General features: G+C 66.3%; 47 protein-coding genes, 1 pseudogene and 1 riboswitch (2 of these 49 cut by a window edge). Of the genes and pseudogenes, 23 read left to right on the plus strand and 25 right to left on the minus strand.

The window, feature by feature from the left end:
* The 3 genes from B9C43_RS38765 to B9C43_RS38775 form a co-directional block, all read left to right on the plus strand.
* Positions 1–1,865, plus strand: partial view of a ribonucleoside-diphosphate reductase subunit alpha gene (locus B9C43_RS38765; RefSeq protein WP_200825895.1) — the 3' portion only. It extends 1,588 nt beyond the left edge of the window; the window shows 1,865 of its 3,453 coding nt (coding positions 1,589–3,453); its start codon lies beyond the left edge, outside the window; its stop codon occupies positions 1,863–1,865.
* A complete protein-coding gene (locus tag B9C43_RS38770; RefSeq protein WP_268811607.1) occupies positions 1,862–2,917 on the plus strand; it encodes a ribonucleotide-diphosphate reductase subunit beta in 1,056 nt (351 codons plus the stop codon). Before B9C43_RS38765 ends, B9C43_RS38770 begins: the two co-directional genes overlap by 4 nt.
* A 526-nt stretch (positions 2,918–3,443) precedes the next feature.
* Complete coding sequence (locus B9C43_RS38775; RefSeq protein WP_084432164.1) at positions 3,444–5,222, plus strand: Calx-beta domain-containing protein; 1,779 nt, start codon at positions 3,444–3,446, stop codon at positions 5,220–5,222.
* 36 nt (positions 5,223–5,258) lie between these two features.
* Here the strand turns inward: B9C43_RS38775 and B9C43_RS38780 are convergent, their stop codons facing one another.
* Positions 5,259–5,756 carry a MarR family winged helix-turn-helix transcriptional regulator gene (locus B9C43_RS38780; protein WP_084432167.1) on the minus strand — a complete coding sequence of 166 codons (498 nt, stop codon included), beginning with the start codon at positions 5,754–5,756 and terminating at the stop codon, positions 5,259–5,261.
* Positions 5,757–5,836: 80 nt separating this feature from the next.
* On the opposite strand from B9C43_RS38780, the gene B9C43_RS38785 reads away from it, so the two are divergent.
* The gene (locus B9C43_RS38785; RefSeq protein WP_084432170.1) at positions 5,837–6,766 is read left to right on the plus strand and encodes an EamA family transporter; all 930 of its coding nucleotides are present in this window, start codon (positions 5,837–5,839) and stop codon (positions 6,764–6,766) included.
* Entirely contained in the window at positions 6,696–7,307 is a 612-nt protein-coding gene (locus tag B9C43_RS38790; RefSeq protein WP_235039094.1) for an NAD(P)-dependent oxidoreductase, read from the plus strand. Before B9C43_RS38785 ends, B9C43_RS38790 begins: the two co-directional genes overlap by 71 nt.
* Positions 7,308–7,310: 3 nt before the next feature.
* Here B9C43_RS38790 and B9C43_RS38795 read toward each other — a convergent pair whose 3' ends face one another.
* The gene (locus B9C43_RS38795; RefSeq protein WP_160097005.1) at positions 7,311–8,585 is read right to left on the minus strand and encodes an ankyrin repeat domain-containing protein; all 1,275 of its coding nucleotides are present in this window, start codon (positions 8,583–8,585) and stop codon (positions 7,311–7,313) included.
* A gap of 877 nt (positions 8,586–9,462) precedes the next feature.
* Positions 9,463–9,544: riboswitch (S-adenosyl-L-homocysteine riboswitch) on the plus strand.
* 15 nt (positions 9,545–9,559) lie between these two features.
* Here B9C43_RS38795 and metH point away from each other — a divergent pair.
* Positions 9,560–13,162: a methionine synthase gene (gene metH / locus B9C43_RS38805; protein ID WP_084432182.1), complete on the plus strand. Its 3,603-nt coding sequence runs from the start codon at positions 9,560–9,562 to the stop codon at positions 13,160–13,162.
* On the opposite strand, the gene B9C43_RS38810 is transcribed toward metH, so the two are convergent.
* Together B9C43_RS38810 and B9C43_RS38815 are read right to left on the minus strand one after the other, a co-directional pair.
* On the minus strand, positions 13,147–13,374 hold the full coding sequence (locus tag B9C43_RS38810; protein ID WP_084432185.1) for a hypothetical protein: 228 nt from the start codon (positions 13,372–13,374) through the stop codon (positions 13,147–13,149). The genes metH and B9C43_RS38810 overlap by 16 nt on opposite strands.
* Positions 13,375–13,411: 37 nt before the next feature.
* Positions 13,412–14,425, minus strand: coding sequence for a DUF2891 domain-containing protein (locus B9C43_RS38815; RefSeq protein ID WP_084432188.1), 1,014 nt, complete (start codon positions 14,423–14,425; stop codon positions 13,412–13,414).
* A 56-nt stretch (positions 14,426–14,481) separates the two neighbouring features.
* On the opposite strand from B9C43_RS38815, the gene B9C43_RS38820 reads away from it, so the two are divergent.
* Entirely contained in the window at positions 14,482–15,870 is a 1,389-nt protein-coding gene (locus tag B9C43_RS38820; protein WP_084432191.1) for a class II 3-deoxy-7-phosphoheptulonate synthase, read from the plus strand.
* A gap of 131 nt (positions 15,871–16,001) precedes the next feature.
* Here the strand turns inward: B9C43_RS38820 and pknB are convergent, their stop codons facing one another.
* Positions 16,002–17,945: a Stk1 family PASTA domain-containing Ser/Thr kinase gene (gene pknB, locus B9C43_RS38825; protein ID WP_327224295.1), complete on the minus strand. Its 1,944-nt coding sequence runs from the start codon at positions 17,943–17,945 to the stop codon at positions 16,002–16,004.
* An 86-nt stretch (positions 17,946–18,031) separates the two neighbouring features.
* Between pknB and B9C43_RS57020 the strand changes: the two genes are divergently transcribed.
* Complete coding sequence (locus tag B9C43_RS57020; RefSeq protein ID WP_160097007.1) at positions 18,032–18,400, plus strand: Rv2175c family DNA-binding protein; 369 nt, start codon at positions 18,032–18,034, stop codon at positions 18,398–18,400.
* On the opposite strand, the pseudogene B9C43_RS38830 reads toward B9C43_RS57020, so the two are convergent.
* From B9C43_RS38830 to B9C43_RS38845, 4 genes and pseudogenes are all read right to left on the minus strand, one after another.
* Positions 18,388–19,287: pseudogene (locus tag B9C43_RS38830) on the minus strand (phytoene/squalene synthase family protein); the annotation flags it as partial. The gene B9C43_RS57020 and the pseudogene B9C43_RS38830 sit on opposite strands and share 13 nt — an antisense overlap.
* Positions 19,288–19,327: 40 nt before the next feature.
* Positions 19,328–20,698 (minus strand): hypothetical protein, encoded by a 1,371-nt coding sequence (locus B9C43_RS38835; protein ID WP_084432197.1) that lies wholly within the window; start codon positions 20,696–20,698, stop codon positions 19,328–19,330.
* 63 nt (positions 20,699–20,761) lie between these two features.
* The gene (gene crtI / locus B9C43_RS38840) at positions 20,762–22,228 is read right to left on the minus strand and encodes a phytoene desaturase family protein (RefSeq protein ID WP_084432200.1); all 1,467 of its coding nucleotides are present in this window, start codon (positions 22,226–22,228) and stop codon (positions 20,762–20,764) included.
* Positions 22,225–23,286: a polyprenyl synthetase family protein gene (locus B9C43_RS38845; protein ID WP_084432203.1), complete on the minus strand. Its 1,062-nt coding sequence runs from the start codon at positions 23,284–23,286 to the stop codon at positions 22,225–22,227. The genes crtI and B9C43_RS38845 overlap by 4 nt, the downstream gene beginning before the upstream one ends.
* A gap of 77 nt (positions 23,287–23,363) precedes the next feature.
* Here B9C43_RS38845 and B9C43_RS38850 point away from each other — a divergent pair, with 77 nt between their 5' ends.
* Positions 23,364–24,251 carry a methylenetetrahydrofolate reductase gene (locus tag B9C43_RS38850; RefSeq protein WP_033390258.1) on the plus strand — a complete coding sequence of 296 codons (888 nt, stop codon included), beginning with the start codon at positions 23,364–23,366 and terminating at the stop codon, positions 24,249–24,251.
* Between the two features lie 183 nt (positions 24,252–24,434).
* On the opposite strand, the gene B9C43_RS38855 is transcribed toward B9C43_RS38850, so the two are convergent.
* Complete coding sequence (locus B9C43_RS38855; protein WP_033390259.1) at positions 24,435–25,082, minus strand: LppM family (lipo)protein; 648 nt, start codon at positions 25,080–25,082, stop codon at positions 24,435–24,437.
* Between the two features lie 125 nt (positions 25,083–25,207).
* On the opposite strand from B9C43_RS38855, the gene B9C43_RS38860 reads away from it, so the two are divergent.
* Positions 25,208–26,869, plus strand: coding sequence for a DUF885 domain-containing protein (locus B9C43_RS38860; protein WP_084432209.1), 1,662 nt, complete (start codon positions 25,208–25,210; stop codon positions 26,867–26,869).
* On the opposite strand, the gene B9C43_RS38865 is transcribed toward B9C43_RS38860, so the two are convergent.
* Positions 26,828–27,439: a TetR/AcrR family transcriptional regulator gene (locus tag B9C43_RS38865; RefSeq protein ID WP_051897092.1), complete on the minus strand. Its 612-nt coding sequence runs from the start codon at positions 27,437–27,439 to the stop codon at positions 26,828–26,830. The genes B9C43_RS38860 and B9C43_RS38865 overlap by 42 nt on opposite strands.
* Positions 27,439–28,434: an aldo/keto reductase gene (locus B9C43_RS38870; protein ID WP_084432212.1), complete on the minus strand. Its 996-nt coding sequence runs from the start codon at positions 28,432–28,434 to the stop codon at positions 27,439–27,441. Before B9C43_RS38870 ends, B9C43_RS38865 begins: the two co-directional genes overlap by 1 nt.
* Before the next feature lie 232 nt (positions 28,435–28,666).
* Here B9C43_RS38870 and B9C43_RS38875 point away from each other — a divergent pair, with 232 nt between their 5' ends.
* Complete coding sequence (locus tag B9C43_RS38875; RefSeq protein WP_160097009.1) at positions 28,667–29,419, plus strand: hypothetical protein; 753 nt, start codon at positions 28,667–28,669, stop codon at positions 29,417–29,419.
* A gap of 47 nt (positions 29,420–29,466) precedes the next feature.
* On the opposite strand, the gene B9C43_RS38880 is transcribed toward B9C43_RS38875, so the two are convergent.
* A complete protein-coding gene (locus B9C43_RS38880; protein ID WP_033388788.1) occupies positions 29,467–30,039 on the minus strand; it encodes a GNAT family N-acetyltransferase in 573 nt (190 codons plus the stop codon).
* A 1-nt stretch (position 30,040) separates the two neighbouring features.
* A complete protein-coding gene (locus tag B9C43_RS38885; RefSeq protein WP_084432215.1) occupies positions 30,041–30,556 on the minus strand; it encodes a YbaK/EbsC family protein in 516 nt (171 codons plus the stop codon).
* Between the two features lie 197 nt (positions 30,557–30,753).
* On the opposite strand from B9C43_RS38885, the gene B9C43_RS57025 reads away from it, so the two are divergent.
* The 4 genes from B9C43_RS57025 to B9C43_RS38900 all read left to right on the plus strand — a co-directional run bounded on the left by B9C43_RS57025 (position 30,754) and on the right by B9C43_RS38900 (position 34,138).
* Entirely contained in the window at positions 30,754–31,176 is a 423-nt protein-coding gene (locus B9C43_RS57025) for an SAV_6107 family HEPN domain-containing protein (RefSeq protein WP_033388786.1), read from the plus strand.
* The gene (locus B9C43_RS38890) at positions 31,173–31,952 is read left to right on the plus strand and encodes a maleylpyruvate isomerase family mycothiol-dependent enzyme (protein WP_160097011.1); all 780 of its coding nucleotides are present in this window, start codon (positions 31,173–31,175) and stop codon (positions 31,950–31,952) included. Before B9C43_RS57025 ends, B9C43_RS38890 begins: the two co-directional genes overlap by 4 nt.
* A gap of 146 nt (positions 31,953–32,098) precedes the next feature.
* On the plus strand, positions 32,099–32,824 hold the full coding sequence (locus tag B9C43_RS38895) for a VOC family protein (RefSeq protein WP_084432218.1): 726 nt from the start codon (positions 32,099–32,101) through the stop codon (positions 32,822–32,824).
* A 102-nt stretch (positions 32,825–32,926) separates the two neighbouring features.
* A complete protein-coding gene (locus B9C43_RS38900; protein ID WP_084432221.1) occupies positions 32,927–34,138 on the plus strand; it encodes a CynX/NimT family MFS transporter in 1,212 nt (403 codons plus the stop codon).
* Between the two features lie 423 nt (positions 34,139–34,561).
* Here the strand turns inward: B9C43_RS38900 and def are convergent, their stop codons facing one another.
* The gene (gene def / locus B9C43_RS38905) at positions 34,562–35,074 is read right to left on the minus strand and encodes a peptide deformylase (protein WP_033388783.1); all 513 of its coding nucleotides are present in this window, start codon (positions 35,072–35,074) and stop codon (positions 34,562–34,564) included.
* Positions 35,056–35,559 (minus strand): winged helix-turn-helix domain-containing protein, encoded by a 504-nt coding sequence (locus B9C43_RS38910; RefSeq protein WP_084432224.1) that lies wholly within the window; start codon positions 35,557–35,559, stop codon positions 35,056–35,058. The genes def and B9C43_RS38910 overlap by 19 nt, the downstream gene beginning before the upstream one ends.
* 75 nt (positions 35,560–35,634) lie before the next feature.
* Between B9C43_RS38910 and B9C43_RS38915 the strand changes: the two genes are divergently transcribed.
* Positions 35,635–36,285: a GntR family transcriptional regulator gene (locus tag B9C43_RS38915; protein ID WP_084432228.1), complete on the plus strand. Its 651-nt coding sequence runs from the start codon at positions 35,635–35,637 to the stop codon at positions 36,283–36,285.
* A 289-nt stretch (positions 36,286–36,574) separates the two neighbouring features.
* Positions 36,575–37,567, plus strand: coding sequence for a 1-aminocyclopropane-1-carboxylate deaminase (locus B9C43_RS38920; protein WP_084432231.1), 993 nt, complete (start codon positions 36,575–36,577; stop codon positions 37,565–37,567).
* 77 nt (positions 37,568–37,644) lie between these two features.
* Here B9C43_RS38920 and B9C43_RS38925 read toward each other — a convergent pair whose 3' ends face one another.
* Together B9C43_RS38925 and folE are read right to left on the minus strand one after the other, a co-directional pair.
* Positions 37,645–38,835: an NAD(P)/FAD-dependent oxidoreductase gene (locus tag B9C43_RS38925; RefSeq protein WP_143446900.1), complete on the minus strand. Its 1,191-nt coding sequence runs from the start codon at positions 38,833–38,835 to the stop codon at positions 37,645–37,647.
* Positions 38,836–38,847: 12 nt separating this feature from the next.
* Complete coding sequence (gene folE, locus B9C43_RS38930) at positions 38,848–39,447, minus strand: GTP cyclohydrolase I FolE (protein WP_084432237.1); 600 nt, start codon at positions 39,445–39,447, stop codon at positions 38,848–38,850.
* 114 nt (positions 39,448–39,561) lie between these two features.
* Here folE and B9C43_RS38935 point away from each other — a divergent pair, with 114 nt between their 5' ends.
* Positions 39,562–40,227, plus strand: a complete 666-nt coding sequence (locus tag B9C43_RS38935) for a helix-turn-helix transcriptional regulator (protein ID WP_033388779.1) — start codon at positions 39,562–39,564, stop codon at positions 40,225–40,227.
* Positions 40,228–40,397: 170 nt separating this feature from the next.
* Here B9C43_RS38935 and B9C43_RS38940 read toward each other — a convergent pair whose 3' ends face one another.
* The 4 genes from B9C43_RS38940 to B9C43_RS38955 all read right to left on the minus strand — a co-directional run bounded on the left by B9C43_RS38940 (position 40,398) and on the right by B9C43_RS38955 (position 50,616).
* A complete protein-coding gene (locus B9C43_RS38940; protein WP_084432240.1) occupies positions 40,398–43,031 on the minus strand; it encodes a glycoside hydrolase family 2 protein in 2,634 nt (877 codons plus the stop codon).
* A gap of 152 nt (positions 43,032–43,183) precedes the next feature.
* Positions 43,184–43,837: a hypothetical protein gene (locus B9C43_RS38945; protein WP_143446901.1), complete on the minus strand. Its 654-nt coding sequence runs from the start codon at positions 43,835–43,837 to the stop codon at positions 43,184–43,186.
* Positions 43,838–43,944: 107 nt separating this feature from the next.
* Positions 43,945–44,289 (minus strand): DUF1801 domain-containing protein, encoded by a 345-nt coding sequence (locus tag B9C43_RS38950; protein WP_200825896.1) that lies wholly within the window; start codon positions 44,287–44,289, stop codon positions 43,945–43,947.
* Positions 44,290–46,026: 1,737 nt separating this feature from the next.
* Entirely contained in the window at positions 46,027–50,616 is a 4,590-nt protein-coding gene (locus B9C43_RS38955; RefSeq protein WP_084432768.1) for an ATP-dependent helicase, read from the minus strand.
* 180 nt (positions 50,617–50,796) lie between these two features.
* Between B9C43_RS38955 and B9C43_RS38960 the strand changes: the two genes are divergently transcribed.
* On the plus strand, positions 50,797–51,267 hold the full coding sequence (locus B9C43_RS38960; RefSeq protein WP_143446904.1) for a hypothetical protein: 471 nt from the start codon (positions 50,797–50,799) through the stop codon (positions 51,265–51,267).
* A gap of 269 nt (positions 51,268–51,536) precedes the next feature.
* Here B9C43_RS38960 and B9C43_RS38965 read toward each other — a convergent pair whose 3' ends face one another.
* Complete coding sequence (locus B9C43_RS38965; RefSeq protein WP_084432249.1) at positions 51,537–52,208, minus strand: response regulator; 672 nt, start codon at positions 52,206–52,208, stop codon at positions 51,537–51,539.
* Entirely contained in the window at positions 52,205–53,329 is a 1,125-nt protein-coding gene (locus tag B9C43_RS38970) for a sensor histidine kinase (protein ID WP_033388771.1), read from the minus strand. The genes B9C43_RS38965 and B9C43_RS38970 overlap by 4 nt, the downstream gene beginning before the upstream one ends.
* Positions 53,330–53,463: 134 nt before the next feature.
* Here B9C43_RS38970 and B9C43_RS38975 point away from each other — a divergent pair, with 134 nt between their 5' ends.
* From B9C43_RS38975 to B9C43_RS38990, 4 genes are read left to right on the plus strand one after another with little or no spacing between them, the layout of a single operon-like run.
* Entirely contained in the window at positions 53,464–54,792 is a 1,329-nt protein-coding gene (locus B9C43_RS38975; protein ID WP_084432252.1) for a hypothetical protein, read from the plus strand.
* The gene (locus tag B9C43_RS38980; RefSeq protein WP_084432255.1) at positions 54,789–55,169 is read left to right on the plus strand and encodes a FixH family protein; all 381 of its coding nucleotides are present in this window, start codon (positions 54,789–54,791) and stop codon (positions 55,167–55,169) included. The genes B9C43_RS38975 and B9C43_RS38980 overlap by 4 nt, the downstream gene beginning before the upstream one ends.
* A 13-nt stretch (positions 55,170–55,182) precedes the next feature.
* A complete protein-coding gene (locus B9C43_RS38985) occupies positions 55,183–56,286 on the plus strand; it encodes a hypothetical protein (protein WP_033388754.1) in 1,104 nt (367 codons plus the stop codon).
* Entirely contained in the window at positions 56,279–56,791 is a 513-nt protein-coding gene (locus tag B9C43_RS38990) for a hypothetical protein (RefSeq protein ID WP_084432258.1), read from the plus strand. Before B9C43_RS38985 ends, B9C43_RS38990 begins: the two co-directional genes overlap by 8 nt.
* Before the next feature lie 110 nt (positions 56,792–56,901).
* Here B9C43_RS38990 and B9C43_RS38995 read toward each other — a convergent pair whose 3' ends face one another.
* Positions 56,902–57,671, minus strand: the 3' portion of a protein-coding gene (locus B9C43_RS38995; protein WP_235039095.1) for a pyridoxal phosphate-dependent aminotransferase. 370 nt of this gene lie beyond the right edge of the window; 770 of the gene's 1,140 nt are visible here — the last part of the coding sequence; the start codon falls outside the window, past its right edge; its stop codon occupies positions 56,902–56,904.

Below are 57,671 nucleotides of genomic sequence, written 5' to 3' on the forward strand. Positions count from 1 at the left end.
ATTTCACGACGACTTCTCGGCCGCTGGCCGCGGGCATTCGTTACCAACTGCTTCGCTTGGGCGTCCCGTCGGCTGGACAGTACCGCGAACGAAACCAGGATCATGTCGGCACACGTTCCGACGGCTCAGAGATAACCTTCTCCGGAGTTGTGAAGGCCTTTGACATTCGCGTACCCGCGGTTCCTGGTGTTGCCGAGCTCGTCGGCTGCCGCCCGCTGGTCAAACGGAACTGGATCGAACACGGCGGGATGGTCTACTCACGAGTCCGCGACGTGCGGCAAACCGACGTTGTCCCAAGGGTCTTCGACTTGAAGGTCGAAATTGACGAGTCCTACATGACCGCCGCCGGGCTTGCTCACAATGGCGGCAAGCGGAAGGGCGCTGCCTGCGCGTACTTGGAAACGTGGCACATCGATGTCGAGGAATTCCTTGACCTGCGCAAGAACACGGGCGACGACCGGCGTCGTACGCACGACATGAACACGGCGAACTGGGTGCCGGACGAGTTCATGCGGCGAGTCGAGGCCGACGAGCAGTGGACCTTGTTCTCCCCGGACGAAGTTCCCGACTTGCACGACTCCTATGGCCCGGCCTTCGCACGCAAATACCGCGCGTACGAAGAATCAGCCGATCGGGGCGAAATCCGGGTGTTCCGGCGTGTGCGTGCCGTCGACCTGTGGCGTCGGATGCTGACGATGCTGTTCGAGACGGGGCATCCGTGGATCACGTTCAAGGACCCGTGCAACCTGCGTTCACCACAGCAGCACGCCGGTGTCGTGCACTCGTCGAACCTGTGCACCGAGATCACACTGAACACCAGCGCGGACGAGGTCGCTGTGTGCAACCTCGGTTCAGTCAATCTGGCGAATCACGTTTCGCCCGAAGGTATCGACCACGTGCGGCTGAAGCGGACCGTGCAGACGGCCGTCCGCATGCTGGACAACGTGATCGACATCAACTTCTACACGATCCCGCAAGCGCGTCAGTCCAACCTGCGGCACAGGCCGATCGGCCTCGGCATGATGGGGTTCGCTGATTCGCTGTTCACTCTTCGGGTTCCGCTGGCGTCAGCCGAAGCGGTGGACTTCGCCGACCGCAGCATGGAGGAGATCAGCTACTACGCGATCACCGCATCGGCTGATCTGGCCGAGGAGCGTGGCAGCTACGAATCCTTTGCCGGATCGTTGTGGAGCAGGGGGATCCTGCCGATCGACTCGGTCGCCCACCTCGGCGAGCACGCCGACATGTCCACGACCTCCGCGCTGGACTGGGCACCGGTCAGGGAACGCGTGCGCAAAGGCGTGCGCAACTCGAACATCATGGCGATCGCGCCGACCGCGACGATCTCGAACATCTGCGGCGTCGGCCAGTCGATCGAACCGCTGTACCGCAACCTGTTCGTGAAGTCCAACATGTCGGGTGACTTCACCGTGGTGAACGCGGCGCTGGTGCGGGATTTGAAGGAACGCGGCCTGTGGGACGCGCGGATGGTCGCCGACTTGAAGCTCCACGACGGCGCACTGGCCCCGATCGAGCGAATTCCGAGTGACCTGAAGGCGTTGTACGCGACGGCGTTCGAGATCTCCAGCGACTGGCTGATCGAAGCGGCGTCACGCAGGCAGAAGTGGATCGACCAGGCGCAGTCGCTGAACCTGTACATTTCCGCGCCGAGCGGCCGAAAGCTGGACGCGCTCTACCGCCTTGCCTGGCGCAAAGGCCTGAAGACCACCTATTACCTGCGCTCGCAGAGCGCCACCCACGTCGAGAAGAGCACCCTGCAGGGAACCGACGGAAAACTCAACGCCGTCGCGGTGGAACCTGCCGCCTGCTCGATCACCGACCCCGATTGCGAGGCCTGCCAGTGACTGTCACGAATGAGCCCTTGATCGAGCGAGGCGCGTCCCGCGTCGACGTCGAAGACAAGGCGATGATCAACGCGCGCGCCGACGTGAACCAGTTGCTGCCGCTGAAATACCAGTGGGCGTGGGACAAATACCTGGCTGGGTGCGCCAACCACTGGATGCCCACCGAAGTGTCGATGCAGGCGGACATCGCCTTGTGGCGTTCGGCCGATGGGCTGACGGCCGGCGAACGTCACACGATCAAGCGAAACCTGGGTTTCTTCGCGACCTCGGAATCGTTGGTGGCCAACAACATCGTCCTCGCGGTGTACCGGCACCTGACCAACCCGGAATGCCGCCAGTACCTGCTGCGTCAGGCCTTCGAAGAAGCCGTGCACACTCACACCTTCGAGTACATCTGCGAATCGCTCGGCCTGGACGAGGGCGAGCTGTTCAACATGTACCGAGAAGTGCCGTCGATCACCGACAAAGCCGCGTGGGCACTGGACTACACCCGCAATCTCGAAGACCCCGGCTTCACGACCGGAACCCCGGAGAACGACAAGGCGTTCCTGCGCGACCTGGTGGCCTTCTACGTGGTCTTCGAAGGAATGTGGTTCTACACGGGCTTCGCCCAGATCCTCTCGCTCGGCCGACGCAACAAGATGGTCGGAATCGCCGAGCAGTACCAGTACATCCTGCGTGACGAGTCGATCCACCTGAACTTCGGCATCGACGCGATCAACCAGATCAAAATCGAGAACCCGCACCTGTGGACCGACGAGTTCCAGGCCGAAATCCGCACCATGCTCGGCGAGGCGTGTGAGCTGGAAGTGGCCTACGGCCGCGACACCATGCCCAACGGCCTGCTCGGCCTGAACGCGGACCTGTGCGAGCAGTACATGCACTTCATCACCAACCGCCGGTGCGCGCAGCTGGGCCTCAAGCCGGTCTTCGGGCAGGCCGAGAACCCGTTCCCGTGGATGTCGGAAGCGATGGACCTGAAGAAGGAGAAGAACTTCTTCGAGACCCGGGTCACCGAGTACGCCAGCGGTGCCAGCCTCGACTGGAACTGACCCGGGAACAGGGCTCCGCTGTGCACCCAGGGGAGCCCTGTTCAAGCCGGCTGGTGATCTGGTGGGGCGCGCAGCAGGATCAGCTCGGCACCCGACTTGACCACGCTGCCAGTGCGAATACCACGATGCCGCAGCGCAACGGTGTCATGCTTGGCCAACCAGGCGAATCGCCGACGAGGCCTTCGCGGAAGTGGAGTCTCGCACCACCACAAAGCAAGTCTGCCTTGATGATCGCCGTCGAGCCGGCCACACCCCGTTGAGACACCGCCAAATCCCGCCATCAGGGGAGCCCTTGATTTAAGTCAACCAGAAGCGGCCGACAGTTCTTGGCTTGCGTGACACGTTCGGGTAGTCCAGTTGGCTCACCCGGCGTTGGTACCGGTTTGGCTTCATAGCACCGTTTCCGGTCCGTTCGGCTGCCCAAAAGGGCATACTCCTCGCGCAGCAGCGCACACGTCACCCCGGTGAGTGGTTATCGGGGTGCAAACCCTGATAACCACTCACGAGGAGTGTCGAGGGAGGTGCAATGCCCACGAGAACGCTGGCGCTCGCCGTGGTGTCGGCCGCGCTGTTCGCCGGCCTGACGACTCCGGCATCGCCCGCGCAGGTGGATCCGCCGTCCGTGGACTTCACGATCGGACCTGGCGGCCATGCCACCGTGACCAAGAAAGTGACCACACCGGTGGTCCCGCCGAATCCCGACATCGTTTTGCTCGGCGACACCACCGGCAGCATGATCGACGTTCTGGAGAACGTCAGGGCAAACGCGAACTCGATCACCAGCCAGGTCCTGCGGGCCCAGCCGTCGGCCAGGTTCGCGGTCGCCGAGTACAAGCACAACGTCGACGGCGCGCAGGTCTTCACCGTGAACCAGGCTCTGACCAACAACCAGGAGCAGGTTCGGGCGGCGACCCAGCGGTGGATCGACAACGCCGGCGGCGGCGGGCTCCCGACGAGCGACTTCGTCAACGCGCATTACCGGATCGGAACCGACGCCATCGCGTTCCGGCCGGACAGCAGCCGGATCATCGCGTGGTTCGGTGACGCACGCTCGGAGAACCCGAGTCTCGGGCGTTCTCTGCAGCAAGCGATAACCGCGTTGCAGGGCAAGCAGGTCAGGGTCATCGCCGTTCCCATCTCGGGTACGGACGGTGGCGGCCTGGACGGTCGTGGCCAGGCCAGCACCATCACGGCACAGACCGGTGGCGTGTTGATGCCGGACAGTTCCGCGGCCGAGGTGGCCAACGCCATTCTGGATGGCATCAAGAACCTGGACGTCACGGTGACCCATCGGGTGTCCGACTGCGCCTCGCAGTTGACCACCTCGATCACCCCGGCGAGCAGGCAGGTCCAGAGTGGACAGACTGTCGAGTTCAACGAGGTCATCGGGGTCAAGGAAGGGACGCCGCCGGGTGTCTACCGGTGCAAGGTCGACTTCCTGATCAACGGCACGCCTGAGGGACTGACGCAGAACATCACGGTTCGTGTGCCAGGAGTGGAGGTCGAAGGCAACTATCTCAACGAGGGCAGCTCCGCGTCGGTCAGTGTGAGGTTGGACCAGCCCCCCACCACGCCGGTCACAGTGCACTACGAGACCGTCGATGGGACAGCGACTGCGGGTTCGGACTATGTCGCCGCAGAAGGTGATCTCGTATTCCAGCCCAGGGAGACCATCAAACAGATAGCCTTCCAGTCCGTCGAGGACTACAGCTACGAGTACGACGAGACGTTCGCGGTGCGGTTCACTCAAGGCGGCCGAGTTGTCGGCACTGCCACGCTCGTCATCAGGGATGACGACGGTGATGTCACGGTGCACTCGTGTACCGCCAACGCCGTGAAGCTGCTCAACAAGAAGGTCGCGACGGCCAACCCGGCCAAGTCGACGTGCAAGAACGACAGCAAGTCGGTGGCCTCGGCGAATCTGGAAGCCGGCCTTGTTTCCGTCGAAGTCGACGGTTTGTCGGCCAAGACGGGCAAGGACAACGCCAAGGCGTCGGCAGGTTCGGTCAAGATCACCGCACTCGACCAGGTCGTCGAGATCGGCCTGATCGAGTCGAATGTCAGTGCCACCTGTGGCAAGGGCAAGACGAGCGGTAGCTCGACGGTCGGTTCGGTGAAGATCAACGGCGAAGCCGTGAAGGTAGGCTCCGGCCCGGTCACCATCCCGTTGGCGGTCGGTTCGCTGAAGCTGAACAGAACGGTCAAGACGGCGACGTCGGTGACTCAGCGCGCTGTCTCGCTCGACACCGCGCTTGCCGACCTGGTGATCGCCGAGTCGCAGGTCGAGTGCCCGAAGAGGAAGTGAACCCCGCCAGGTGGGCGGGCTTCGGCCCGCCCGCTTTCACTCCTGGGTGTCACCAAGGGATTCCAATAGCTCCCGCAGAGTCTTGGCCAGTGTGTCCCGCTGTTTGGCGGTGAGTCCGGCCAGGACGCGGTTCTCCGTCGCGATGTGCTCAGGCAGCACCTCGTTGATCAGATCCCAGCCTTTGTCGGTCAGTGAGACGACGACGCTGCGCCCGTCCACCTCGTTGCGCGAGCGCCGGACCAGTTCGCGCTTTTCCAAGCGGTCCAGTCGTTGGGTGACCGCGCCCGACGTGACCATCGAGGACTTCACCAGGTCGTTCGGCGTCAGATGATGCGGCGGCTCAGATCGCCGCAACGTCGCGAGCACGTCGAACGAGGCCCGGTCGAGGTCGTATCGGGCGAACGTCCTCTCCAGTTCGCCGCTGATCAGCCGGTTCACCCGGTTCAGCCGCCCGATCACGCCCATCGGGGAAACGTCCAGGTCAGGACGCCTTTGGTGCCACTGTTCGAGCACCATGTCGACATGGTCCGCCATACCGACATGGTAGCGAAATATCTTAGCGGTGAGCTACTTCACCCTGGCCAGATAGCTTAGCTCTAAGATACATTGTCTTAGTGCTAAGCAATCGGATCGCTCTCATCCTGGTGACCGCGCTGGCGCCCATGATCTGGGGGACCACCTACTACGTCACCACCGAACTGCTGCCGCCCGACCGGCCGCTGTTCGCCTCGCTCGTCCGCGCCTTGCCGGCCGGACTGTTGCTCGTCGCCGTCACTCGCCGGTTGCCGACGGGTGACTGGTGGTGGCGCGCCTTGGTTCTCGGCACCCTCAACATCGGTGCCTTCCTGCCGTTGCTGTTCCTGGCCGCGTATCGGCTTCCCGGAGGTGTCGCCGCGACTGTCGGTGCCATCCAGCCGCTGATCGTCGTTGGCTTGTCCGCGGTCGTGCTCAACGACCGGTTGACGCTGCGCAAAGCGCTGGCGGGCGTCGGTGGCGTGTTCGGTGTCGCCCTGCTTGTGTTGCGTGCCAACGCACAACTGGACATGCTGGGCGTTTTCGCTGCGCTCGCAGGTGCGTTCGTGATGGGGACCGGCGTTGTGCTGAGCAAGCGCTGGGTGTCGCCAGCACCGGTGCTCGCGACCACTGGATGGCAACTCGTCGCTGGTGGTGTGCTGCTGCTTCCCGCCACGTTGATCGTCGAAGGCGTCCCCTCGGAGATCACCGGGGAGAACGTGCTGGGACTGGCGTATCTCTCGATCATCGGCGCCGCGATCACGTACGCCTTGTGGTTCCGCGGGATCCGGTCACTGACGGCCGTGAACGTGACGTTCCTGAGCCTGCTGAGCCCGGTGGTCGCCACCGTGGTCGGCTGGCTCGCGCTTGACCAGAAACTCAGTGCCGCACAACTGATCGGCGCGTTGATCGTGCTGGTGTCGTTGATAGCGGCCCAAACTCAAGGAGTGAGCAATGCGGATGACCGTGTTCGGAGCCGGGGGAACCGCCGGACGCCGAGTCGTAGCCGAAGCCTTGTCTCGAAACCATGACGTCACAGCGGTAGTCCGCGATCCCGCCCGATACCCCGACATGGCCGCGGTCGCGGGAGATGCCTCGAACGCTGACGACGTTACGCGGCTGACCGAAGGACAGGATGTCGCGATCCTGGCGACGCGTCCGGCGCCCGGCCGTGAGCACGAAGCCGCCACCACGACCAAGGCGGTGCTGGCCGGAATCGCCCCAGGAGTCCGGCTTCTGGTGATCGGCGGCGCCAGCACGTTGACTCTGCCAGGCGGCGGCCACGTGATGGACGCACCGGACTTTCCTGTTGAGTTGCAACCGATCGCGCAGGCCTCGGCGCAGCAACTCGACGTGTGCCGCGCGGAAACTTCCGCCGATTGGGTGTACTTGAGCCCGGCCATCGTCCTCGAACCCGGTGAGCGGACAGGAAAATACCGAGTTGGTGGCGACGAAGCGTTGGTCAACGCCGAAGGCTGGTCGTTCATCTCGATGGAAGACCTCGCGGTTGCGGTGCTCGACGAACTGGAACAACCCCGGCACCACCGGACCCGCTTCACGGTCGGGTATTGATTTTCAGCCCATCAGCCGATGCAGCCCGGTACTCGTGGCCGCGAGCATGCCGCAGTGGTCGGCGAACGCGATGTCGTTCACGGCACCGAAAGTGGTTTCGCGGCCACGAGGCCTGCCGGTGTAAGCGTCCAGCCAGGACACTCCGGCAGCGGTGCCGACGGCCAGAGTCCGTCCATCACCGGTGAAGCAGAGAGTGCCGGTGCGTGACTCGATCTGGTGATTCCACGCGGTCTCACCTGTACCGGATCGAGTGGCCACGACGCCGGTCGGATGAACCCACATGGCGATGAGTTCGCCGTCGGGGGAGAAGCGGAGCGTGCCGGACACCTCGGAGCTCCACGGCTGCGGATCCCGCCGGTCGTAGCGGTGCCGCAGATGGCCGTCCCGTCCGATATCCAGGACGGTCAACCACCAGCTGCCCCGCATCGAATTGCCGACCGCGAGCCTGCGGCCGTCCGGCGAGAACTGCGGTGTGACCCGGGCGTCGCCAAGGCCCTCCCAGTCAGCGTGGTCGATGTCCTCGTCGCTGGCGAGCGTCGCGCCGGTCACGGTGTCCACGATCCGGAGCTTCTGGTTGCCGCCGATCGCGAGCTGGTCCCCGTCCGGCGACATGGCAAGACAGCCGGTGGGGACGTCGGGGAGTTCGTGCGTCAGCCGGACCGCGGCCCATTGCCTGAGCTGAACGGACTTCTCCCCGGCGAACGCGACAAGCGGACCCGTGAACGACCCGACCGGCCCCCGTAAGTCGGTGCGTGAGCCGACCCGCATGATCTCCAACGGCTTGATCTTCGGCTCAAGCTCCCACCGGACAAGGACGGTGCCCCGATACATGGTGGTCAACGCCTCAGCCCGATGCGGCCGGATGGCAACGGTCTGCTGAGGCCCGTGCTCGACCTCATCAAGCCCCAACCGCGCCGACCGCCCGTGATAGCGAAGCCTGCGCGCCATCCGCTCCCGCAACTCAGAAGGGCCGGCGGGTAAAAGATCCTGCGGCAGATCCCCGAACTCATCCCGGCTACCCGGATCAGCACCGCGCTCGAGCAGCATGTCGGCGACATCCGTCCACCCGAACTCGACAGCACGGTGGAGCGGAGAAGTATCCCCAGTCGTCCGGACCGGAGCACCAGCGGAAATGAGCAGCCGGGCGATATCCGGATCCTGCGCGATCTCAAGCGGCGTGTTGCCGTCATCGTCGGTGACCGACAACGCCGCCCCAGTCGCGAGCAGCGCACGGACCGCATCCGCATCACCGCTCGCTACGGCGCTATGCAGGTCCACGGCTGTCACGTTAGGTCCCGGGTCGATCAACCGTCCAGCAAAGCCCGCAACCACCCAGTGACATCCGCCATCACCGCCTCATCGGTCATCAGCGAGACAGATCCGGCACGGGCGAGCTGTCGGGTACTCATCGAGATCGGACTGGCTGCCGCAGATCTTCACGTAAGGTCCGGTCCACTGCGAACCTCGTGTCGGCGTTCCACTGATCGTCCGGCATGTGGCTCGATGAAGGACGAGGTTGTTCGGGTTCAGGCTTCGCTCTGCGTTGATGACGTAGAGATCAGGGTGCGCTGCTTGCCACGCGAGGTAGCCCTCGTCGTCATCGACGAATGTCTGCGCCGCTGCTCTGGCCATGGGGCCTTCTCTCAGTGCGGGAATGCTCGCCATGCCCGTCGTTCGATGTGCTCGCGGTGTTGCCGGATGTCCGTGGCGACCTCAAAACGTAACGGCGTCAATCCCAAGATGTGAGAGCAGGGAGCGGTACGCGATCCGTACCGGTTGGACGCCAACTTGGGGGAACGCATACACCGTGCACGGCAGTTCTGCCGAGGTCAATCACGAGGTCAGGACCCGTGCGAGGAGTAACCGTGCCCCTGTTCGGTTGCCGGGTGGTCGCGGCAACGCCTGGCTGCAATCACATGTCCATGTCCAGCACCGTTAAATTGGTAAAGGACAGGTAGGCGAGTGGACCCCCTTGCCGATGTCACGCAACGTAAGTGCCGAGGGGATGCCGGCGTAGACGTCAGAGCCGCGATGAGGATCTTCTCGGCGTTCCGCACGCGGGTGAACAGCGGCGGTTCGGACAACGAGAACACTTGGTCGAGGCTAGCTGGAGGATGTGTGCAAGGCTCGTGCTTTCCCGGTAACCTACGTGCCCTAGGCCGAGAGGCGCTGCAACGGACCGCGCCGGTCCGCCACGCTCGGTCTGCCACGAAGGCTAACAAGGGCGCCTCCCAGATGATGGGAGGCGATTCATGAGCAAGTCTCTGCAAGATCTTCTCCGCGAGCGCGTCGTGGTGCTGGACGGCGCCTGGGGCACGATGCTGCAGGGCGCGGGCCTCACTGCGGCCGACTACCGGGCCGATTTCATCGCCGACGACCACCCCAAGGACGTCACGGGCGACCCTGACCTGCTCAATCTCACCCGCCCGGACGTCATCCTCGACGTGCACCGCCAGTACTTGGCCGCGGGCGCGGACATCACCACCACCAACACCTTCACCGCCACGAGCATCGGCCAGGGTGACTACGCCCTGCAGGCGCTGGTGCACGACATGAACGTGCGGGGCGCGCAGCTCGCGCGCCAGGCCGCGGACGAGGCGGGTGGCAAGTTCGTCGCGGGTTCGATCGGGCCGTTGAACGTCACGCTCTCGTTGTCGCCGAAGGTCGAGGACCCGGCGTATCGCGCGGTCACGTTCGACGAGGTCTACGCCTCCTACGCCGAGCAGATCAAGGCGCTCGCCGAGGGCGGCGTCGACCTGCTGCTGATCGAGACGATCTTCGACACGCTGAACGTCAAGGCCGCTGTCGCCGCGGCCAAGGACGTCGCGCCGCACCTGCCGTTGTGGATCTCGGTCACGATCGTCGACCTGTCCGGCCGGACACTGTCCGGGCAGACCGTCGAGGCGTTCTTCAGCTCGATCGAGCACGCGGATCCCCTGATCGTGGGAGTCAACTGTTCGCTGGGGGCTGCGGAGATGCGCCCGCACGTCGCCGATCTGTCCCGGCTCGCGGGCACGTACACCGCCAGTCACCCGAACGCGGGTCTTCCGAACGCTTTCGGGGGATACGACCAGACACCCGACGAGACCGCCGCGTTGCTCAAGGACTTCGTCGAGCAGGGCATGGTCAACATCGTCGGCGGCTGTTGCGGCACCACGCCCGCGCACATCAAGAAAATCGCGCAGGCCGTCGAAGGCCTGAAGCCGCGTGAGATCCCGGCGATTCACCCGAAGACGCGATTCAGTGGCCTCGAGCCGTTCGAAATCGGCAAGGACACCGGGTTCGTGATGATCGGTGAGCGCACCAACGTCACCGGATCGGCCAAATTCCGCCGGCTGATCGAGGGCAAGGATTTCCAGGCCGCCGTCGACGTCGCGCTCGACCAGGTGCGCGGCGGCGCGAACCTGCTGGACGTCAATATGGACGCCGACCTGCTCGACAGCGAGCGGGCGATGACCACGTTCCTCAACCTGATCGCGACCGAGCCCGAGGTCGCGCGCCTGCCGGTGATGATCGACAGCTCCAAGTGGACTGTGCTGGAAGCCGGTCTGAAGTGCGTGCAGGGCAAGGGCGTCGTCAACTCGATCAGCCTCAAGGAAGGCGAGGAGCAGTTCCTCGAGCACGCCCGCAAGATCCGCAGTTACGGCGCGGGTGTCGTGGTCATGGCCTTCGACGAGAAAGGCCAGGCCGACAGCACCAAGCGCAAGGTCGAGATCTGTGCGCGGGCGTACGACCTGCTCACCCAAAAAGCCGGCTTCCCGGCTGAGGACATCATCTTCGACCCGAACGTGCTCGCCGTCGCGACGGGAATCGCTGAGCACAACGGGTACGCCAAGGCGTTCATCGACGCGTTGCCGTTGATCAAGCAGCGCTGTCCGGGCGTGCGGATCAGCGGCGGTATCTCCAACCTGTCGTTCTCCTTCCGTGGCAACAACGTTGTCCGTGAGGCGATGCACTCGGCGTTCCTGTTCCACGCCGTGAAGGCCGGGCTGGACATGGGCATCGTCAACGCCGGTCAGCTCGCCGTGTACCAGGACATCCCGGCCGACTTGCTGGAACTGGTCGAGGATGTGCTTTTCGACCGCCGCGAGGACGCCACCGACCGGCTGGTCGCGTTCGCGGAAACGGTGAACGGCAAGGGAACCAAGCGTGCGGTCGACCTGTCGTGGCGGGAGGCGCCGGTCGCGCAGCGCCTGGAACACGCGCTGGTGCACGGGATTGTGGACTTCATCGAAGAGGACACCGAGGAGGCGCGCCAGGACGCGGCCCGCCCGCTCGACGTCATCGAAGGTCCGCTGATGGACGGCATGAAGATCGTCGGCGACCTGTTCGGCTCGGGCAAGATGTTCCTGCCGCAGGTGGTCAAGAGCGCGCGGGTGATGAAGCGTTCGGTGGCGTACCTCGAGCCGTTCATGGAGGCCGAGAAGGAGAAGCTGCGCGCCGAAGGCAAGATCGACACCAGGCACGGCAACGGGAAGGTCGTGCTCGCCACGGTCAAGGGCGACGTGCACGACATCGGCAAGAACATCGTCGGGGTGGTGCTGGGCTGCAACAACTACGAGGTGATCGACCTCGGCGTGATGGTGCCCGCGGCGACCATTCTGGACACCGCGATCGCCGAAGGCGCCGACGCGATCGGCCTGTCCGGTCTGATCACGCCGTCACTCGACGAAATGGTCAGTGTGGCAACGGAAATGCAGCGCCGTGGGATGAAGCTGCCGTTGCTGATCGGTGGTGCGACCACGTCCCGCCAGCACACCGCGGTCCGGATCGCGCCCGCGTACGACGGCTCGACCGTGCACGTGCTGGACGCGTCCCGCGTTGTCGGTGTCGTCTCGCACCTGCTCGACGACGGCAAAGCGGCCGTGCTGGACGAAGCCAACCGGGTCGAGCAGGCTCGGTTGCGTGAGCAGCACGAAGCCAAGGAGCGCCGTCCACTGTTGACGATCGAGCAGGCGCGGGCGAACCCGGAGCGGGTCTCGTTCGACGACCTGCCGAGGCCCGACTTCACCGGCGTGCGCTACCTGGAGCCGGACCTGAACACCCTGCGCGAGATGATCGACTGGCAGTTCTTCTTCCTCGCGTGGGAACTGAAAGGCAAGTTCCCGGCGATCCTCGACCAGCCGGTGGCCAAGGAACTGTTCGACGACGGCACCGCGCTGCTGGACCAGATCATCGCCGACGGTTCGTTCCACGCCCAGGGCGCGTACGGGTTCTGGCCCGCGCATTCCGAAGGCGACGACATCGTCCTCGATGGACAGTTGCGGCTGCCGATGTTGCGCCAGCAGACCGAGAAGCCCACCGGCCGGCCGAACCGGTGTCTCGCCGACTACATCGCGCCGCAGGGCGACCACATCGGCGGGTTCGCTGTGGCGATCCACGGCGCCGAGGACCTCGCGGCGAAATACGAGGAAAGCAACGACGACTACCGCTCGATCATGGTCAAGGCATTGGCCGACCGGCTCGCCGAGGCGTTCGCCGAATACATCCACCTGGAAGCCCGGCGCGCCTGGTTCGAGCCGGACGTCGAGCCCAAGCTGGAGGACCTGCACGCGGAGCGCTTCCGCGGCATCCGCCCCGCGCTGGGCTATCCGGCCAGTCCGGACCACAGCCAGAAGAAGCAGCTGTTCGACCTGCTCGACGCCGAAAAGGTGGGCATGGCGCTGACCGAGTCGTACGCGATGACCCCGGCGGCGGCCGTCAGCGGCCTGATCTTCGCCAACCCCGCGTCCCGCTACTTCACCGTCGGCAGGATCGGCCGCGACCAGGTCGAGGACTACGCACGACGCCAGGACGTGGGCATCGAGGTGGCCGAGCGCTGGCTGCGGCCGAACCTCGGCTACGAGACCAACTGAAGGAACTGGTCGTAGAGGCCGGTCTTCAGCTTCAAGATCGCTTCCTCGACCCGGACGGAACTCTGCCGGGCCCCAGCCGACTCGGCAAGCTGCGAAAGCCGCATGCCGAGTCGGCCGGAGTGCGTGAGCGACAGCGGTGAAGCCGCTGCCAGCGGCCGGGATTTCGCGTCATGGACGTGATGCGGGTGGTAGAAGACCGAGCGCTTGAGCAACAGCTCAATGAACCGGGGTGGGATTCTTGACCGGAACCTAGGACTGCGCGCCGAGCTCGAGGTAGGCGGCGAATGTGCCGAGCCAATGTTCGGCCGCGTAGCCATAGCCGAACACGTAATCCCAGCCGACGGCGGAATGCGCCTCGAACGCCTCTCTCGCCAGCGAGACGTACCTGTGCGAGGAGGGCAACGACTCGGCGATCGAGCGCCACGCCCAGGCACGGGACAGGATCAGCCCGGACAGATGCGAGCCGTGGGCGCCGCTCGGGTCGTCCACGGGCGCCGGCTCGCGCAGGATCTGCCAGCGGTCGGCGGTCAGGTCCGGCAGGAAAGCGTCGAACCATTTAGCGAACTCGGTGCCGTCCATGACCCGGCGCATCAGGTCGGCCTCGGCCAGTGCGGGGGAGAGGAAGTCGGCCGCGTCCGGCTCGAAGCCGCCGTATCCGGCGTCGTCGAAATACCAGCGCAGTGCCGCGGACGTGCACGCCTCAGCGAGTTCGGTGTCACCAGTGGCGCGTGCGGCGTCCAACACGAGACCAACTGCGAACGCGGTGTTCGCGTGGGTTCCCACTCGGACAGGGAAGCGTGCGTCCTGGATCCAGGTGAGCCAGTTCGCCCGGAGAACTTCATTGAGCGGAGCGACCGACCAAGCGGTTCCGGCGAGTTCCGCGTCCAACGTCAACAACCATGCCCAGCCGTACGGGCGCTCCCAGTGGCGACCGGCGCCGGTGGAGAAGTACGCCGCCTCAGTCGTGCAGCCCTCGGGAGTGATCAACGAGGTGAGCACGGATTTCGCCGAGGCGGCCCCGGGTAAGTCCGGGTCGTGGCGCAGCAGCCGGGCCGCCAGCCAGGTCTGGTGCACGCACGAATGCCAGTCGTACGACCCTGCGAACACCGGGTGCAGTGTGCGGTGCGGCACCAGGTCCTCGGGACCGGCGATCAGCCTGGTCCAGTGCACTGGATAGTCACGCTGGACGTTGGCGACGGCGGTGTCGAGCAACCGGTTCGCGGTCTGCCTGTCCAACCGGGTCGTGCGGGGAAGTGGGGACATGACCCCCAATCCTGCCTGACGATAAAACCGTCTTGCCGACCTCTTAGGCTAGAGGGGTGAACTGGACCGTGGACGTGCCCGTGGACACGCTTCCCGAACTGCCCCCACTGCCGCCGCACCTGCGCAAGGCGCTCGACGAAGCCCTGGCCAAGCCGGCCGCGCAGCAGCCGGAGTGGCCGGACCAGGACAACGTGCGCAAGGTCCGCACGCTGCTGGAGTCCGTGCCGCCGATCACCGTGCCCGCCGAGATCGACCGGCTGCACCAGCGGCTCGCCGAGGTCGCCAACGGCGAGGCGTTTCTGCTGCAGGGCGGTGACTGCGCCGAGACCTTCGCGGACAACACCGAGCCGCACATCCGCGGCAACATCCGCACGTTGCTGCAGATGGCCGTGGTGCTCACCTATGGCGCGAGCCTGCCGGTGGTGAAGGTCGGCCGGATCGCCGGTCAGTACGCCAAGCCACGGTCCAACCCCACCGACGCCCTCGGCCTGCCGGTCTACCGGGGTGACATCGTCAACTCCCTGGTCGCCACGCCCGAGGCGCGGGTGCCGGACCCGTCCCGCATGATCCGCGCGTACGCCAACGCGGGCGCCGCGATGAACCTGCTGCGTGCCCTGACCGGCGCGGGCATGGCCGGCCTTGCGATGGTGCACGACTGGAACAAGGACTTCGTGCGTACGTCCCCGGCGGGTGAGCGCTACGAGGCGCTGGCCGCCGAGATCGACCGTGGCCTGCGATTCATGCAGGCCTGTGGCGTGCACGACTACTCGCTCGAGCACACCGAGATCTTCGCCAGCCACGAGGCGCTGTTGCTCGACTACGAGCGCGCCCTGCTGCGGATGGACGTCTGCGGCGAGGAGCCGAAGCTGTACGACCTGTCCTCGCACTTCCTGTGGATCGGCGAGCGCACCAGGCAGCTCGACGGCGCGCACATCGCGTTCGCCGAACTGCTGTCCAACCCGATTGGCCTGAAGATCGGCCCGACCACCAGCCCCGAGCTGGCGGTGGAGTACGTCGAGCGCCTAGACCCGCACAACAAGCCGGGTCGTCTGACGCTGATCAGCCGGATGGGCAACCACAAGGTGCGCGACGTGCTGCCGGGCATCGTGGAGAAGGTCGAAGCGTCCGGCCACAAGGTCATCTGGCAGTGCGACCCGATGCACGGCAACACCCATGAGTCCTCGACCGGCTACAAGACCCGGCACTTCGACCGGATTGTCGACGAGGTCCAGGGCTTCTTCGAGGTGCACCGCAGGCTCGGCACGCACCCCGGCGGCATCCACGTCGAGCTGACCGGCGAGGACGTCACCGAGTGCCTCGGCGGCGCGCAGGAGATCTCCGACACGGACCTGTCCGGCCGCTACGAGACCGCGTGCGACCCGCGCTTGAACACGCAGCAGTCGCTGGAGCTGGCGTTCCTGGTCGCGGAGATGCTCCGCTCCTGAACACGTCCATGAGAATGCCCCCGGCGCGCCGCGTCGGGGGCAATTTCATACGCCAAAGTTTTCCGGCAGCCGTCGTCGCAACCGCCCAGGGGGACCCCCGAATTTCACGTTACCCCAGGGGTCCGACAGTTTTAGCTGCCGAAGAAGTTCACCGCCACCCGGACCGTCGAGCCCTTCTGCACCCGGCTGCCCGGGTTCGGGCCCTGGGCGAAGATCCGCCGGTTGCCGCGGTCGTCACCGAACGCCAGCTCCAGCTTCAAGCCGAGTTTGTCCAGCTGTTCCTTGGCGTCGTTGATGCGTTTGCCGTTCAGGTCCGGCACGGTCACCGCGTTCGACACGGTCAGCGTGACCTTTTTCTCCTCGGACACGGTTCCGGCCACGGGGTCGGTCGAGATCACCCGGCCGCCGTCGACCCGTTCGTCGAACCGGGTGTTCACCGTGACGGTGTATCCGGCTTCCTGGACGAGCTGGCGCGCCTCGGCTTCGGTCTTGCCGCGTACGTCCGGCAGTGGCTTGAGCGGGGCCGGGCCCTTGCTGAGGACCATTATCACTTCGTCGCCGAGCTTGAGCTGTGTGCCCGGGCTGGGGGACAGGGCGACCACGCTGCCCTTCGGCGCGTTGTTGTCGAACCTGTCCTCTTCCGTGGACAGTTTCGGCTTGAGGTCCTGGGCCCGTAATGCGTTCTCGACGTCCGGCACGGTCGCACCGGGTTCGACGTCCGGCACGATCGGCGGGCCGACCGAGACGTACACGTTCACGCCGGATCCCGGGATGAGCGTGCCGGTCGGCGGGTCGGTCCTGATCACCTTGTTGCGGGCGACCGAGTCGCTGCGGGACTCCACCACGGTGGGCACCAGTTTGGCGTCCTCGATCCGTTTCAGCGCGGACTGCTTGTCCGCGCCGACCACGTTCGGGATGGCGACCGGCTCAGGCCCGGCGGTCAGGAAGATCGTCGCGACGATCGCCGCGACGGCCAGCACAGCGGCCGCGATGCCCCAACGCGGGATCGGGAAACGTTTGCGGGGTGGTTCCTTCTTCTTCTCGACCGGGGACCGGGGCGGCTTGGACGGTGGGTCCAAGTCGCTGCGCACCATGGCCCGCGTTCCCTGCGGACCGGGGACAGTTGGCGCTGCGGGCGGCACAGGCTCGGTCTGGACCGTGGGCATATCCGTGGCGACGCGAGGCACGGTCTGCATGCCGTGCGCTGCAGCTGGGATCGGCACGAGTGGAGCGCCAATGGCGTGTCGCACACGCTCGACTTCCTGCAGAAACGCTCCGGCGTCAGCTGGCCGTGCCATCGGGTCACGGCGCGTCGCGCGCAGCACCAGCTCGTCCAGTGCCTGGGGGATCCCGGGTGCCGACAGGCTTGGCGGCGGGACGTCGTCGTTCACGTGCCGGTACGCCACCGAAATCGGGGTGTCGCCGACGTACGGCGGCTGGCCGGTGAGCATCTCGTACAACAGCAGGCCTGCCGAGTACACGTCGCCGCGGGCCGTTGTCACGCCCGTCGCCACCTGTTCCGGCGAAAGGTAGGCGACCGTGCCGAGGATGACGCTGTTGCTCGTGTTGTTCCCGCTGGCCATCGCCTTGACCAGGCCGAAGTCGCCGACCTTGACCACGCCGGACTTGCCGATCAGCACGTTCTCCGGCTTGACGTCCCGGTGCACCAGGCCGTTCTGGTGCGCCGCGGCCAACGCCGACAGCACCGGCTCGAGCACCGACAGCGCCAGCGGGACGGTCAGCCGGCCGCGTTCGACCAGCAGGTCACGCAAGGTGCCGCCGTCCACCAGCTCCATCACCAGGAACACGTGGTCCCCGTCGAAGCCCTGGTCATGCACTGCGATGACGTTCGGGTGGTGCAGGCTCGCCGCGGCTCTCGCCTCACGCTCGAACCGGTCGACGAACGACTGGTCCTCGGCGAACCGGTGATCCATCACCTTGATCGCGACCGGCCGCTCGAGGCGCATGTCCATGCCACGGTAGACAGCCGACATACCGCCGCGGGCCAGCGGCGCGTCGACCCGGTAACGCTGCTCAAGCAACGTCGCCATTCCAAGCCCGCCTCTTTCCTGCACGTGTGCGATCGTACGGATCGGTTTGCTCCTTGTGGGTCGGCCTGCCTCATTTCTCATACGTGTGGCGTGTGGCATCGTGTTCATCCGTGAGTGCGATTCCCATTGCTGACGATGTGCTCGACCCAGCGGTGGAGGTGTTGACCCTGCGGGAGGTGGCCGATCGCGTCGGCCGTCCGGTCAGCCGTGTCCAGCAGGCCCTTCGGGACCACCAGCTGATCGCGGTGCGCAGGCGTGGCGAGCTGCTCGTTCCGGCGATCTTCCTGACCGACAACGACGAAGTGGTCAAGGGCCTGCCAGGGACGATCACCCTGCTTGTCGACTCTGGCTACTCGCCGAGCGAGATCCTGCGGTGGCTGTTCACGGCCGACGAGTCGTTGCCGGGCACGCCGATCGAGGCGCTGCGTGGTGACCGGGGCCGTGAGGTCAAGCGCAGGGCCCAAGCCCTGGCGTTCTGACCAGCGGCTTTCGTCGCAGCCGGCAGGGCGACTCGCAGTCGCTGGCCGGTGGGCACGACCGCGCGCCGGTTCAGGATCTCGTAGTCCACGGCGACGATCTCGTCGAGGATGCCGCGGTAGAGCTTCGCCGCGGTGCTGACACACGGCCTTGACCAGGGCCGAAGCAGCTCGATGCCTGGCTCGGCGCGGCGGTAGATCGCCACCGTGCGCGCGACCATATGGGCTAACGCCCTGCGTATGTACGGGTCATGCCGCCCTGTCCTTCTGGCCCAACGCAACCGGTCGCGGTCGACACCGAACGCGGCCAGCTCGTCCATCGGCAGGTACACGCGGCCACGGTCGAGGTCTTCGCCGACGTCCCGCAGGAAGTTGGTGAGCTGGAACGCCTCGCCGAGCGCGGCGGCGTACGGTTCGGCCTCCTCCTGCGGCGACACTGTGCCGAGGACGGGAAGCATCTGCAGGCCGATCACGCTGGCCGAGCCGTAGACGTACTCGGCCAGGTCGGCATAGGTCTCGTACCGCTTGACGTGCAGGTCCATCCGCATGGACGCGAGGAAGTCGGAGAACAGCCGCCGGTCGATCCGGTAGCGCCGGACGGTGTCGGCCAGCGCGCGCAACACGGGTTGCCCGCCGTCCCACATGGTCCGCTCGAGCGCCAGCAACTCCATGGTCTGCTGGGACTTCGGCAGCGAGCCGTCCACGATGTCGTCCGCGACGCGCGCGAAGCCGTACAGCGCGTGCACCGCCGGGCGATCTGCGATCGGCAGCAACCGGGTCGCCAGGAAGTAAGTCCGGCCGTGACTGGCGTTGATGGCCTTGCTTTCGGCGTACGCGGCGCGCAGTTCAGGATCCGTGATCCCGGCAGCGTCCAGTTCACGCGTACTCACGAACACCCTCCCCCGACAAACACCGCGGCGCCAGCCTAGGTCATTTCGGCGAGCACCCGACCCACTGGGCAGGCGGGCATTGCCCCACACGGCCACGGTATGCGTCGACGAGTTGCCGGGCCAAAGCGTGTGCGGAAGCCGGGTCGCCCGTGGCCGCGACCTCGTCGACGACACAGCCAGCGGTGCAGAATTTCAGCTGCTCATCGGGGATTTTGCGCCAGTCAGGGCCAGTGGCGACGCCGTACTTCCAGATCTGCTTGTCGTCTTTGCCCGCGTCGTCGCGGATCACGTAGACGTGCTGGTTGCCCTGCGGATTGGCCACTGGAGTCTCCGCAGAGCTCGCCAACGTGCGCAGGCCGGTTGGATCAGGCGGCGTGATAAGCGCCATAGCCGTCCATTCGGCGCCATACGGATGCTGCCCGGGCACGGACTGCGCGCGGCGGTAGAACTGCGTCCACTGCGGCGAGGACAGCGTGCACGTCGCGCTGCCTGCCTGGCTGGGCTGCAAGGGGCCGACTCGGCTCTCGCACGAACCGATCACGTTGCCGCCACCGGTCCACGTCGCCTTGACTGCCACCCGTACGGCCTGTTTGCCCACGTTGGTGAGCTCGACCACGATGGCGCAGCTGCTCACGCCGCAGTTCTGGAACTTGTGCGTGCCCTGCTTGACCCCGGTGAACGGGTCGTACGCGGTCTCCAGTTCGGCGGTCTTGGCCGCGAGGTCACGGTAGAGCGCGGCCATGTCACTGGTGGCGTCCGAAACGCTGAACGCCAGGTCACGCACCTTGGTCGGATCCGTCTTGCCCGACTTGGTCAGATCGAACCGGACCAGTCCGTACGGCGGGTTCACGCCCAGGTAGAGCACGCCCGCGTCGGTCGGCACCTCCAGGACGTCCTGACCGGCGACTTTGGTGCGTTTGACGGCGTCCGGCGTCTGGTTGGCGAGGGGTTTGCCGAACAGGCCCGGGAGCGTCTCGGTGTCGAAGATCCGCTCGATGTCGACGCCGAGCAGCACGCCGGGCGCTTTGACCCAGTGGTCGGCGACCGTCGGCGCGGTCGAGTCGGGGACACCGGACAGCTTCAGCCAGAAATCCAGCCCGGCCTTGAGGTACAGCGTGTGGTCGACGACCAGCACGGTCGCGGGCAGCCCGTTCACCGACAGCTCGCCGGTCGCCTCACCGGCCTTGGTCACGGTCACCTGCATCGTGACGTTGTCGCCGGCCGGCGCGGTCAGCGAACCGTTGTACCGCACGGCACCGGCACTCCTGAGGTCCACAATGGACTGAGCGACCGCGTCGGCCGCGACCAGCTTGGGCGCGGGAGCGGGGCCGTTGGGTGACGGCTCGTCGCCGGTGCATCCGGCGCATAGCAGGACCGTCACCAACAGGGTGCCGAGTCCGCGCCGTATCACGCGTTCAACGTTAGTTGACTACTGGCCGAAGTCGACTCGACGGCACGGTCCGGCACATATTCGCTACCTTCCGGTGATTCTCTGCGCGGCGAGCCGCCCGGAGATCACCACCGGTGGAATCCCGACGCCAGGAGTCGTGCCACAGCCCGCAAGCACGGCGTTGTCCACGCCAGGCACCAGGTTGCGTGGCCGGAACGGACCGGTCTGGCGGAACGAGTGCGCCAGCGAGAACGGCGTACCCGCGCCCAGGCCCTGAGCTTCCCAGTCAGCCGGGGTGATCAGCTCGGACACCTCGATCGACGAGCCGAAGCCGGTCAGCCCGCGCTGTTCCAGCACCTTGATCAGCTCGTCGCGGTACCGAGGACCGACACGCGGCCAGTCGATGCGGGAAGTCCGAAGATTCGGGCACGGCGCCAGCACCTGAACCACCTCACGGCCGTCCGGCGCGAGGGTCGGATCGGTCGCGGTCGGCCGCGTGACCAGCAGTGACGGATCGCTCATCAGCCGCCCACGCTTGATGATCTCGTCGAACGTCTTGGACCAGGCGCGACCGAAGAAGATCGTGTGATGCCCGAGCGACTCCCACGACCGGTTCACGCCAGCGTGCAGCACCACGGCGGAGGGCGACCACTGCAACGGCACCAGGCGGCGTGACGGCAACCCCAGCAGGCCACGGGCAATCGGCAAGTCCGGCGTCAGAACCACGGCGTCGCAGGAGATCCGCTCACCGGCAGTCGTACGCACGGCCGTCACGCGAGAACCGACGCGTTCCAACCACGCCGCGCCACACGAATAACGCACGTCCGCGCCCGCGTCGGACGCCGCCTTCGCCATGTGCTCGGCGACCGCAGCCACACCACCGCGCGGAAACCACACGCCCGCAATGGTGTCCATGTACGCGATCACGCCGTACGCCGCCAATGCCCGCTGCGGCGGCACACCCGCGTACAGCGACTGGAACGAGAAAAGCCGCTGCAACCGCTCGTCCGACAGGTACTTCGAGATCGCTGGTCCGAGCCGCCCGAACCCACCCAGCGCGACCAGGCTCGCCAGCTGAGAACCCAGCAGGTCCAGCGGCGAGTCGAAGTTCGCGCCGATGAACGAATCCCGCTCGACCCGGTACAGCTCGGTCAGCCATTTCCGCAGCCTGCGGTACCCGACGGCCTCGGCGGGCCCGGCCACGCCGCGGATCTCGTCCTCCATCGCCGCGGCATCGGAGTGCACGTGGATCGTGCTGCCGTCGGCGAAATGCGCGCGGTACGCCGGATCCAGCTTGATCAAGTCCACCATCGGGGCCCCGACCTGGGCCAACGCGTCCTCGATCAACCCGGGCATGGTGAGCACGCTCGCGCCTGAGTCCACCGTGTACTCGCCGATCCGCATCCGGCCCGCGCGCCCGCCAGGCGTGGAGCCGGTTTCCAGCACCGTGACCTGATGCCCGGACCCGAGCAGGTGCAACGCGCACGACAACCCCGCGAGACCGGCGCCAACCACGATGACATGGTCGGTCCGGCCGGTGACCGTTCTCAGTGGTTCCTCCTGGTCGCGGCCACCGCGAGCTCGGCAAGCCGGTCACCGGCAGGCTCGGCGAGGTCAGCCGCCTGCAGCGCGTGCATCGCAGTGGACGTGAGCGCCTCGATCTCCGCCTCGACCGCGTCCACAGCACCGGACTCGAGCAGCACCGCGCGAGCCCGCTCAACGTCGTCGCCGGTCAGGTCCTGGTTGCCGAGGCAGTGCCGCAGCACGTCCGCGCCTGCCTGCGTGGCTTTCTGCAGGCCGAGCGCCACGAGCAGGGTCCGCTTGCCCTCACGCAGGTCGTCGCCCGCGGGCTTGCCGGTCACGTCGGTGTCGCCGAACACGCCGAGCAGGTCGTCACGAAGCTGGAAAGCCACGCCGATGTCCGCGCCGAACGCCCGCAGCCGCTCCACCACCTCGGGATCCGCGCCCGCCAGGGCAGCGCCCATCTGCAGTGGCCGCTCCACTGTGTACGCGGCGGTCTTCATCCGGGCCACCCGCAGCGCCGCCTCGGGCGATTCGTCGCCCTCCACCTGCGTGAGGATGTCCAAGTACTGGCCCGCGAGCATCTCCGAGCGCATCGCCTGCCACGGCTCACTGGCCGCAGCCAGACGATTCGCCGAGACACCAGAGCCGTAGAACATGTCGTCCGCCCACGCCAGCGCGATGTCGCCGAGCAGGATCGCGGCCGCCATGCCGAACCGCTCCGAGGTCCCCAGCCAACCCCGCTCGCGGTGCAGCCGCTCGAACGTCACATGCACGGTCGGCGAACCCCGGCGGACCGCGGAAGCGTCCATCAGGTCGTCGTGCACGAGCGCACACGCCTGGATCAGTTCCAGGCCGCTGATCGCACGCAGCACAGCCGGAGCGTCCGGCTCGCCGCCCGCGCCACGCCAGCCCCACCACGCGAACGTCGGACGGATGCGTTTGCCGCCCCGCAGGATGAATTCGACCAGCGCGTCGAGTGCGTCCGCCAGCTCCTGGGTGAGGCTGGCCATAGTGGACTGCTTGGCCGACAGGTACTCGGTCAAGGTCCGCTCGACGTGGGCTCGGACGGACTCGTCGATGGTCATCGGATGCACACCTCCATCGTGACCCCCTGCTCAGTTGGCCGACGCGGCGGGGTCGGAAGTCCCGATAGGCTTGAGGTATGACGTCCGTGCTGGAGCGCATCAATGTCGGCAGAGCAACGTTCTCCGTCGAGTTCATGCCGCCCCGAGACGACGCCGACGAGCAGATCCTCTGGCGATCGATCCGTGAACTCGAAGGCCTGGACCCGGCCTTCGTGTCGGTGACCTACGGCGCGGGCGGATCCCGGCGTGACCGCACGATCCGTACGACCGGCCGTGTAGCCAGAGAGACGACGCTGGTGCCGATGGCGCACCTGACGGCCGTCGACCACTCCGTCGCCGAGCTGCGCAACGTCATTGGCTGGTACGCGGCTGTTGGCGTGCACAACGTCCTCGCGCTGCGTGGCGACCCGCCCGGCAACCCGATGGGGGAGTGGGTCAAGCACCCGCAAGGCCTCAGCTACGCGGAAGACCTTGTCCGGCTGGTCTGTGAGCTCGGCGACTTCTGCGTCGGCGTGGCCGCGTTCCCGTACGGACATCCCCGCTGCTCAGACATTGAGACCGACGCGGACCGGCTCGTGCAGAAGTTCCGCGCGGGCGCCCAGTTCGCGGTCGGCCAGCTCTGCTACTCGGCCGAGGACTTCCTCAGGCTGCGTGACCGGGTCGCGGCCCGGGGCAGTGACGCCCCGATCCTGCCCGGTGTGATGCCTCTCACGACGCCGAAGATGCTCAGCAAGGTCGTCGAACTGTCCGGCGCGCCCGTGCCACCGCAGATCGCGTCCCGGCTCGAGCCGTTGGTGGACGACCCGAAGGCGTTCCGCTCCGAAGGCATCGACGTGGTCACCGAGATGTGCCAGCAGCTGCTGGCCGAAGGTGTGGACGTGCTGCACTTCTACACGTTCAACCGGGCGAAGGCGACCAAAGAGGTGCTCGGCAGGCTCGACCTGGTGCCCAGCCGCACGGCGTGAGTCAGCAGCACAAGGCCTTCAGCCCTGCTGTGGACAACTAGCTCGAGCCAACGGTCCGTTCGCGAATCCGGTTGTCCACAGGGTTCTCGACGCTGACCGAACCCAGCCGGACCCACTGGATTCCGCGCCTTCTGTCACGCGGAGGATCCCGGAACCCCTGCGCGGGACGGGTGGCCGGCCTGGCTAGACGTACTCCGACATCTGCTCTTTGCGGCGGCTGCGGCGGTGCGTGAACAGGGCTAAAGCCAGCACGATCAGCGCAGTCCCGACCGCGCCCGCGCCGACCAACAGCACCCATCGCGTCCACGACATCCCGGATTCCGCGTTGTACTGGGAAGTCGCGCTGATGTCGGTGATCCGGCCGGGGCTGAGCTTCCACGAGATGTTGTTGTCCATCTCCAGGATGCCGTTGGTGCGGCCGATCGGACCAGGGAACGCGATCTTGAGCTGGACGTCGGTCCCGTCCGGCCGCAGCTGGGTCAGATCAGCCACCCCGGCGAGCGAGACGATGTCGCCCGACCGGCGGAAGTTCAGCCGGTACCGGCTGGTCAACGAGCTGATCGACTCGGTGAGTGTGCGCAGCTGGTCGAAGCTGAGCTGGGTGAACCGGACTGTCTGGCCCACGTAGCCCTCGGCCTTGTACGGCTCCATCGTGACCTGGCTGGACAGCTCGGCCGGAATGGTCAGCGCCGGGCCGATCTCCTCGGGTTTGACCTGGACAGTGGCGATCTCCAAAGTGCCGGAGATCAAGTCGTTGGCGTCGACCGCCATCGCCGCGCGCACCCGCACGCAGCCGCTGAGCGCGAACGCCAGCACAAGCAGGAGTGGCACAACAGCCCACCGGCGGGCTGAACGGTGGGGAGCCTGGTGCACGCCGGTCACTATGCCAGGGGTGTCCAGTCCTTTGCGAAATCCGGCGGGTTCATCGCATAACCACACCGGGTAACGTCCCGGATATGGCCAATCACACTGCGGGGGTCCACGGAGCGAGTGAGCGGTTCGTGGACGAGTACGCCACCCTTGACCCGATCACCGCCACATATGCCGGACTGACCGGCTATGAGTCGGAGATGACCGATTTCTCCCCTGACGGTCACCGGCAGCGCACCGAACTGGCTTCCCGTGCCGTTCGCGAGATCCAGGCGCTAGAACCCGCTGACGAGACCGAGAAAGCGGCAAAGGCGCATTTCCTGGAACGCATCGGGCTCGAACTCGAGCTGGCCGAGGCCGGTCTGGATATCGGCAACATCAACGTGATCTCCAGCCCGGCGCAGAACGTCCGGGCGGTCTTCGACCTGTTGCCCGCGCAGACCGCGGAGCACTGGGCGGACATCCACGCCTTGCTGGCCAAGGTGCCCGCGGCCGTCGACGGGATCAAGGCGAGCCTGACCGACGCGGCGAACCGCAACCAGCTGGCCGCCCTGCGCCAGGTGACGAAAGTCGCCGAGCAGTGTGAGACCTGGTCTGGCGGCAAGGGAGAGTCGTTCTTCAAGACGTTCATCCAGAACGCGCCGCAGTCGTCGGCCGAACTCGAGGGCGCGGCACAGCGGGCTTCCGAAGCGTATGCGGACCTCGGGCGCTTCCTGCGGCAAATCGCCGACCGGGCGCCGAAGAAGGACGCCGTCGGCGAAGACGTCTACAAGCTGTGGTCGCGGTACTTCCTCGGTGCGGAACTTGATCTGCGCGAGGCGTACGACTGGGGCTGGACCGAGTTCTTCCGCGTGGAAAAGGAAATGATCGCGGTCGCCGAGCGGATCAAGGCGGGCGCATCGCTTTCCGAAGCCGCCGCGGTGCTCAACGCTGATGCGCGTTACCGGATCGAAGGGCGCGCCGAATTCGAACAGTGGATGCAACGGCTGTCCGACAACGCGTTGAGCGCGTTGCGGGGGGTGCATTTCGACATCCCGGATCCGTTGATGCGACTGGACTGCAAGATCGCACCGGACGGCGGTGGCGCGGGCGCGTACTACACCGGGCCGAGCGACGATTTCTCCCGCGCGGGCGCGATGTGGTGGTCGCTGCCGAGCGGCCGCGACGACTTCAGCACGTGGCGCGAAGTGTCCACTGTGTACCACGAGGGTGTGCCGGGGCATCACCTGCAGATCGCGACCGGCGTGTACCAGGCCGAGTCGCTCAACCGCTACCAGCGGCTCTTCGGCTGGGTTTCCGGGCACGGCGAGGGCTGGGCGCTGTACGCCGAGCGGCTCATGCAGGACCTCGGCTACCTCACCGACGACGGTGACCTGATGGGCATGCTGGACGCGCACCTGTTCCGGGCGGCGCGGGTGATCATCGACATCGGCATGCACCTTGAGCTGGAAATCCCGGCAGGCAGCGGGTTCCACGACGGCGAGCGGTGGACTCCGGAGCTGGGTCTTGAGTTCATGCTGACCCGCACGCTCACCGACGCCGATGTCGTACGTGACGAGATCGACCGGTACCTCGGCTGGCCAGGGCAGGCGCCGTCGTACAAGCTCGGCGAACGCTACTGGCTGCAGCTGCGTGACGAGGCGCGTCGCCGCGACGGGGAAGCCTTTGACATCAAGGATTTCCACATGCGTGCGCTGCGCCTCGGCTCAATGGGACTGGACAACCTCGCGGCCAGCCTGCGTGGTTAGCCCGGCGAGGACAAGGGAGCAGACGGCATCGAACGCCTTGCCGATGCCGTCCTGCGCCCAGTCACCCGAGTAGCCAGGATCGTGGAACCGGCTTGTGGCGTCGAAAACGGCACGAGCGGTGTTCTCGACGTCCTCGATCGGCGCGAACTCGCCCGCTTGGACGCCGTCCCGCAGGATCCCGGCGATCTCGGCGGTCAGTTCGGCGATGTGGTCGGCGACCACTGTGCTGTTCTCCTTCACCAGTGCGGAGAACGTCGCGAACAGCTCAGGGTCGTCCAACACCTTGTGCCGCTTGGTGTCGAACAGCGTCGACAACCAGTTGCGCAGCTTGTCGGGAGCGGGCAGATCGGCCTTGGCCGCTTGGGCGACCGGCGCGTGGTTGCGGTGCAGCCATTGGCGTGTCACGGCTTCCCTGAGCGCGGCCTTGCTCGGGAAGTGCCGGTAGACGCTGCCGTGGCTGACGCCGAGTGCGCGGGCGACGTCCACGACGGTCGCCTTGCTCGGGCCGAAGCGGCGCAGGACTTCCTGCGCCGCTTCGAGGATCTGTTCCGCGGTGAGCGTTTCGGCCATCAGCGTTCGCTGTCCAGCGTCTGCATCTGAGCGGGTGCGTACCGGTCACCCGCGGCCGCGTCGGACGGCACGGTCTGCTCGATCACGTCGAGATCTTCCTTCGACAGGTCGACGTCCAGCGCACCGATCGACTCGGCGAGCCGGTCCCGCCTGCGGGCACCGACCAACGGCACGATGTCTTCACCCCGTGACAGTACCCAGGCGATCGCGATCTGAGCGACAGACACCGACTTGCGGTCAGCGATCTGGCGCAACGCCTCGACCAGCGTCAGGTTGTGCGCGAGGTTCTCGCCTTGGAACCGCGGGCTGTGCGCACGGAAGTCGGTCGCGGTGTTCGCCCTGTCCTGCGACCAGTGCCCGGACAGCAGGCCGCGGGAAAGCACGCCGTAAGCGGTCACGCCGATGCCGAGTTCCCGCAGCGTCGGCAGGATGTTCTCCTCGATACCGCGGCTGATCAGCGAGTATTCGATCTGCAGGTCGGCGATCGGGTGCACCGCGTTCGCCCGGCGGATGGTGTCCGCGCCGACCTCGGACAGGCCGATGTGGCGGACGTAGCCTGCCTGGACCATTTCGGCGATCGCGCCGACCGTGTCCTCGATCGGGACGTTCGGGTCCAGCCTGGCGGGCCGGTAGATGTCGATGTACTCGGTGCGCAGGCGACGCAGGGAGTAGGTCAGCGCCGTCTTCACCGCGTTCGGGCTGGCGTCGTAGCCGAGCCACTGACCGGCGGGAGAGCGCTGCGCGCCGAACTTCACGCTGATCGCCACGTCGTCGCGGTTGCGGTCCTGCAAGGCGCGGCCGATGAGCATCTCGTTGTGGCCCATGCCGTAGAAGTCGCCGGTGTCGATCAGGGTGACGCCGGCGTCGAGCGCGGCGTGGATCGTGGCGATGCTCTCGGTCTCGTCGGCCGGACCGTACATATCGGACATTCCCATCGCGCCGAGTCCCAGCTCGGACACCTCGGGGCCGGTCTTGCCAAGTCGACGGTTTCGCACGGGATTCCTCCTAGCTGTGATGGTGGATCAAGTATGCACATTGCGATGACAGATTTCAATATTTGTCAGTTGACTGGTTGCGAACGGTATCTAACCACTTCCCGTGCGTAACGCCACTCGGGCCACCCTAACCGGTGAAATACGACGTTTTAGCAGGTCAAAGGTGGTGTGACGGTGCTTACCATCGGCCTCGCCCGGATCTTCGCCGGGGAAAAACCACAAGGAGAATCCGATGTCCAAACGATTGCCCGTAGTGCTGTCGTTGGCAGCACTGGGCCTGGCCGCGGTGGCGCTCCCGAGCGCCGCGGTCCCGAACCGGGCCGACCAGGTCCGGGTCGAATGCACGGCCGACACGCCAGCGGTCAAGACATTGACCGCCGCCATGAAGGCAGTGGACGCGGCTGCCGCCGACCCGGCCAAGCTGCAGAGTGCGCTGGGTGACGTCTACAGCGCGGTCACGGGTGCGCAGGAAGCTGGTTGTCTGCCGTCGTTGCCCTCGTCGACGGCGACACCACCGGCTCCGCCCGCACCCCCGGCACCTCCCGCGCCACCTGCGCCTCCGGCTCCGCCCGCGCCTCCCGCGCCACCGGCTCCGCCCGCGCCCAAGGCTGCGGACGCGTGCCTCGCTCCGACGGTCGACTTGCTGAGTGCAGTGCTGGGCGGGGTCAGCGCCACACTCAAGACGCCACCGGACGCCGCCGCTACGACCGCCGCGGTCACCAAGCTGGGCACGGCCGTCACCGCGATCAACACTGCCAAGTGCCTGCCTGTCGCACTGGCTGTTCCTGGTGCGGCAGCGCCACCTGCGCCTCCGGCTCCACCGGCTCCGCCCGCACCACCGGCGCCTCCGGCACCTCCGGCTCCGCCCGCGCCACCGGCTCCGGAACCGCCTGCCCCGCCGGCGCCACCGGCACCGCCTGCCCCGCCGGCGCCACCGGCACCGCCTGCCCCGGAGCCGCCGGCTCCGCCAGCGCCATTGCCTTAAGTGAGCGGCAGAATCCCCTCGTGAGTGGCTGGTCTAGGACCGGCCACTCACGAGGATGACATCGGCAGCTGACGTCCCAGTACGGCGAACGGCCGTGGATCACCGGCGAACCGGTAGTTGCGCAGCACGTCGACGAACCCGACGCGGCGGTACAGGCTCCAAGCCCTGGTGCGGCCTTCGGGGGTGGACAGCAGCACCCGGTCGTTGGGAACGCCCTCCAGCAGCATTCGCAGCAGGCGCTCGCCGGTGCCCCTGCCTTGGCTGTCCGGCCGCACGTGCAGCTCGGTCAGCTCGAAGTAGTCACGCATCCAGTCGTCCGCGACGCCGGGGCCCGCCAGTTCGACCACCCCGCGCCGGACTTGTTCATGCCACCACTGGCCGGGTGCTCCCCGGTAGCCGTAACAGATCCCGGTCAGCTCGTCGTTCTGGTCCAACGCCGCGACGCAGCGCCACCCCTCTCGCAGCATGTGCGCCAACCACATCGGCGCCCTTTGCTCGGCGGTTCCCTTGGGGTAGCCCATGGCCGTGACGTACAGGCCTAATGCCTCGTAGAGCCGCGACCGCAACGCGTCGGCCGACAGCTCGACGAGCTGGCTCTTGTGCGATGGCACCGCGGTCACGTCAGGAATCATCCTCCACGCTTCGAACGTCCGCAGCCGTCCCCCCGGTGAGGGCGACCAGCTGTTCGAACGTAGTGGGGTACACGGATTTAGGGTGCCCAGCGGCCGCCCAGACCACCGCGTACGTGGCCAAATGGTTGTCCACCAGTGTGCGGATTCGTTGCGGGTGGCCAGAAGGCGCGACCCCGCCGATGGCCTGACCGGTGCTCTCCTTGACGAATACCGGGTCTGCCTTGTCGATCCGGTCCGCGCCGACGATGGCCGCGACCCGCTTCGTGTCCGCGCGGTGCGCACCGGATGTGAGCACGAGCAGCGGCTCGACCTTGCCCCCGTACGTCGCGCGGAAGATGAGGCTGTTGGCGATCGCGCCGACCTCGATGCCCAGCGCGTTCGCGGCGGCCGCCGCGGTGCGCACCTCGTCGTCAAGGATCCGGATGCCGGCCGCCGAGTCGGTCAGCCCGGCCTCTAGCAGGGCCGCGGTGAACTTGGCGACGGCTGGATGGTCGGTGGATGTCACCCGCTAATCACACCATGACCTCGGTTTGAGCAGCTTGAGCGGTTGGCGGCACCCAGGTAGACTCGAACACGTGTTCGAAATCGAACACGGCTGCCCGGTGGTGGGGCGGGGGAAGCGCCTCGCCACCGGGTCCACCGGCTTCCCCACGGTGGGTTCGATGCGGCCGCCCTGGCCGTTTCGAGGCGTGAGGAGGCCAGATGTCAACCACAGTCGACTTCCCAAGCTCCCCCTCGCGTCGAGGCAGTCGCTCATGGGCATCGGGAACACCGTCCGCGCTGCTTCGCCAGGCCGAATGTGGCATCGCGGCAGCGGAGGCGGAGACCGAACCCGCCGAGCGGTTCGCTCAGGCGTATCTGTCCGCGTTACGAGCGGCCGCCGCGATGCTCGCGCACCGCGGCCGTCCGCACCGGGGCCGCGCCCGCCCCACCAGTGCGTGGACGTTGTTGTCGTCCGTCGCGCCCGAACTGCGCGAGTGGGCCGCCTTCTTCGCGGCGTGCTCGTCCACCAGGGCCGCGGTACAGGCCGGCCGTGTCCGGCTGGTCAGTGCCCGCTCGGCGGACGACCTGGTCAGGCAGGCAGGTCAGTTCATCGGTTTGATCGCCCGGGTTGTCCCGGGGTGAACGGAAAGGCGCTGATCGATCAGACAAGGCTGCTGGACGTCCTGGAGATCGAGGCCACGGTGCTGGCCGAGACGGTGGACGGGGCGAGAGAGGAGCTGAGGATCCCGAACTGTCCGGGCCTGACCGTCGGGGAAACGGCCAGGCACGTGGGCAGCGGGTACCGGGTGGCGCTGGAGTGGATCAGGACCGGGGACTCCCCGGAGACCTGGCAGCGTGAGCCGGGTCCGTTCCAATCGTTGCGGGACTACGTGATCAGCGGAGTACGTGAACTGGTCGACGAACTGTCCCGGCACGAACCGTCGGAGCCGTGCTCCACCTGGTGGGCAGCGGATTCGACGTACGGCTTCTGGCGGCGCCGGATGACGCATGAAACCGTGATCCACCGGGTGGACGTGCAGGCGGCGATGGACCTGGAAATCGGCGAGATCGCCGACGACATCGCTGTCGACGGCGTCGACGAGATCCTCACCCTCTGGCTCGGCCATCGCCTGACAGTCCAGGGAGTCGTCGGCACAAGGGACGGCACAGTCGCCGTCCGGACCGGCGAGAAAGCGTGGCTGGTCCGCGTGACGACGGGCGGCCTCGGCGCATGGCGCGTCCCGGGCACGGACATCGACAGAACCGACCGGAGCCGCATCGACGCCGAGATCACCGGCCCACCGTCGAACGTCTACCGCTATCTCTGGGGGCGAATGCCAGAGATAGCGGTGCACAGGGAAGGAGACATCGACGCGATCAACCAGATGTGGGCCCTGCTGCGGGTAGCAACCCGCTGAGACGACGGTCGCCACCCCGCGCGGCGACCATCCGGAGCGGGAGGGCGCTGCGCTGACCAGTCCGCAGCCAGCGCCCTGCCGCGCAGACTTTCCTTGTCCCGCAACATCAACCTGAAAATGTCGGTAGCGGCTGCTAGCTTGCGCCCATGGCTACCAGACTGGTGAACGTCATCTTCGCCGCCGCGAACCCGGAAGCGCTCGCTGACTTCTGGTCGCGGCTGACGGGGTGGCCTGTCGTGGCCGAACACGGCGAGATCGACGTCCGAGCGCCGCAGTCCCAAGGCTGGGAACTGGATCTCGTATTCGATCGCGTCGACGAGCTCAAGACCACCCGCAACCGGGTGCATCTCGACCTGGCCAGCGCCAGCCCCGCTGATCAGGCCGAGATCATCGAGCGGGCCAGGGACCTCGGCGCGAAGCCGATCGACGTCGGGCAGGGCAACGTTCCGTGGGAAGTCATGGCGGACCCCGAGGGCAACGAGTTCTGTGTCCTCGAGCCGCGTGAGATGTACCACGACTCGGGCCCGCTCGCGGCGATCGTCGTCCAGGCGGTGGACGCCGACCGTCTGGCGAAGTTCTGGGTCGAGGCGACCGGTTTCGAACGCAAGGTCGAGACCGGCAGTGCTGTGGGGCTGCGTCCGCCCAACGGCCGAGGGCCCTGGTTGGAGTTTCTTGGCGGTTACCAGCCGAAGACCGTCCAAAACCGGCTCCACCTTGATGTCCGGCCAGCCGCCGATGACGACCAGCAGGCCGAAGTGGCAAGGCTGCGCGCGGCGGGTGCCAAGTCGATCGACATTGGCCAGGTAGACGTGCCGTGGGAGGTGATGGCTGATCCAGAGGGCAATGAGGTCTGTGTCCTGACGCCGGGTTAGACCAAGTAGCCGAGAAACTGCTCACAACGCGTCATTGGCCGATCGTCGACAGATACGTAGGATGATCCGTCGGCGGGGGTTGAAGACCAGTTGGGCGGTGACATGAGCGCGGGCGCGAGCACGATCAGCGATCGGGCGGCGGACACCCGGGTGACCACCGCGCGACGAGTACTGCTCATCGCCGGGATTCTCCTGGTGGCGGCCAATCTCCGAGGTGCGCTGACCTCGGTGGGCCCGCTGCTGGAGACGATCAGGCGATCCGAAGGACTCAGTGCCGGGCAGGCGGGATTGCTCAGCGCGCTGCCGCTGCTGACCTTCGCGGTGTTCTCCCCGCAGGTGCCGCGGCTCGCTCGCCGGGTCGGCATGGAGCGGCTGACCTGGTGCGCGTTGCTGGCACTGGCCGTCGGCATCGTGCTGCGCTCGGTGCCGCTGAGCGGCATGCTCTGGCTGGGCACGATCCTGCTGGGCTTGTCCATCGCGGTGGGCAACGTGCTGCTGCCTGCGCTGCTCAAGCGGGACTTCCCCGACCGCGTCGCACCGATGACGAGTCTCTACTCGGTGACAATGGGCGTCGTCGGAGCAGTCGTGTCCGGGCTCGCGGTGCCCTTGGCTGGTGTGCTGCCAGGTGGTTGGCGCACGGCATTGGGTTCGCTGGCCGGGCTCGCACTGATCGCGTTCGCGATCTGGGCGCCACAGGCATTGGGCCGCCAGGCACGGCCCGTGATGGAGAGGGTCTCCACCACGCGCACGCCGTGGCGCTCGGCGTTGGCCTGGCAGGTCACGGCTTACATGGGCCTGCAGTCCTTCGGTTTCTACATCGTGCTGTCCTGGTTCCCGGCGATCATGAACGACAACGGGATCAGCGAGGAGAACAGCGGCTGGCTGTTGCTGCTCCTGCAGGTCCTGGGCGTCACCATGAGCGCAGCGATCCCGTTGGTAGCCAACAAGATGCGTGATCAACGCCTACTGGCGACGGGCGGTTCGCTGCTCAGTCTCGCTGGTTACGTAGGCATGCTCATCGCACCGGAATTCGCCGTGCTCTGGGCGATCATCGTCGGCCTCGCCAGCGGCATCTGCTTCGTACTCGCGTTGCTCTTCTTCACACTGCGAGCCGCGGACTCCTACGGCGCAGCGGCACTTTCCGGAATGGCGCAGTCGATCGGCTACCTCTTCGCCACCACCGGCCCAGTCCTTTTTGGAGCCCTGCACGACTGGACCCACAGTTGGTCACTGCCGCTGATCGTCCTGATGGTCGCAGTCTCCGTGCAGGCGGCCATGGGCCTGGGCGCAGGCCGAAATCTGACGGTCCACTAAAGACAGACGGCGGCTGGTCCTTCGCATGAAGCGCCCTGCCGTGTCCGCAGATCGCCGTCGGCAACAGGGCTTTGGCCATCGCTGCGGCGCGCACCGCCGGGGGTGTCCCGCCCTTGGGCGAGTCCTGGAGATCGCCCTCGCACACACATCCATCGGCTGTGCGGTTGTGCTCACTGCCGAGGATTTCACGATGCTGCCATTGGGGACGGCTGCTGTTTACCTGACATTGGCTGTGCCGCTGGGGCCGGATCGCGGACCGGGTAGGCCGCTGGCGGCTGTTTCAGGTCGACCATGTCCTTTCAGCGCCCGGTACCTCGCCCAGTTTCCGGCCGGACCGCGTCGCTCGCCAGTCCTGCGTCGGCCACACCCCAAACCGACCCGTCGTGCTGCCGATCGATTCCTGGAATCGCAGGTTCCCCGCCTCTATTGTCCGTTGTCGCCTCGCCAGAACCATTGGGATTCCCTGGCTTTGCGCATGGCTTCCTTGCGCACGTCCGCCTCCAGCCGGTCCAGGTAGAGCTTGCCGTCGAGGTGATCGGTCTCGTGCTGCAAGCACCGGGCCAGTTCCTTGGTCCCGGTCACCGAAATCGGCTTGTTCTTGGCGTCGACGCCCTTCACGGTCGCCTGCGCGGCGCGCCGCGTCGGAAACCACAGTTCAGGCACGGACAAACACCCTTCCGGCCCTTCCTGCACCTCCTCGGACAGTTCGACGATCTGCGGGTTGACCACGTATCCGTGCAATCCACCGACGTTGTAGCTGAACACCCGCAGCCCGACGCCGATCTGCGGCGCGGCGAGCCCGGCGCGCCCAGGCAGCAGCACCGTGTCCATCAGATCGTCGATGAGCGCCTGAAGCTTGCGGTCGAAGTGGGTGACTGGATCGGCAGGTGTGGTGAGGACCGGGTCGCCAAGGTACCTCAGCTCTCGGACGGCCATGTCGTCTCCTGTTCGACGGGAAGCAAGGGGAACAACCGGGCTACTGCGGCAACGGGTCGGGCAGCCGGACTGGGGTCGCGGGTGGCGTACCGGGCGAGCACCGCCCGGATCTGCGCACCGACTTCGGCCAGTTCAGACGGTTCGAGAAATATCACCGAGCTGAAGGCGTCGTCGATCGACCATTCGGCCGGAGCGCTGTTCTTGTTGTGCAGCCAACGCTGGTAACCCTCGTCCTCCAGCTCTCTGGCCAGCAGGCCGAGGTCGGGTCCTTCGTCCGGTTGGCGGGCGAGCCGCCAAGGCCGGACACGCCCGTCGGTCGCGTCGGCTTCTTCGACGTAGCCGTACCGCGCGAGCTGACGCAGGTGGAACGAGCACAACCCGGAGCTGAAACCCAGCGCCTGCGCGGCCTGGGTCGAGGTCACGGTGTCCCGTTCCTGTAGCAGCGCGAGCAACGCGGTGCGGATCGGATGGTCCGGGGGAGGCACTTTGCAAAGTCTACTCTTTGCAAAGTTGCAAAGCCAGCTAGGTACGGGCTTGACCTGGGCTGTTAGGGTGATGAAATGCAATATATTGGTCGGCTGGATCGGGCGCTGCTCAGCGAACAGGCGCTCACGGCCATCCGGCGCGCGATCGTCGCGGGCGAACTGGCCCCGGGGACGTCGGTCAAAGACGTCGAACTGGCCGAGCGGATGGGCCTGTCCCGCACGCCGGTCCGCGAAGCGCTGGCCCGGTTGACCGACGAAGGCTTGATCGAAACCAAACCGCACAGCTACACCCGGGTCACGCGGCTGGACTCGGCCGCAGTCCGGGACGCCCACGCGGTCGTGCAATCAATGCACGGATTGGCCACGCGGCTCGCTGTTCCCAAACTCACCCAGCGACACCTCGACGCCATGCGCGCGGCGAACATGAAGTTCGCGGTGGCAGTCGATGCCAGCGCCTTGGAGGACGCGATCGCATGCGACGACGCGTTCCACGACATTCTGGTGCAAGCCAGCGAGAACCGTGCGATCGCGGCCACGATCCGCCGGTACACACCGTTGCTGCACCGCGCCATCTACTTGTACCTGGGCTCGCCGCTCGGCCGTGATTCAGCGCCGATGCACGAGCGGATCATCGCCACATGCGAGGCGGGCAACGCAGAGGAAGCGGCCGACCTCGCCGAACGCAACTGGGCGACATTGGCCGTGTTGATGGAGAAGAAGCCATGACATCGCGGCTCAGGCACGGGTGGTGTTGTGGCCGCAGGTTCACCGCGGTCCGATCCCATATGCGGCTGGGACGTTCGGTACCAAGTCGTGAGAAGAAGTCATGACGTCGCGGCCCTGGTGGTGTGGTGCTGCACCACCACCGCAGTCCGACGCCACACGCGGCGGAGATTTCCCCCACCAGCACGGTCTGCGACGCCACCACACTGACCTGAGCGAACGTTCGGCGCCAAGCCATGAGATGAAGCACTGACACCGCAAGCCAAGTAGTCATTCTGTTGGAGAGAAAACCATGTCCCTCGAGAACTTCGCCCGTTACCCGTTGCTGTTCGGGCCGTCCCCGATTCATCCGCTCGAACGCCTCACCACACATCTGGGCGGAGCTCGGCTGTGGGCCAAGCGGGAGGACTGCAACTCCCCGCTTGCCTTCGGCGGCAACAAAACCCGAAAGCTTGAATATCTTGTCGCCGACGCGATCGCGACCGGCTGTGACACGCTCGTGTCCATCGGCGGCGTGCAGTCCAACCACACCAGGCAAGTCGCCGCGGCCGCGGCCCGTGCCGGCCTGAAATGCGTTCTGGTGCAGGAAAAGTGGGTGGATTGGGAGGACCCTGGCTACGCGACGACCGGCAACATCCAGCTGAGCCGGTTGATGGGCGCCGACGTCCGGCTGGACCCGTCCGGATTCAGCATCGGTATCAGGGAATCGTGGCAGAAGGCGATCGAGGACGTTCGTGCGAGCGGCGGCAAGCCGTACTCGATCCCGGCAGGCGCATCGGACCACCCACTTGGCGGCCTCGGTTTCGCTGGATGGGCGGAAGAAGTGCGCCGCCAGGAAACCGAACTCGGTGTCTTCTTTGACACGATCGTGGTGTGTTCGGTCACCGGCAGCACCCAGGCCGGCATGGTCGCCGGGTTCGCGGGGGAGCGCAGGGTAATCGGCATCGATGCCTCAGCCAAACCAGGGGAGACACGTGACGCGGTCACGCGGATCGCCAAACACACCGCCGACTTGATCGGAACGTCCATCTCGGACAGTGACATCGAACTGGATGAGCGGTATCACGCTGGTACGTACGGCATTCCGGACGACCAGACGACCGAGGCCATGAAACTCGCCGCGCGCACTGAGGCGATGATCACGGATCCGGTCTACGAAGGGAAATCCATGGCCGGAATGATCGACCTGGTCGCTTCGGGTGAGATCGGCAAAGACTCGACAGTGCTGTACGCGCACCTCGGCGGTCAGCCCGCGCTGAACGCGTACAGCACTATGCAGTTCTAGACCGAAGAATCTCAGTCAGTGGGCGGGTCAGCTCCGCAAGTCCAACGCGACCCGACGCCCTCCAACGACCTGCGCCGTCACTGCTCCTCAAGCGGGATGTCCGGGTTGGCCAGCCGGTCCGGGTCGACCTGCTTGCGGGAGCGGATCAACGCCTTGATCGGGTCGACCACGTCCCAGATGTTCACGTTCATCCCGGCGAGGACACGATTGTCCTTGAGCCAGAACGCGATGAACTCGCGGCCAGGCTTGTCGCCGCGGAACACCACGCGGTCGTACCCGGCGATGTCGCCGATGTACTCCATACCCAGGTCGTACTGGTCGGTGTAGAAGTACGGCAGTTCGTCGTACGTGGCTGAGCCGCCGAGCATCCCGGTCGCGGCGACCGCGGGCTGGTTGAGCGCGTTCGCCCAGTGCTCCACGCGGACTCGCTTGCTCAGGAACGGGTTCTCCGCGTTGGCGATGTCGCCGGCCGCGAAGATGTCCGGGTCGGATGTGCGCAGCGAAGCGTCCACAAGCACGCCGTTGTCCACGTCCAGCCCGGCATCCTTGGCCAGCGACACGTTCGGGGCCGCGCCGATCGCGACCAGCACAGCGTCAGCGTCCACGACCGTGCCGTCCACCAGGCCGACGCTCTTGGCGCCCACCTGGTCAACCTCGACACCGAGGCGCAAGTCGACACCGTTGGCGCGGTGCAGGTCCGCGTACACCTCGGCCACCTCGGAACCGATCGCGGTGATCAAAGGTTGCGGGGCGGCTTCGAGAACGGTCACCTCGACGCCCGCGGCACGTGCCGCGGCGGTGACCTCAAGGCCGATCCATCCCGCGCCGATCACGATCAGCCGTGACGAGTTGGCGATCACGGACTTGATCCGCTCGGAGTCGCCTATCTTGCGCAGATACAGTGCGTCCTCGGCGCCGGGGAACTGGCGTGGACTGGATCCGGTGGCCAGCAGCAGTTTCGCGTATTCGACAGACGAACCGTCGGCCAGTCGCACCTGGTGCGCGGCGCGGTCAATGGCCGTTGCCGCGACGCCGAGCCGCAGGTCCACGTTGTTTTCGTCGTACCAGTTCGGGCCGTGCACGAACGCGCTGTCGCGTTCGGCTTTGCCCTGCAAGTAGTCCTTCGACAGCGGCGGCCGCTCGTACGGCCGGTCCTGCTCCTCGGTGACGAGCACGATGTCGCCGTCGAACCCTTGGTCTCGCAGCGCTTCCGCGGCTTTGGCGCCGGCAAGGCCGCCGCCGACGATGACGAAGGTGGTCACGCGAATTCCTCCAAAGATTCAGATGTGGACGCCGCTGAGTGCGAAGAACTCCTGGCGTGAGCGGACATCCTCACGCAGGCTGCCCAGCAGTGTTGACGTGACTGTGGTCGAACCGCTCGCCAGCACACCTCGCAGAGTCATGCAGGTGTGCTCCGCTTCGATGACCACGCCGACCCCACGCGGGTTCAGGTGGTCGTTGAGCCAGTCGGCGACCTGTTTGGTGAGCCGTTCCTGCACCTGCGGGCGGCAGGCGAAATACTCGACGATCCTGGCGAGCTTGGACAGCCCGAGAATGCGCTCGCCCGGCAGGTAACCGACGTGCGCGGTCCCGACGAACGGCAACAAGTGGTGCTCACACACCGACCGGACTGGGATGGCACGTGCCAGGACGAGTTCGTCGTAGCCCTCGTCGTTGGGGAACGTGGTCAGGTCGAATGGCCGTGGGCTGAACAGCTCGGCATAAGCACGCGCCATCCGGCCGGGCGTGCCGCGAAGGCTCTCGGTGTCTGTCGACACGCCGAGAGCACGCAGGAAAGCCGCAGCGGCGTCCTCGGCTGCGGCTATGTCGACCCCGGTGTCCGGTTCGTGGACGACCCGCAGGGCGGTACCGGCACGCATACTCACTCCTCTTGACCCTGGTTACACCAATAAATCTTGGTCTTATGAGGAGAGAAGGTCAAGAACTGGGAAGGACCTGTTTTCGACCACATTAGTTACCGATATGATGGTGAGGTGAGCTCGCCGGAGATCAAAGCCGTGGCGGCGCTGGACGACGATCTGCGCTGGCGGATGTACACGTTCATCCGAGCCGAGCGTCGCCCGGTGACCAGGGACGAAGCCGCGGCCTCGGTGGGGATCTCGCGCAAACTCGCCGCCTTCCACCTCGACAAACTCGTTGACGCCGGTCTGCTGAAGGCCGGCTACCAGGCCGCGGGGAAGGTAGGCCGAGCCCCGAAGGTCTACGAGCCGACCGACGTGGACATCCGGGTAGCCATCCCACAACGACAGCATGACGTGCTGGCCGAAATCCTGCTGGATGCGGTCGTGGCCAAGGACGTGAGCGACGAAGCTGTCAAAGCGGCTGCTCAGCGCGGCGAAAACCTCGGCACGAACGAGCGGGACAAGGCAAAACTTGGCCGTCTGGGCGCCGAGCGTGCGCTGACCGTGGCCGAGGGCGTGCTGACGCGCTACGGCTTCGAACCAGCCAGGGAAGGTCCGACCTGCCTGCGGCTGCGTAACTGCCCGTTCCACCCGCTCGCTGCCAAGGCGCCTGACCTCGTCTGCGCGATCAACCAAGCGTTCCTGAACGGGTTGCTGGACGGATTGGAAGCTCCTTCGGTCCGTGCGGTCCTGGAACCGGCGCCAGGAGAGTGCTGCGTACGCCTGCGTGGAGATTGAGCGCCGCAGATTTCAGGCACTCAGCAAGCACGGGTGCTTCCGGGATGACCATCGCATGCGCCACCGCTGCCTTCCCTGTCATCCATCAGCCCATGTAGACACCTCTACCCAAAGGTGTGGGGTGCGCCAGTCACCCGGCGCACCCCACACGAAGGTGTACTACTTGGCCGTCATTCCTCGGCGGCGGCCAACTTCTGCGATGCCACGTTGATGCCACCGACATCGACGGTCGGTCGCCGGGTGGGTTCGTGCGACGCCTGCACGGTGATCGACTCACCCGGCCACAGCGCCACATAGTTGTCCGACCACGTCACCGGCAGCAGCTGCGAACCGTCCGCCTTGCGCAGCGTCAGCTGCACCGCCGGAATGATCGTCGTGGACGTGTTGCGAACGGTCACCGTGGTCTTGTCACCGTGGCTGCGAGCACGCACGTCGACCGACGCCTTGGGCAGCGTCGCCAGGCCCTTCAAATCCGCGAACTGGCTGACCGGCGTGTAGTACCACTGGCTGTTGTCCCAGTCCGGCACGTCCGGCTTCGACGACAGCCAATAGGTGTTCTTGCTGATGTCCTTGCCCTGCGCGTCGGTCAGCTTCAACCGGACGAAGTACGTCGACGACAGGTTCTGCGGCTCGGGCAGCGTGAACACCTCGGCCACACCCGGCAGCGAGACCGAGATCCCGCTCTTGGTCTGGCTGTGCACCAGCTTTCCGTCGATCGTGTAGACCTCGGCCAGTGCGGTCAGCTTGTCGGCCTTCTTCGGCGACTGGCCGACGATGACCACCGAGCGATCGTCGTAGGAGTACTGGATGTGGATCGACTCGTTCGCCTTCTTCGCACCGAAGTAGGCGCCGGCCGGGTTGAGGTCGTAGCTGTACAGGTGCCAGTTCAGCGACGGCCACGCGTTGTTGAGCATCCAGTAGATGAACCCGGTGGCGGGGCGCTCCGCGGTCATCCGTCGTGCGTTCGCCTCGAACTGGGCACGGACCTGCTCGTAGTTCGCTAGCTGCGCCTTGTCGACGTAATCGGCGAGACTCGTCGGCGTGCCATACCGCTCTGCCAACGCGGTGCTGAACAGGCGGAGATTGTTGAACGGTTCGTTGCCGCGACCGGTGTGGAATTGCGGTGTCGCGGGCTCACGCCAGAGTTGCTCTTGTTCGGTCGCGTTCAGCATGCCCTTCACTGTGTCCAGCGCAGGGATCGAATGCCCGGCGCTGAGCTCGCCGGCGAACCCGAAGGCCGCACCGAGCTTGTCGCCGTACCAGTACACCGGCGGAACCCAGTCGTATGGGCCTTCCATCTTGCTGCCGGACGGCCCGAGCGGCGGCTGCGGGCCACCATTGAGCGAAGCCGCGGGCAGCACCGGGTTCGGCCAGCCGACCTTTTCGAACTCACCCAGGTACATCCGCTGCACGTCTTCCGGCGGTGAGATGTCGCTGCCGATCAGGAACGCGATCACGCTCGGGTGGTTGCGCAGGAAGCGGGCCTGGGCGTTGAGCGAACCCTGCGCGATCGGGTAGTCCTCCGGCGTCCAGGCTTCGCCGCCCCAGCCGGTCCACGGCTCCCACTTGTCACAGCATTCCCAGCCGGGCAGCAGCATGATGCCCAAGCGGTCGGCCAACTCGTAGAACTCCGGTGTTTCCAGCTTGCCTTCCAGGCGAATGGCGTTCAGGCCCATGTCACGCGTGTAGCGCAGCTGGGCGCCAAGGCGGTCCGGTTGCGTGCGCAGCAACAGGTCGGAGGCCCAGCCACCACCGCGGATCTGGATTTGCTTGCCGTTGACGATGAACTGCCGGTCACCCTTGGCATTGAGGTTCGACACGACGTCACGGATACCGAACGTCGTACCGGTGCGGTCGGAAGTGCGCCCGTTCACCCGAGCGGTCAGATCCAATCGGTAGAGCGGCTGCTCGCCGTACTGGTACGGCCACCACACCCGCGGGTTGCGCAGAGTCTCGGGTGCGAAGGCCACGGTTCGCGTCTCGCCCGCGTTCAGCTGAACCACCTGGTTCAGCCGTCGCGACGCGACTTCTCCCTGAAGAGCAACCGTTTGCGGAGCGGCGGTGTTATTGCGGACTTCGGCGAACGCCTTCAGTTCGGCGGTTTCGAAGCCGGGCAGCGCGAGCTTGGTGTGCACGTACGCCCCGACCAGGGAGACGGCTCCGCCACGAGCGATCTCGACGTCACGGAACAAGCCCATGTTGTTGTCGGGGGCCGGCTGTGCCCAGTCGATCCAGCTGATGGTGAAGTGCTTCTGCGGGTCCGCGGGCGCGACCTTGATCGCAAGGGCGTTGCGGCCGGGCTTGACCAGCGAGCTGATGTCGAAGTCGCGGGCGTTGTACGTGCCGACGACATCACCGAGCTTGGTGCCGTTGAGGAACACCTCGCCCCGCGAGGTCACGCCCGGAATTTTCAGGACGGTGTTGGGGGAGCGGTCCCGCACATGGAACTCGGTGCGGTACCACCACGGCACCTGGAAGTCGGCGCGATTGACGTTGTCGCGCATGTTCGTGCCGTGGAACAAGTTGGGATAGCGCCCGTTTTGCACCAAGCCGGCCAGCACGGTCGATCGTGGGCCGACCCGGTACCACCGGGAACCGTCGTAGCGCGACTGGGAGATCTCCTCACCGGTCGCGGATACCTGTGCGGACGACTGGATCTGCCAGCCGGAGATCGCGGTGTTGCCGGACTCGGCCTCCGACAGCGTGGTGACCAGGTCGGCCGGGGCCGCGGTGCTGGGCTGTGCCAGCGAGAAGGTCAATAGGACGGCCAGGACAAGGGCGACACGCACCCGTAACGAGGACATGCGGGGCCTCCTCGGCGCCAGGGACCGCCTATTAATAGGGAACTTTCTTTACGAAGTCAATGGTCAGCGCGCAACCTGCCGCTGCGCGAAGCGCCTGCGAGGGTGGGTCCGTCGAGCCGCCAGCGGCCTCGATGCTCTGGCCGTCAGCTGGGTTACGGTCGGCGAGTAAGCGAGGACCAGGTAAGCACGCGTTGCCGTAGCCGAATTCTCCGGGCGACATGCCCGCTCTCATCCGGCGAATTCAATAGGTGCATCCACCCGGATGTGGAAGTCTCCTTGACGTTGACGGGGACGCGCCGATAAGAGTCGGCGACGGAACTGTGCCGGACGACTTCGTCGTAGAACCACTCGGATGTGATGACAGCGAGCACGCCAGGTGACTCACGAAACGCTTTTTTCAGCTCCGGGGCGTCCGCCAGCCGGAAAGTCAGATTGATCGAATTGCCGGTGACACCGTGTTCGTCACGCGCGATCTCGCCCGCGTGCATGGCCAGCCGCAGCCGGATCCGTTCCTCCGGCGGATGCCGGGAGTTATGTCTGCGCAGCGCCTTGGCCAGCGCCGCGGGCAGAGCCTCGACCAATCGCACCTTGTCGGTCAAAGTGGGCGCGAGGATGAAGACACCATCGCCCCGGTCGACGTGGTGGCATCTGAACCAGTGCACACCGGCGGCGCGCAAACCTTTGCGGACCGCCCGGTACATCGTCTCGCGGACAATGAGCTGACTCGGCCTGATCCTGGTGTAATCGCCAAAGCCCTCCACATCGACGACAACAATTGTCCGATTGATAGCAGCTCGCCGCTTCACGGCGACTGACCCTATCCGTGATCGGCAACATGCAAGTTGCAACGCACCGCGCTAGTCACCCGAAGGGCTTACCCCGGATTATGGTGTCGGTGTTTTTTCCGGCATTTCTAGCGCAGCGCGGCGACGAGCAGATCCCGCAACGCGGGAGCAGCGAGCTCCTCGACAGACCGGATCTTGATGTGCCGGTGCACCTTCCCAGTGCCCTGCATGAGCTTCGCCGGATCCGGCAAGCTCGCCCCACCCGCGATCCCCAACCGCACATAACCAGTAAAAGGGGCGACGGTGAACTTCAGTCCTTTGTAGCCGGTAGTGGTGCCGTACCCGATGTTCTCGCTGTCAGCGGTGAGCACCGCATCCGGAAACACCTCAAGCAAGAGCTCATGCAGCTCAATCGTCAGCGGCCCACCCTTGTCGAGCAGCGCCCTGACCTCCGGCGCGACGGCATCGTCCATGCCTGCAACGTACCGCCCACGCGACATCCGCAATGGGAAAAACGAACGGTGAGTGCGAACGCCCCAACGTGGACCTGCCTGGAACCATGCCTCAACAGTCGTTGGCGAAGCGCTGACGGCCCTGACCAGCGCGCAGGTGCGGGTGGCCATGGCCTTGAGGACTGGCTAGTGACAATTCGGAACCAACGACAGAGCAAAAGGTCTTGGAACCTGGTGCGAAAGTCAGCATTGCGGAGGGAAGGGGTGGAGGTTCGGCAGGCGGAGGCCTTAGGCGCGGACGTCGGTGTTGCCGGGAGTCTCGGCGAGGTATGGGGAGAGGCGGCGAGGTTGCGAGCCGGGTAGAGGCGTGTGGATGTGGCGTGGAAGTTGGTGTTTGTAGGAATGAGAGCGAGATGTGAGCGCCGTTGAGATAGGCGCGGGACGGGCCTGTTTCGAGCAGGCGGCGCGGAAGTCAGCGTTGCGTGGTGAGGGATGTGGGCGAGAAAGCGATGTGGAGGTCGGGTGCGGAGGTGGAGGCGTTGGGGCGGGTGTGCGGAAGTGAGCGTGGGCGAGGTGTTTGGGGCCGGTGTGGAAGTTGGTGTTGTGGAGGCGGAGGTGAGGTGTGGGCGAGGCGTTTGAGGGCGGCGTCGCGGTGGGTGTTGCGGAGAAGTGCGGGCGAAGTGGAATGGGAGGTGTGTTGGAGAGGTGTGGGCGAAATGGGATTGGGGCGGTATGGAGGTGCGAAGGGATGTGGAGTGCGCGGGCGCGGAGGCAAGTGCGGGAATGAGGCCTTTGAGGGCGGCGCGGAAGCTGGCGGCGCGGAGGTGCGGGCGAGGTCGGCGGTGGGTGCCGGTGGCCGGGCGGTCTGCGGCGTTGGCGCGGATGCGAAGCCTTTGGGTCGCGGAAGTCGACCTCGCGGGGTGAGTGGGATCGAGGTTGGGCTGTGTGAAGGCTTTGGTGTGCGTGGAAGTTGGTGTGTAGAGGATGGGTGAGGTTGGGGTGGAGCGTGTGTGGGGGCTAGGCGCGGGAGCTGAGGTCTTTGGGGCGGTGCAGAGTGTGTCGGCGTCGGTCGCTGGGAACTCGGTGAGGTGTCGGTAAGAGGGATCGAGGTTGGGCTGGGGCGAAGGCTTGGTGTGGTGTGGAAGTTGGTGTGCACGGAGATATGCGAGAGGTAGGCGTGGACCGGATGTGGTGTTAGGTGCGGGGACTGAGGTTTTTGGAGCGGCGCAGAAGTGTGTCGGTGTCCGTCGCCGGGGGCTCGGCAAGGTGAGGTGTGGGCGAGTGGGGCCGAGGTAAAGGGCCGGGGTGGAAGACATTGGGTGTGGTGTGGAGGTTGGGGTGCTGCAGGGATGCTTGCGAGGTGCGAGCGTTGTTGAGGTAGCGGTGGGTGAGCGCGTTTGTGAGGTGGTGGTGCGGAAGTTGGTACTGCGGAGGGAAGTGGGGGAGTTAGGGCGGAGGGGTGTGGAGGTTAGGTGTGGGACCGGAGGCTTGAGGTCGGCACCGAGGTTGGTGGCGCGGAGGTTGCGACGCGAAGGTTGGCGGCGTGGAGAAAACCCTTCTCCCAAACCGAACCTGGCAACCGAACCCCGCAACCGAACCTGGCAACCGAACCCCGCAAACCGGCCCCGGCAACCGAACCCCGCAACCGAACGCTACGGGGCGATAGCGCGCCCTGTGCGTTGATGAGTTCGATCACGGCGTTGTCGTCGTGGTGCGGGCGAGGTCGGTGGTGGGTGGTGGGGCGGGCGGTGTGCGGCGTTAGGCGCGGAGGCGGAGGCCTTTGGGGGTGGCGCGGAAGCCGGCGTCGCGGAGGATGTCGGCGAGGTGGGAGGTGAGGGCGATGTCGCCGTCGGCGCGTTGGACGGCGAGTTGGCCGAGCCAGCCTTCGCGGACTGCGCGGGAGAGGGCTTCCGCGGCGGCGCGCAATGCCTTGTCATCCTCGGTGAAGGACAGTAGGGATTTTCCGCCGCGTTCGACGTAAAGGGCGGGTTCGCCGTCGACGAGGACGGCGAGTGCGCCCGCTTTGCGGGCGGGGCGGTGTTTTCCATCGCCGATGGTGTCGGGCCACGGGAGGGCTGCGCCGTACGGTTGGGCTGGGTCGGCGGCGGCGAGTACCACCGCGCCGACTGGTTCGGGGTCTTTGCCTGCTGCGCGGGAGAGGGCGCGGAGGCGGTCCACTGCGCCGCGGGCGGCGAACTGCGCTGCGCCAAGGCCTTCCACCACATAGCCGCGGACGACCTGGCCGGATTCCTCCATGGCGCGCAGGACTTTGTAGACGCCGCTGAAGCCGCCGGTGACGCGTTCGGTGTCAAGGGCGCCGCGCGTCAGGACACCATGGCGTTCAAGGAAAGCCTCGGCACGGGCATGCGCTCGGCGGGTTGGGTCGGGCTCACGCTCGACTGCGAGCGACCACCGGCCGCCCACGGTGGGCGGGCCTGTTCTGCTGGGCATGGTCGGTCGCTGGGCGCGGATGCGTGCGTAGCGGCCGCGTGGTGCCGAACGGCGTGGTTTGTGCGTCGCGCCGCGGCCGGAAACCAGGGCGCGCAACGGGTTGAGCGTGTCGTTGGTGACCAGGCCGGCCCACACCAAGTCCCAGAGGGCGGTGACCACCTCTTGGTCGTCGGTGGAGCCGGTCCGGTCGACCAGTTGCCGGAAGAACAGCGCACCACCGTCCAAAGCGGACAGGATGGCCTGGTGCACCGGCGAGTCAGGGACGTTGTCCTCCACATCCGGCAACAACAAGTCGGCGACGTCCGTTGGCGCGAGGGCGATCCAGCCATCGCCCCCGGCCAGCGAACCACTGCCACACCACGTGACCTCGCCTGCCGCGGTGAGCTCGTCGAGCAGAGCAGGAGAGAAGCCTGGCAGCCGTGCCGGCAGGATCAACGACTCGAGCGCACTCGCCGGGAGGGGAGTCCCAGCGAGCTGCTCCACCACGGACAACACGTCGTCCGCTGTCGGCGCCGTGCGCAAACGTTTCCCCACGCCGTGCCAACTTGGTAGAAATCGCCCGAGCGCGGCCTGCTCGACCGGCTCCACTTCAGCCCTGAGCCGCGCCAACGATGCTCGGCGCAACCGACGCAACACCTCGGCGTCGCAGTATTCGGTGTGCGTGCCGCCTGGTCTCAACTCGCCACGGACGAGCCGGCCGGTACCGGCCAGCCGGTCAAGCACACCTGTCACCACCGCTGTGCCCAGCCCGAACCTCGCCGCGGCCTCGGCGGCGGGGAACGGACCGTGCGTGCGGGCATAGCGGGCCAGCAGATCGCCGAGCGGGTCGGCGACCGGTTCGGTGAACGCCTCCGGCACGCCCACCGGAAGCGCCACACCGAGCGCGTCCCGCATCCGGCCGGCATCCTCGATGCCGACGACGCGGTCCGCACCGGCGATCCGCACCCTGATCGCCCGGCGCTGGGCGATCAGTTCGGCAAGCCACTCCGGCTTTACACCGCGAGCGGCCGCCTCGTCCACGGTCAGGTCACCCAGGAAACGGAGGAGGTCGGCCGCATCCTCCGCGTGCCTGGCGTGCCGGTCCGGGTCCAGCCGTTGCAGTGACCGCTCGACCTCGGCCACCACGTCGGCATCCAGTAGCTCCCGGATCGCTTCGGAGCCAAGCAGTTCGGCCAACAGGGACGAGTCGAGTGACAAGGCCGCGGCACGCCGTTCGGCCAACGGCGTGTCCAGCTCGTACAGGAACATCCCCACATAACCGAACAGCAGGCTACGAGCGAAGGGAGACGCTGTCGGCGTCTCCACATCGACCACACGCACCCGCCGGGCGCGGACGTCCGTCATCAGCTCACGCAAGCCGTTCAGGTCGTACACGTCCTGCAGGCACTCCCGCATGGCCTCCAGCACCACGGGGAACCGTTCGTACTTCGAAGCCACTGACAGCAACTGCGCCGCACGCTGGCGTTGCTGCCACAGTGGACTGCGCCGCCGTGGGTCCCGTCGTGGCAGGAGGAGTGATCGGGCGGCGCATTCCCGGAACCGGGCCGCGAACAGCGCCGAACCACCCACCTCGGTCACCACGATCTGCTCGATCTCCTCCGGATCGAGCAGGACATCCTCGGCGCTCGCGGTCACCTCCGCGCCCGAGTCGTCCACGGCGTCCGGCAGCCGCATGACGATCCCGTCGTCGGAGTGCGCCATCTGCGCCTCGATGCCTCGTTGTTCGCGCAGCCGCGCGGCGATGGCCAACGCCCAGGGTGCGTTGACCTGCGCGCCGAACGGCGAGTGCACGACCAGCCGCCAGTCACCGAGTTCGTCCCGGAACCGCTCGACGAGTACCGTCCTGTCATCCGGGATGTGTCTCGTGGCCTGTTTCTGTTCGGCCAGATACATCAGCAGGTTGTCCGTCGCCCATTCGTCCAGACCTGCTGCCGCGGCTCGCGCCCTGGCCTTTTCGTCTTCCAAAGTGGACAGTTCGCGCAGGAACTTGCCCATCGCCCTGCCGAGTTCCAGCGGGCGTCCGGGAGCGTCGCCCTTCCAGAACGGCATCCGGGCCGGCTGCCCCGGCGCGGGCAGCACGATCACCCGATCGTGGGTGATGTCCTCGACCCGCCACGCCGACGTGCCGAGCAGGAAAGTATCGCCGACTCTGGACTCGTAGACCATCTCCTCGTCCAGCTCGCCGACCCGTGACCCCGCGCGCCCGTCACTCGGCGGGGTCATCACGGTGAACAGGCCGCGGTCGGGAATAGTGCCGCCGGACGTGACCGCCAGTCGTTGCGCGCCCGGACGGCCACGCAACTCGCCGGTGATCCTGTCCCACGTCACGCGAGGCCGCAGTTCGCCGAACTCCTCGCTGGGATACCGCCCGGACAGCATGTCCAGCACGGACTCCAAAGCGGACTGCGGCAACGACGCGAAGTTCGCGGCCCGCCGGACCACTGTGGACAGCTCGTCGATGGTCCATGCTTCGAGTGCGACCATCGCCACGATGTGCTGCGCTAGTACGTCCAGCGGATTTCGGGGATACCGGACCGCCTCGATAGCCCCATCGCGCATGCGTTCCGCGACCACAGCGCACGACACGAGGTCGCCGCGGAACTTGGGGAACATCACGCCACGGGACACCGCGCCCACGTGATGCCCTGCCCGGCCGACACGTTGCAGGCCGGACGCGACCGTCGGCGGCGCCTCGACCTGGATGACGAGATCGACGGCGCCCATGTCGATCCCGAGCTCCAGTGAGGACGTCGCGACGACGCAGGGGAGCCGACCGGACTTCAGCTCCTCCTCGACGACGGTGCGCTGTTCGCGCGCCATCGAGCCATGGTGCGCCCTGGCGATCACCGGTGAAGCGCCACCGGCGATCCCCGACTGGCCGATTGCCTCGGCTGGGAAGCGATCCAGCTCCCAGGGCTGCTCTTCCGCGAGCTCATTCAGTCTGGCGGTGAGTCGTTCGGCGAGCCGCCGGGAATTGGCGAACACGATCGTTGACCGGTGCTGGCGCACCAGGCTGAGGATGCGTTCCTCGACCGCCGGCCAGATCGACGGCCGCCGGGTGGCGCCGATCTCGCCGGTGATCTCCTCAAGCGTGCCGATCCCGCCCTGAACCGGGAGCTCACCGGTGGGGTCGGGCACTTGAGGTGTGTCGATGGCGGTCATGTCCTCGACCGGGACCTGGACGGTGATCTCCACGGTCTTGGCCGACTTCGGCTGGACGACCGTGACCGGGCGACCACCGGCGAGGAACGCGCTGACCTCCTCGATGGGCCGGACGGTGGCCGAGAGCCCGATCCGCTGCGCCGGTTTGGGCAACAACGCGTCCAGCCGTTCCAGAGACAACGCCATGTGCGCGCCGCGTTTGGTGCCGGTCACCGCGTGCACCTCGTCGACGATGACGGTCTCGATGCCCTTGAGTGACTCCCGCGCGGCCGACGTGAGCAGGAGGAAAAGGGACTCGGGCGTGGTCACCAGGATGTCCGGAGGGGTCCTGGCGAACGTTCGGCGTTCGTCGGCAGGGGTATCCCCGGTCCGCATGCCGACGGTGATCGAAGGAGGCGTCAGGCCCAGCCGGTGCGCGGCCTGACGGATGCCGGCCAGCGGGGCCCGCAGGTTGCGCTCGACGTCCACCGCGAGCGCCTTGAGCGGGGAGATGTACAGGACCCGGCAGCGGTGTTTGGGCTCGCTGGGAGGCGGCTGAACGGCCAGCCGGTCGAGGCCCCAGAGGAAGGCCGCGAGCGTCTTACCGGATCCGGTTGGCGCCACGACCAGCGCGTGCTCACCGGCGGCAGCCGCACGCCACGCCCCGGCCTGCGCCTGGGTCGGGGCGGCAAAGGCTCCCGCGAACCAGTCGCGGGTCGCCGGTGAGAAGAGGTCGAGTTCTGCCACGCTGACCATCATGCATCGGGGGTCTGACAGTTTTGGATTCGTGCCTTCTGAGCTGCGGAAAGTCGGCGGGTGGGGTGCGCTGGGGTCCAGCTGTCGGCGGTATCCGATGCGGCGAACGGCAGCGTTGTCGACTATGCGGGACATCTGTACGGTTTGGTTCGTTTCTTGTTCTCAAGGGGGTTCTCTTTCATGAATAAGGCAAGGCGTGCTGGTCACGCCGTGCTCACGGCTGTCGCCGGAATGGTGCTCGCGCTGACGACGCCCATGGCCGCGCAAGCGGCGACGGCAGAGGTAGCACCTGCGGCGTGCCCGCAGCCCGGGCAGCGGGTCAAGACCTCGTCCAGCCCCGCGATCTACCTGGTGGACCCGGATTTCCAGCTCCGGTCCATTCCGGACGAGGCGACGTACTTCCGGCTGTGGGACAGCTGGAGTTACGTGATCAACGACAGCGTCCTGTCGTGCTTCACGGATCCCATTCCGTTGTACGACGCCGAACTGGTCAAAGAGCCCGGCGACCCGCGGGTGTACATCTGGGACGCCTACTTCGGGTTCCGGCACATCGTCGATGCCGAGGTGTTCACGAAGTACGGCTTCTCGTGGCGCAAGGTCACCGAGCGCACATCGGTCGATCCGAACCCGGACAGGCCCTGGTTCCAGTGACCTGGTGGCAGGGTGGGACGCCGCGGCGGCGACTCACCCTGCCCCTGTTCGCCGGTAGCGATTCCGCTACGAGCAGAGAAACGTGACCATGGACCGTGGTTCGCGAAAGGCTCAGTGCCGTGAGGGTCCTGGTGCTGGGCGCAACTTCGTGTCCTTCCAAGGCAGTCGCGGCAGTGGGGGTCCGCCGCGGCGGACGAAGCCCAGCACGGGACCTTCATCTCGAGCATCAACGCATACGCGGATGAACGGCTTTGACCGGCCCATGAAGCTCACCCCGGCGGAAGCGGAGGTCCGGTTACCAGCCCGTTGACGTGCGCGTAGGCCACGGCATGCACCCGGTCACGCAACCCGAGTTTCGACAGCACCCGTGACACGTGGGTTTTCACGGTCTCGTCGCCCACGTGCAGCTTCGCGGCGATCTCGGCGTTGCTGTACGCCGCCGCCACCAGTTGGAGGACTTCCCGTTCCCGGGCGGTGAGTTGGGCGACTTCGGGTGGGGTGACCGGTGGGGCGATGCTGACGGCGAATCGCGCGATGAGGCGTTGGGTCACCGAGGGGTCGATCAAGGCGTCGCCGCGTGCGGCCACGCGGATCGCGGAAATCAACTCTTCGGGTGGTAATGACTTCAGCAGGAAGCCACTGGCTCCGGCGTTCAGCGCACGGTAGACGTATTCGTCGCTGTCGTACGTCGTCAGCAGGATGACCTTCGTCCGGTTGTTCTGGTCGGACAGGATCGCCTCGGTCGCCCCGAGACCGTCCAATTTGGGCATTCGGATGTCCAGTACCGCGACGTCCGGGCGCAGCCGGGCGACTTCGGCGACCGCGGCGCGACCGTCGGCGACTTCGGCGACGCAGTCGAGGTCCGGTTGCGTCTCGAAGATCGCGCGCATCCCGGACCGCAGCATGGCGTGGTCGTCGGCCAGCAGCACTCGCAGCGTCATAGTGGGAACCTCACGCTCGTCCGCCAGGTCTCGCCGTCCGGATCGAGTCCGGCTTGCGTCCGGCCGGCGAACATACCGGCCCGGTTGCGGATTCCTACCAGGCCGCGCCGAACGGTTCCACCCGATTGGCTGCCTGTACCCACCTTGTTGAGGGAGGTCACGGTCAGCGCATCAGGTTCGTACTCCAACGAGATCAACACACCATCCGAGCCACCATGTCGCAAAGCGTTGGTCAGCATCTCCTGCACGATCCGGTACACCGTTATCCCCAGCGACTCCGGGACGTCCCGCTGAGTGCCCGAAACCGCGAGCCGTGCGGGCATACCGGCTGCCTGGATGTTCTCGAACAGCTCGTCGAGGTTGTCCAGCCCAGGCTGGCTGGCGCCTTCCGAGTTGTCGCCGTGCAGCAGGTCCAGCAGGTGACGCAGGTCGACCATGGCCGCTCGGCTCGCAGTCTCGACCGACCGCAAGGATCCCTCCAGCTTCACGTTGCCGGCGGGGAGTCCTAGCCGCGCGGCTCCGGCATGCAGGTTGATCGCGCTGACGTGGTGCACGATCACGTCGTGCAGATCGCGGGCGATCGAGCTGCGTTCCGCCGCGATCGCCCTGGTCACCGCTTCTTGCGCGTCTCGACGCTCCAGTTCCGTGCGTCGTTCCATTTCCGCGAGGTAAGCGCGGCGAGCGGCGGTGTACCGGCCAACCAGGAACGGCAGGACAGCGGCTTTGATCATCGCGACGACGCCCCACTCCAGGCTTCGGTCGATGATGGAGCTGCATGCCAGAAGACTCGCTGCGAGAACAACGAGGGAGGCGATCGCGGGCCCGCCGTGCAGCCACGCACCCGCGCGGTATCCCGCGATCAGAATTCCGGCGTCGTTGGCGGGTGACCAACCGCCCAGCAGAAGCATGGTGATCGGGATGGACGCGTGCGCGAAGGCGATGACACCGGACAGACGCGCCGGACCGGCCAACGCGGCGTCGACGGCCAGCGTCATCACGAGCGTCAGCCAGTTCTGCCACGTCTGACAGCCGTGGAGCAGTACGGCCGTGCCGTCGGCAATCATGCACACGGCGGCGACCAGCCACGACTGGCGTTTCAACGACAACCTGGTGGTGAGCATCGCCTTGGATCCTGCCCCATCCCCTGACCTGCGTCCTCCCGCGTCTCGGGGTTGTTCGTCCCCCGTGCAGGGGATCCGGTTTCCACCGCCGAAGGGACGAATTCGGGCTTCTTGTCCTGGTTGTATCCGTGGCGATGCGAACTCTGTCGACAGTGCTGCTCGCGCTGGGGATGCTCATCGGGATCGCCGCTCCGGCGCTGGCCGACGGTGCCCAGACCGGCGCCGACATCCACGTGGCCCAGACACTGGGCGACCGCGAGCTGACCGTGATCATCCGCAGGGTCGCCGAGGTGCCCGGCCCCGTGCACATCGATCTGGTGACGCACACGGGATCGCCACCCGGCGTGGTCACGGTCAGCGTCAGCGCGGCCGGATCGCCCACCAGCTCCACGAAGGTGGAACTCGGCGCGACTCCTGGCTTCTACGCGGGAACGGTTCAAGTGGACCGGCCTGGGCCGTGGGAGCTCAAGGTCGACGAAGCCACGATCCCGTTCATCGTCCCGGCGATCGTGTCCTCTCCGTGGGAGAACGCGACCTACGGCGGGTTCGTCGCGGCTGGGCTTCTCCTTGTCATCGCGCTGGTTCTGGCTGTTCGAGGCCGTGGCGGCATGGCGATCGTGCCCGCCGCTGGGATGATCGTGGCGGTCACGGTCGCCGTGACGGCCGCTGTGCTGGCTCCGGTGATCCCGCAGCCGCCTGCCCCGGGCACGGACCTGGATCCGACGTTCGACAACGTCAACGACCCGTATCAGCGAACGTCCATAGTGGACTTTTCGCGGCCACCGGTGAACTTGGTGCCGACCATGGCGGGCAACGACCTGAGGCTGAGTCTGACCGACGGGTCGTCCGGTCGTCCAGTCGACGACCTTCTGGTGCACGACAACGCGTTGATACACCTTGTAGTGATTTCGCCAAGCGGTACGTTGCAGCACCTTCACCCGATCAGGGTCGGTCCGGGTGAGTACCGGGTGCGGCTCAGGACCGGGCCTGGGGTGCACGCGATCGCGGCCGAAATCGCCAGGCGCGGCGGGGGAGTGCAACTCCTGCGTTCATCCGTATCGGTGACCGGCGAGGCGAACCTTCATGCGAATGAAGGAAAAGCGGACCTCTCGACGCAGATCCGGCCGGCAGGTTCGCCGAGCACGGTCACGGCCAGGTTCGGGACGAGGGATTTGCAGCCGTGGCTGGGAATGCTCGGTCACATGATCGTTGTCGGACCGCTCGCCGACGGTCAGAACCACGCGGCAGCACCGATCTGGGCGCATGTGCACGCGATGCTCCCATCGACGCCAGGTCTGCCGGACAAACCGGACGAGAGCGTTGCCGCGTTCGGGCCGGACGTGTCGTTCACGTACTCCTTCCCGCTGCCGGGCCGGTATCTGGTGTGGGTGCAGGTCGAGCGTGACTACTCGATCGTCACCGTGCCGACGGTCGTCGAAGTTCCCAAGGGAGCACAAGGATGAAAATCATCTTGACCGCACTCGGGGCGGTGATCGTCGCGGCAGCCGCGCTGCTGCTCTGGCCGAGATCAGGCGACACCCACCAACTCCTCGCGGACACCGCGCGGTACAGCTTCAAAGTCGCGGCTCAGCCGCTGAAGCCGGGCGGCAACTCGCTCGACATCGAGATCACCGACCGCACCGGCAACCCGGCGACAGGCGACGTGACGGTCGAGCCTGCGATGCCGCAGATGGGGCACGCGCTCAGCCCGATCACCGCCGCGCCGACACAGCCGGGCCACTTCCGGGTGGACAACGTGGACCTGCCGATGGCCGGTCAATGGGAGATAACCGTTTCGCTGGGGACCGACCGGGTCGTGATCCCGCTGCTGCTCAACTGAAAGGAGTGGATCAATGGACATGACGGCATCAATGGCCACGAGCGACACCGCGGCCAAGAGTGTGCCGAGGGGAGTGGTCCCGGCGGGTTTCGTACTCGGTGGGACCATGCTTTCACTCGTCGGCCTGACCTGGGACATCCAATGGCACTCGGATGTCGGGCCGGACACGTTCTTCACCATGCCGCACCTGTTCCTGTATTCCGGCAGCGCCGTCGCCGGAATCGCCAGTCTGGTCGTTGTTCTGATGGCCACGGCCGCGCAGCGCCGTGGCCGGGACATCAACCCGATCGTGGGAGGTCGTGCGGTCGGCGTGTTCGGCCGGACGTTCTCCGCGCCGGTCGGCTATCTGATCTCCGGTATCGGCGCTGCGTCGTTCCTGTTGTACGGCCTGTGGGATCAGTGGTGGCACAGCCTGTACGGTTTCGACGCGGTGATCGCGTCACCACCGCACATCGGCCTGCTGCTGTCCATCTCGATCACAATGGTGGGCGCGGTCATGATATTCGCGGCGGCCCGCGAACACCGATGGGGTGTGTACGGAACCGTCAGCAGTGCGTCCGTGCTGCTGTCATTCAGCATGGTGACCGTGATCGGCCTGGAAGCTTTGCCGGATGGCACGGTCGATCCGGTGGAAATCGGCGTCACGTTCATGTCGGTGCTGATCCTGATGATGGGCGCGGGAGCCCTCGCCCGACGGGGTGGCGCGCTCGCCGTCGCTCTGGTCGTGGCGGCGCTCCAAGGTGTGTTCTGGTGGTTCTCGCCGTGGGCGGCAAGGGTTTACGCCGATGCGACCGGCCTGCCAGTGCGTGACTACGTCGATGGCGTGCCAGCGCTGCCGTCCATGATTCCGATGAGCCTGCTGATCGTGGCAGTGGCGGTGGAGCTGCTGCGCAAACTGCCCGCAGTGGTGAGCGGAGCCGTCGCCGGCCTGATCATCAGCGCCTGCGGACCGCTGCAGGACGTACTGGTGTATGACGCTTCACTGCCGCGCACCAGTACCTACATCATCACCGTCGTGATCGGCACTGTTTTCGGTGCCCTTGCTGGGATGCTCGGCAAGCGTTTCGGGCAGATGCTGCGACACCTCGCGCCAGCAAAGGAAACCAGTCATGCGTAAGACACTGTTGGGGATGCTGGCAACCGGTTCGCTGCTGTTCGGGCTCGCCGCACCGGCGTCTGCTTACGATCCGGTCAACATCGTGCACACGGAGAAAGTCCAGGCCGGACCGTACAACGTGACCGTCGGCTTCAGCACATGGCCGCTGAAAGCCCTGCAGTCACTGGACTTCACGTTCGCGCCGGACGGTGGTATCGCTGACAAGGGCGGTCGCGTGGTCTTGTCGCTCGGCGACGAACGGATGGGCGATCCACTCGCCCGGCACCCACGCAAGCGTGAGGTCTGGGGCCTGGACGTGTTCAGCCTGCCGGAACCTGGCGACTGGACGATGCGCTTCACCATCGAAGGGCCAGCTGGTACCGGAACGGGTGAACTGCGCAATCTGAAAGTGATGGAGCAGCCCGGTCCGCCGATGGGGTTGAGCTGGGCGATCAGCACGATCCCGCTGTTCGGGTTGATCGCGCTGATCGTTGTCGCCTGGCGACGAACCCGCCGCCCGGTCTAGTGCAGAGCTCGGGTGCCGCCGGCCGCCGAACCAGCGGCACCCGAGACCATCACCGGCGGCGTCGTGTCCGCCGGAAAATCTCGATGTAGTCGACTAATTCCGTCCAGCCGTCACGAAACGCTGTGGACAAGGGCCGGGGTGGCATGTTCGTGCTCCCATCGCGCTTGGGTGAACCCACGCAGTCCCTCGACCAAGCGCTCCACGTCCTGTTCAGGACGGACCACCAGGCGGACGAACTGACTGTTCATCCCTAGTTTGTTGCCGCATTCCCGGATGAAGACCTGATGCCGCTGCAACAGGTAGTCCCGCAACGCCATGCCGTCGATGTTCGGCGCCAGCTTGACGAGCAGGAAGTTCGCCTGTGACGAGTAGACGGTCAGATCTGGTTGCCTGGCTAGTTCCATCCCCATCCGGTAGCGGTCGCGGGCCAACAGCTGCAGGCTCTCCGCGTAGTCGCCTGCGTGCTCTTCCAACATGAACACGACCGTTTCGGCCAAAGAGTTCAAATTCCACTTCGGCAATGTCTTGGCCATCTTGCCCGCGAGCGCGGGGTTGGCCACGAGGTAGCCGAACCGGATGCCGTGCAGGCCGAAGTTCTTGCCCAGGCTCTTCAGCACCACCACGTTCGGGCGAATCGTGGCGTCCGTCGCCACCGATGGATGCCGTTCGACCTCAACGAAGTCGATGAACGACTCGTCGATCACGACGAGATCGAGATCGGACAACTCGTCCATGAACCGCACGATCTCCCGCCGTGGCAGGTAGCCGCCATCGGGGTTGTTCGGGTTGCACAGCACCGCGACCCGGGACTTACGCTTCCGGATGAACTTGATGTAGTCGTCGATGCTCAGGTTGAAGTCGTTGCTCTCCTGCAACGGGT

Source organism: Kibdelosporangium aridum (assembly GCF_900176515.1).
GTDB lineage: Bacteria > Actinomycetota > Actinomycetes > Mycobacteriales > Pseudonocardiaceae > Kibdelosporangium > Kibdelosporangium aridum.

Bases quoted from the DNA above. Each gene is read 5' to 3' on its own strand.
- B9C43_RS38775 (WP_084432164.1), top strand. From the start codon at position 3,444: ATGCCCACGAGAACGCTGGCGCTCGCCGTGGTGTCGGCCGCGCTGTTC.
- B9C43_RS38780 (WP_084432167.1), bottom strand. From the start codon at position 5,756: ATGGCGGACCATGTCGACATGGTGCTCGAACAGTGGCACCAAAGGCGT.
- B9C43_RS38790 (WP_235039094.1), top strand. From the start codon at position 6,696: ATGACCGTGTTCGGAGCCGGGGGAACCGCCGGACGCCGAGTCGTAGCC.
- metH (WP_084432182.1), top strand. From the start codon at position 9,560: ATGAGCAAGTCTCTGCAAGATCTTCTCCGCGAGCGCGTCGTGGTGCTG.
- B9C43_RS38815 (WP_084432188.1), bottom strand. From the start codon at position 14,425: ATGTCCCCACTTCCCCGCACGACCCGGTTGGACAGGCAGACCGCGAAC.
- B9C43_RS38845 (WP_084432203.1), bottom strand. From the start codon at position 23,286: ATGACCATCGACGAGTCCGTCCGAGCCCACGTCGAGCGGACCTTGACC.
- B9C43_RS38850 (WP_033390258.1), top strand. From the start codon at position 23,364: ATGACGTCCGTGCTGGAGCGCATCAATGTCGGCAGAGCAACGTTCTCC.
- B9C43_RS38860 (WP_084432209.1), top strand. From the start codon at position 25,208: ATGGCCAATCACACTGCGGGGGTCCACGGAGCGAGTGAGCGGTTCGTG.
- B9C43_RS38865 (WP_051897092.1), bottom strand. From the start codon at position 27,439: ATGGCCGAAACGCTCACCGCGGAACAGATCCTCGAAGCGGCGCAGGAA.
- B9C43_RS38875 (WP_160097009.1), top strand. From the start codon at position 28,667: ATGTCCAAACGATTGCCCGTAGTGCTGTCGTTGGCAGCACTGGGCCTG.
- B9C43_RS57025 (WP_033388786.1), top strand. From the start codon at position 30,754: ATGTCAACCACAGTCGACTTCCCAAGCTCCCCCTCGCGTCGAGGCAGT.
- B9C43_RS38895 (WP_084432218.1), top strand. From the start codon at position 32,099: ATGGCTACCAGACTGGTGAACGTCATCTTCGCCGCCGCGAACCCGGAA.
- B9C43_RS38900 (WP_084432221.1), top strand. From the start codon at position 32,927: ATGAGCGCGGGCGCGAGCACGATCAGCGATCGGGCGGCGGACACCCGG.
- def (WP_033388783.1), bottom strand. From the start codon at position 35,074: ATGGCCGTCCGAGAGCTGAGGTACCTTGGCGACCCGGTCCTCACCACA.
- B9C43_RS38915 (WP_084432228.1), top strand. From the start codon at position 35,635: ATGCAATATATTGGTCGGCTGGATCGGGCGCTGCTCAGCGAACAGGCG.
- B9C43_RS38920 (WP_084432231.1), top strand. From the start codon at position 36,575: ATGTCCCTCGAGAACTTCGCCCGTTACCCGTTGCTGTTCGGGCCGTCC.
- folE (WP_084432237.1), bottom strand. From the start codon at position 39,447: ATGCGTGCCGGTACCGCCCTGCGGGTCGTCCACGAACCGGACACCGGG.
- B9C43_RS38940 (WP_084432240.1), bottom strand. From the start codon at position 43,031: ATGTCCTCGTTACGGGTGCGTGTCGCCCTTGTCCTGGCCGTCCTATTG.
- B9C43_RS38950 (WP_200825896.1), bottom strand. From the start codon at position 44,289: ATGGACGATGCCGTCGCGCCGGAGGTCAGGGCGCTGCTCGACAAGGGT.
- B9C43_RS38955 (WP_084432768.1), bottom strand. From the start codon at position 50,616: ATGGTCAGCGTGGCAGAACTCGACCTCTTCTCACCGGCGACCCGCGAC.
- B9C43_RS38960 (WP_143446904.1), top strand. From the start codon at position 50,797: ATGAATAAGGCAAGGCGTGCTGGTCACGCCGTGCTCACGGCTGTCGCC.
- B9C43_RS38965 (WP_084432249.1), bottom strand. From the start codon at position 52,208: ATGACGCTGCGAGTGCTGCTGGCCGACGACCACGCCATGCTGCGGTCC.
- B9C43_RS38970 (WP_033388771.1), bottom strand. From the start codon at position 53,329: ATGCTCACCACCAGGTTGTCGTTGAAACGCCAGTCGTGGCTGGTCGCC.
- B9C43_RS38975 (WP_084432252.1), top strand. From the start codon at position 53,464: ATGCGAACTCTGTCGACAGTGCTGCTCGCGCTGGGGATGCTCATCGGG.
- B9C43_RS38980 (WP_084432255.1), top strand. From the start codon at position 54,789: ATGAAAATCATCTTGACCGCACTCGGGGCGGTGATCGTCGCGGCAGCC.
- B9C43_RS38985 (WP_033388754.1), top strand. From the start codon at position 55,183: ATGGACATGACGGCATCAATGGCCACGAGCGACACCGCGGCCAAGAGT.
- B9C43_RS38990 (WP_084432258.1), top strand. From the start codon at position 56,279: ATGCGTAAGACACTGTTGGGGATGCTGGCAACCGGTTCGCTGCTGTTC.